This window comes from Streptomyces bullii (assembly GCF_042657145.1).
GTDB classification, from domain to species: Bacteria; Actinomycetota; Actinomycetes; order Streptomycetales; family Streptomycetaceae; genus Streptomyces; species Streptomyces bullii.
The window spans coordinates 559,242-608,056 of the sequence record NZ_JBHSNY010000006.1; the positions used below are offsets into that span (position 1 = coordinate 559,242).

Annotated in this window: 43 protein-coding genes and 1 pseudogene (1 of these 44 only partly in view); 16 read left to right on the forward strand and 28 right to left on the reverse strand. The window is 73.7% G+C overall.

Features of this window, described 5'->3' with window-relative positions:
* From ACFPZJ_RS20160 to ACFPZJ_RS20220, 13 genes are all read right to left on the reverse strand, one after another.
* Positions 1–847, reverse strand: partial view of an isopenicillin N synthase family dioxygenase gene (locus ACFPZJ_RS20160; RefSeq protein WP_381023300.1) — the 5' portion only. Its footprint begins 83 nt before the window's first position; the window shows 847 of its 930 coding nt (coding positions 1–847); its start codon is at positions 845–847; its stop codon lies beyond the left edge, outside the window.
* Between the two features lie 146 nt (positions 848–993).
* On the reverse strand, positions 994–2,226 hold the full coding sequence (locus ACFPZJ_RS20165) for an ABC transporter permease (RefSeq protein ID WP_381023303.1): 1,233 nt from the start codon (positions 2,224–2,226) through the stop codon (positions 994–996).
* Entirely contained in the window at positions 2,223–2,627 is a 405-nt protein-coding gene (locus ACFPZJ_RS20170) for a hypothetical protein (protein WP_381023306.1), read from the reverse strand. Before ACFPZJ_RS20170 ends, ACFPZJ_RS20165 begins: the two co-directional genes overlap by 4 nt.
* On the reverse strand, positions 2,624–3,289 hold the full coding sequence (locus tag ACFPZJ_RS20175) for an ABC transporter ATP-binding protein (protein ID WP_381023309.1): 666 nt from the start codon (positions 3,287–3,289) through the stop codon (positions 2,624–2,626). Before ACFPZJ_RS20175 ends, ACFPZJ_RS20170 begins: the two co-directional genes overlap by 4 nt.
* A complete protein-coding gene (locus ACFPZJ_RS20180; RefSeq protein WP_381023312.1) occupies positions 3,279–4,517 on the reverse strand; it encodes an ABC transporter permease in 1,239 nt (412 codons plus the stop codon). The genes ACFPZJ_RS20175 and ACFPZJ_RS20180 overlap by 11 nt, the downstream gene beginning before the upstream one ends.
* Positions 4,518–4,528: 11 nt before the next feature.
* Positions 4,529–5,680: a chromate efflux transporter gene (chrA, locus tag ACFPZJ_RS20185; protein WP_381023314.1), complete on the reverse strand. Its 1,152-nt coding sequence runs from the start codon at positions 5,678–5,680 to the stop codon at positions 4,529–4,531.
* On the reverse strand, positions 5,677–6,729 hold the full coding sequence (locus tag ACFPZJ_RS20190; protein ID WP_381023317.1) for an ABC transporter ATP-binding protein: 1,053 nt from the start codon (positions 6,727–6,729) through the stop codon (positions 5,677–5,679). Before ACFPZJ_RS20190 ends, chrA begins: the two co-directional genes overlap by 4 nt.
* Entirely contained in the window at positions 6,726–7,565 is an 840-nt protein-coding gene (locus ACFPZJ_RS20195) for an ABC transporter permease (protein WP_381023320.1), read from the reverse strand. Before ACFPZJ_RS20195 ends, ACFPZJ_RS20190 begins: the two co-directional genes overlap by 4 nt.
* Complete coding sequence (gene modA / locus ACFPZJ_RS20200) at positions 7,562–8,344, reverse strand: molybdate ABC transporter substrate-binding protein (protein ID WP_381023322.1); 783 nt, start codon at positions 8,342–8,344, stop codon at positions 7,562–7,564. The genes ACFPZJ_RS20195 and modA overlap by 4 nt, the downstream gene beginning before the upstream one ends.
* Positions 8,345–8,349: 5 nt before the next feature.
* A complete protein-coding gene (locus ACFPZJ_RS20205; protein WP_381023324.1) occupies positions 8,350–8,622 on the reverse strand; it encodes a MoaD/ThiS family protein in 273 nt (90 codons plus the stop codon).
* 11 nt (positions 8,623–8,633) lie between these two features.
* Positions 8,634–9,410, reverse strand: coding sequence for a HesA/MoeB/ThiF family protein (locus ACFPZJ_RS20210; RefSeq protein WP_381023327.1), 777 nt, complete (start codon positions 9,408–9,410; stop codon positions 8,634–8,636).
* 204 nt (positions 9,411–9,614) lie between these two features.
* The gene (locus ACFPZJ_RS20215; RefSeq protein ID WP_381023330.1) at positions 9,615–11,051 is read right to left on the reverse strand and encodes a sensor histidine kinase; all 1,437 of its coding nucleotides are present in this window, start codon (positions 11,049–11,051) and stop codon (positions 9,615–9,617) included.
* A 13-nt stretch (positions 11,052–11,064) separates the two neighbouring features.
* Positions 11,065–11,751: a response regulator transcription factor gene (locus tag ACFPZJ_RS20220; protein ID WP_381023333.1), complete on the reverse strand. Its 687-nt coding sequence runs from the start codon at positions 11,749–11,751 to the stop codon at positions 11,065–11,067.
* Between the two features lie 491 nt (positions 11,752–12,242).
* On the opposite strand from ACFPZJ_RS20220, the gene ACFPZJ_RS20225 reads away from it, so the two are divergent.
* From ACFPZJ_RS20225 to ACFPZJ_RS20265, 9 genes are all read left to right on the forward strand, one after another.
* Positions 12,243–13,847 (forward strand): MFS transporter, encoded by a 1,605-nt coding sequence (locus ACFPZJ_RS20225; RefSeq protein WP_381023335.1) that lies wholly within the window; start codon positions 12,243–12,245, stop codon positions 13,845–13,847.
* Positions 13,848–13,942: 95 nt separating this feature from the next.
* On the forward strand, positions 13,943–15,181 hold the full coding sequence (locus tag ACFPZJ_RS20230; RefSeq protein WP_381023337.1) for a cytochrome P450 family protein: 1,239 nt from the start codon (positions 13,943–13,945) through the stop codon (positions 15,179–15,181).
* 15 nt (positions 15,182–15,196) lie between these two features.
* Entirely contained in the window at positions 15,197–18,247 is a 3,051-nt protein-coding gene (locus tag ACFPZJ_RS20235; protein WP_381023339.1) for a non-ribosomal peptide synthetase, read from the forward strand.
* A gap of 13 nt (positions 18,248–18,260) precedes the next feature.
* Positions 18,261–19,037: a leucyl/phenylalanyl-tRNA--protein transferase gene (locus ACFPZJ_RS20240; protein ID WP_381023481.1), complete on the forward strand. Its 777-nt coding sequence runs from the start codon at positions 18,261–18,263 to the stop codon at positions 19,035–19,037.
* 37 nt (positions 19,038–19,074) lie between these two features.
* A complete protein-coding gene (locus ACFPZJ_RS20245) occupies positions 19,075–19,827 on the forward strand; it encodes an N-acetyltransferase (RefSeq protein ID WP_381023341.1) in 753 nt (250 codons plus the stop codon).
* Positions 19,828–19,885: 58 nt separating this feature from the next.
* Complete coding sequence (locus ACFPZJ_RS20250; protein WP_381023343.1) at positions 19,886–20,944, forward strand: methyltransferase; 1,059 nt, start codon at positions 19,886–19,888, stop codon at positions 20,942–20,944.
* Positions 20,941–22,755, forward strand: a complete 1,815-nt coding sequence (locus ACFPZJ_RS20255) for an acyl-CoA dehydrogenase family protein (protein ID WP_381023346.1) — start codon at positions 20,941–20,943, stop codon at positions 22,753–22,755. The genes ACFPZJ_RS20250 and ACFPZJ_RS20255 overlap by 4 nt, the downstream gene beginning before the upstream one ends.
* Positions 22,745–23,452 (forward strand): thiaminase II/PqqC family protein, encoded by a 708-nt coding sequence (locus ACFPZJ_RS20260; RefSeq protein ID WP_381023348.1) that lies wholly within the window; start codon positions 22,745–22,747, stop codon positions 23,450–23,452. Before ACFPZJ_RS20255 ends, ACFPZJ_RS20260 begins: the two co-directional genes overlap by 11 nt.
* Positions 23,449–24,018 (forward strand): pyridoxamine 5'-phosphate oxidase family protein, encoded by a 570-nt coding sequence (locus tag ACFPZJ_RS20265; RefSeq protein WP_381023350.1) that lies wholly within the window; start codon positions 23,449–23,451, stop codon positions 24,016–24,018. The genes ACFPZJ_RS20260 and ACFPZJ_RS20265 overlap by 4 nt, the downstream gene beginning before the upstream one ends.
* A 366-nt stretch (positions 24,019–24,384) precedes the next feature.
* On the opposite strand, the gene ACFPZJ_RS20270 is transcribed toward ACFPZJ_RS20265, so the two are convergent.
* Positions 24,385–25,347, reverse strand: coding sequence for a hypothetical protein (locus ACFPZJ_RS20270; RefSeq protein WP_381023352.1), 963 nt, complete (start codon positions 25,345–25,347; stop codon positions 24,385–24,387).
* Positions 25,348–25,557: 210 nt separating this feature from the next.
* Here ACFPZJ_RS20270 and ACFPZJ_RS20275 point away from each other — a divergent pair, with 210 nt between their 5' ends.
* Both ACFPZJ_RS20275 and ACFPZJ_RS20280 read left to right on the forward strand, forming a co-directional pair.
* Entirely contained in the window at positions 25,558–25,854 is a 297-nt protein-coding gene (locus ACFPZJ_RS20275) for a heavy-metal-associated domain-containing protein (protein ID WP_381023354.1), read from the forward strand.
* A 112-nt stretch (positions 25,855–25,966) separates the two neighbouring features.
* A complete protein-coding gene (locus ACFPZJ_RS20280) occupies positions 25,967–28,258 on the forward strand; it encodes a heavy metal translocating P-type ATPase (RefSeq protein ID WP_381023357.1) in 2,292 nt (763 codons plus the stop codon).
* A gap of 710 nt (positions 28,259–28,968) precedes the next feature.
* Here ACFPZJ_RS20280 and ACFPZJ_RS20285 read toward each other — a convergent pair.
* The 3 genes from ACFPZJ_RS20285 to bdeA all read right to left on the reverse strand — a co-directional run bounded on the left by ACFPZJ_RS20285 (position 28,969) and on the right by bdeA (position 34,441).
* Positions 28,969–30,222, reverse strand: coding sequence for a PucR family transcriptional regulator (locus tag ACFPZJ_RS20285; protein ID WP_381023360.1), 1,254 nt, complete (start codon positions 30,220–30,222; stop codon positions 28,969–28,971).
* A 210-nt stretch (positions 30,223–30,432) separates the two neighbouring features.
* On the reverse strand, positions 30,433–33,285 hold the full coding sequence (locus tag ACFPZJ_RS20290) for a helix-turn-helix transcriptional regulator (RefSeq protein ID WP_381023363.1): 2,853 nt from the start codon (positions 33,283–33,285) through the stop codon (positions 30,433–30,435).
* Between the two features lie 220 nt (positions 33,286–33,505).
* Positions 33,506–34,441 carry a bis(hydroxyethyl) terephthalate hydrolase gene (gene bdeA, locus ACFPZJ_RS20295; protein ID WP_381023365.1) on the reverse strand — a complete coding sequence of 312 codons (936 nt, stop codon included), beginning with the start codon at positions 34,439–34,441 and terminating at the stop codon, positions 33,506–33,508.
* Positions 34,442–34,745: 304 nt separating this feature from the next.
* Here bdeA and ACFPZJ_RS20300 point away from each other — a divergent pair, with 304 nt between their 5' ends.
* Both ACFPZJ_RS20300 and ACFPZJ_RS20305 read left to right on the forward strand, forming a co-directional pair.
* The gene (locus tag ACFPZJ_RS20300; protein ID WP_381023368.1) at positions 34,746–34,967 is read left to right on the forward strand and encodes a hypothetical protein; all 222 of its coding nucleotides are present in this window, start codon (positions 34,746–34,748) and stop codon (positions 34,965–34,967) included.
* Positions 34,968–35,108: 141 nt separating this feature from the next.
* Entirely contained in the window at positions 35,109–35,738 is a 630-nt protein-coding gene (locus tag ACFPZJ_RS20305) for a class I SAM-dependent methyltransferase (RefSeq protein ID WP_381023371.1), read from the forward strand.
* Positions 35,739–36,007: 269 nt separating this feature from the next.
* On the opposite strand, the gene ACFPZJ_RS20310 is transcribed toward ACFPZJ_RS20305, so the two are convergent.
* Positions 36,008–36,454, reverse strand: coding sequence for a Fur family transcriptional regulator (locus ACFPZJ_RS20310; protein WP_381023374.1), 447 nt, complete (start codon positions 36,452–36,454; stop codon positions 36,008–36,010).
* Positions 36,455–36,807: 353 nt separating this feature from the next.
* Between ACFPZJ_RS20310 and ACFPZJ_RS20315 the strand changes: the two genes are divergently transcribed.
* From ACFPZJ_RS20315 to ACFPZJ_RS20325, 3 genes are all read left to right on the forward strand, one after another.
* Positions 36,808–38,256 carry a family 43 glycosylhydrolase gene (locus tag ACFPZJ_RS20315; RefSeq protein ID WP_381023377.1) on the forward strand — a complete coding sequence of 483 codons (1,449 nt, stop codon included), beginning with the start codon at positions 36,808–36,810 and terminating at the stop codon, positions 38,254–38,256.
* A 139-nt stretch (positions 38,257–38,395) separates the two neighbouring features.
* Positions 38,396–39,283: a polysaccharide pyruvyl transferase family protein gene (locus tag ACFPZJ_RS20320; RefSeq protein WP_381023484.1), complete on the forward strand. Its 888-nt coding sequence runs from the start codon at positions 38,396–38,398 to the stop codon at positions 39,281–39,283.
* A gap of 59 nt (positions 39,284–39,342) precedes the next feature.
* Entirely contained in the window at positions 39,343–39,663 is a 321-nt protein-coding gene (locus ACFPZJ_RS20325) for a hypothetical protein (RefSeq protein WP_381023380.1), read from the forward strand.
* A gap of 96 nt (positions 39,664–39,759) precedes the next feature.
* Here the strand turns inward: ACFPZJ_RS20325 and ACFPZJ_RS20330 are convergent, their stop codons facing one another.
* From ACFPZJ_RS20330 to ACFPZJ_RS20375, 10 genes and pseudogenes are all read right to left on the reverse strand, one after another.
* Positions 39,760–40,656, reverse strand: a complete 897-nt coding sequence (locus tag ACFPZJ_RS20330; RefSeq protein WP_381023382.1) for a glycosyltransferase family 2 protein — start codon at positions 40,654–40,656, stop codon at positions 39,760–39,762.
* Complete coding sequence (locus tag ACFPZJ_RS20335) at positions 40,653–41,543, reverse strand: glycosyltransferase family 2 protein (RefSeq protein ID WP_381023385.1); 891 nt, start codon at positions 41,541–41,543, stop codon at positions 40,653–40,655. Before ACFPZJ_RS20335 ends, ACFPZJ_RS20330 begins: the two co-directional genes overlap by 4 nt.
* Before the next feature lie 23 nt (positions 41,544–41,566).
* On the reverse strand, positions 41,567–42,574 hold the full coding sequence (locus ACFPZJ_RS20340; RefSeq protein ID WP_381023386.1) for a glycosyltransferase family 9 protein: 1,008 nt from the start codon (positions 42,572–42,574) through the stop codon (positions 41,567–41,569).
* A gap of 293 nt (positions 42,575–42,867) precedes the next feature.
* Complete coding sequence (rfaE2, locus tag ACFPZJ_RS20345; protein ID WP_381023389.1) at positions 42,868–44,232, reverse strand: D-glycero-beta-D-manno-heptose 1-phosphate adenylyltransferase; 1,365 nt, start codon at positions 44,230–44,232, stop codon at positions 42,868–42,870.
* A gap of 1 nt (position 44,233) precedes the next feature.
* Positions 44,234–44,833: a D-sedoheptulose-7-phosphate isomerase gene (locus ACFPZJ_RS20350; RefSeq protein WP_381023392.1), complete on the reverse strand. Its 600-nt coding sequence runs from the start codon at positions 44,831–44,833 to the stop codon at positions 44,234–44,236.
* The gene (locus tag ACFPZJ_RS20355) at positions 44,833–46,050 is read right to left on the reverse strand and encodes a glycosyltransferase (RefSeq protein ID WP_381023395.1); all 1,218 of its coding nucleotides are present in this window, start codon (positions 46,048–46,050) and stop codon (positions 44,833–44,835) included. The genes ACFPZJ_RS20350 and ACFPZJ_RS20355 overlap by 1 nt, the downstream gene beginning before the upstream one ends.
* The gene (locus ACFPZJ_RS20360) at positions 46,047–46,997 is read right to left on the reverse strand and encodes a glycosyltransferase (RefSeq protein ID WP_381023398.1); all 951 of its coding nucleotides are present in this window, start codon (positions 46,995–46,997) and stop codon (positions 46,047–46,049) included. The genes ACFPZJ_RS20355 and ACFPZJ_RS20360 overlap by 4 nt, the downstream gene beginning before the upstream one ends.
* Positions 46,994–47,995 carry a glycosyltransferase family 9 protein gene (locus tag ACFPZJ_RS20365; RefSeq protein ID WP_381023401.1) on the reverse strand — a complete coding sequence of 334 codons (1,002 nt, stop codon included), beginning with the start codon at positions 47,993–47,995 and terminating at the stop codon, positions 46,994–46,996. The genes ACFPZJ_RS20360 and ACFPZJ_RS20365 overlap by 4 nt, the downstream gene beginning before the upstream one ends.
* The gene (locus ACFPZJ_RS20370) at positions 47,992–48,591 is read right to left on the reverse strand and encodes a D-glycero-alpha-D-manno-heptose-1,7-bisphosphate 7-phosphatase (RefSeq protein WP_381023403.1); all 600 of its coding nucleotides are present in this window, start codon (positions 48,589–48,591) and stop codon (positions 47,992–47,994) included. Before ACFPZJ_RS20370 ends, ACFPZJ_RS20365 begins: the two co-directional genes overlap by 4 nt.
* Positions 48,588–48,815, reverse strand: a pseudogene (locus ACFPZJ_RS20375) (transferase); the annotation flags it as partial. The pseudogene ACFPZJ_RS20375 and the gene ACFPZJ_RS20370, both read right to left, overlap by 4 nt.

Below are 48,815 nucleotides of genomic sequence, written 5' to 3' on the forward strand. Positions count from 1 at the left end.
TTCCCGCCTCCCACGGCCGCATCGGCTCGATGGAGGTGTCGTGGTTCGGCAGGTAGAAGAACGGGATCGAGATCCGCGACGAGGCGTTCTCCGCCTCCGGGTTGACCACCCGGTGCACGGTCGACGACCAGCGGCCGCCGGTCCAGAAGGCCATCAGGTCACCGATGTTCACCACGAAGCTGCCGGGAACGGCCGGGACGTCCAGCCAGTCGTCCTCGCCGCGGAGCACCTGCAGGCCGCCCAGCGCGTCCTCCACGTACAGCACGGTCAGACTGCCCCAGTCGGTGTGAGCGTCGCGACGCAGCCGGTCCTGCTCCGGCCGCGGGTAGTAGTAGTTCGCCAGCAGCAGGGACACGTGCTCGTCGAACTTCTCGTCGAAGAAGTCCTCGTCCAGCTCCAGCGCCAGCGCGAACAGCCGCATGATGTCGGCCGACAGTGCCGTCATGGCGGCGATGTACTCGTCCCACGTCGCCTTGAAATCGGCGTCAGGCCAGATGTTCGGCGCCTTCCAGGTCGCCGGGTAGTCGCCGAGTCCCGCGCGTTCCTCATCGCTCAGGTCGCCGGTCACGTGCGCCGCGAAGGCCTCGTACGGACCGCCGGGGCGACGCAGCCCGGAGACCCCGACGCCCTGGTTGGCGCTGCGCTCCTTCTCGGTCTCCGGCAGCGTGAAGAACCCCTTGGTGGTGGTGCACATGCGAGCCACGAGGTCCTGCGGCACCCCGTGCCCGACGATCGTGAAGAACCCCGAGGTCTCGCACGCTCGCCGGACCGCGTCGGCGATCGCCGCGCGGCCGGCCTCGGTGTCCCGGTCGGACAGGTCGATGATCGGCACGAATGCGTCTGCCATGACAGCTCCTTCGCTCGGGCGGCCTTCGATGCCGCGCTTGCTCCTGGGCCGTGACCGTGGTGGTCCGGCCGACTTGCGTGCCAGCGGCGGGCGTTCTCGCGCTGGGGAGTGGTCCAACACAGGTGCCTGCCGGAGTCCTGCCGTCCTCACAGGGACACGAGACTCCGGGCGGGCTTGAGCCGGGTCGCACGCCGGGCCGCCAGGATTCCCGCGCCGGTGGCGCCGACGACGGACACCAGGGCCGCGGCGCCCACGGCGGTGAGGCTGACGCTGACCGGCAGCCCGTCGCTTTCGGCGGCCGGAGCCTCGCCGTGCCCGGCCACGGAGGGCGGGGCGGGGAGGAGGTCGGGGGCGGGGATGTACGAGAGCAGCCCGGCCAGCGCCACGCCGAGGACGATGCCCACCGCCGCGCCGGCCAGGCCGAGGGCCAGCGCCTCGGCACGGAAGACGCCGACGACGTGGGAACGTCTCCAGCCCACGGCCATGAGCAGCCCGATCTCCCGGGTGCGCTCCGAGACCAGGCCGCGCAGCGCCGTCCAGCTCAGCACCAGGCCGCCGATGCCGCCGACGACCGCGGCGATCGTCGAGAAACGGGCGGAGATACGGCCCACCGCTCCCATGATCTGGACGAGGCTGTCGGGGGTGATGGCGCTCACCCGGCCGACGCGGTCCGTGATGTGGGCGGTGACGGCCTCGGTGTCGGCCGAGTTGCCCACCTGCACATGCACCTGGTTGACCCGGTCCGCGGGCAGACCGGCCAGTCGCTGCGCCTCGGCGAGCGGGAGGTAGATGTTCGAGGCCGCCGTCTGCGCCGAGTCCTTGACCTCGACCACTCCCACCACGCTGTAGCTGCGCTCGCCGACCGTGACGCGCTGGCCCACCTTGGTGTCGTAGAACGCGGCGTAGTGGCGGTCGAGGACGGCGACACCCTGCTCACCGCTGCGGAAGGAGCGGCCGGCGATCAGGTCGTGGTGCAGGATGCGGCCCGGGCCGACAGCTCGCTGCGTGGGGTCGACCCCCGCGATGGTGATGGTCGAGCGCGGTCCGAAGTCCCAGATCTGCAGCGAGCCCACCGCCGTGTCGACGCCCGGCACGGTGTCCATCTGCCGGACCTCGCCGCTGTCGAAGGTGGCCAGGCCGAACGGCTGCCGGACACCGCGCCCGGGCTGCTCGGACGGGGTGCCCTCGTCCGGCCGGGTGACGACCAGATCGGCGGCGATACCGGCCAGCGGGGCGCGGGCGGCCTCGCGGAAACCGGAGCCGAGCGAGGTGAGCGCGATCAGCAGGGCCGCGCCCAGCGCGACCGCCGCGACGACGGCGACGGCTCGGCGGCGGCGGTGGCGCAGTTGTGAGCGGACGTAGGGGTTCACAGCCGTCATCCGCTCTTCGTCCGCTGCCGCAGGGCGGCGTCGAGGTCCTCGATCTCCCAGTCGCCCTCGGCGCTCTTGACGGGTGCCTCACCGGCCGGGAAGCCCTTGAAGCTGACCTTTCCGTCGATGAGGACGGCGATCGCGACGTGCCCGGTCAGGCCGTGCTCGTCGGCGAACTCCTTGCCCTCGGAGGTGTCCGCGTCGTGCCGGGTGACGCTGACCTTCTCCTTGTAGCCGGCGAGGACCTGGTCGATGTCCTTTAGGACCGGCTGTACCGGGGGGTGGTTGAGGTAGATCACGTCGACGTCCACACCCGCGGAGGAGTCGCCGGTCTTCTCCTCGTCCGATCCGCAGCCGCCGACCGCGAGGAGCGCGCTCAGCGCCAGCGCGGACACGAGTTTCCTGTTCATGCGACTTCCACTCCGTCCTGAAGCCTGATCTGCCGGTCGGCGGCGGCAGCCACCTTCTCGTCGTGGGTCACGACGACCAGGGCGAACCCGGTCTCGTGACGCAGCCGCTGGAACATGTCGAGGATGTCCTGGCCGGTGGAGCTGTCCAGGTTGCCCGTGGGTTCGTCGGCGAGGATCAGCGTCGGTTCCCCGACCAGCGCCCGCGCGATCGCGACACGCTGCTGCTCGCCGCCGGAGAGCTGACCGGGCCGGTGGCCCGTGCGGTGGCCCAGGCCGACCTGTTCCAGGCGCTTGCGGGCTCTGGCGTGACGCTCGGCGGCGCCCATGCTCACCGGGTACAGCGGGACGGCCACGTTCTCCAGCGCCGACAGCGTGGGGATGAGATGGAACGCCTGGAAGACCAGGCCGACGTGCTCGCGGCGCCAGTCGGCCAGGGCGTCCTCCGCGGTGGGCAGCGCGCGGCCCTGGCTGCTGATCCGCCCCGCGTCGGGCGAGTCCAGTCCGGCCAGGAGGTTGAGCAGGGTGCTCTTCCCCGATCCCGACCGGCCGACGATCGCCAGGAACTCCCCGGCGTGGATGGCGAGATCGATGCCGGCCACCGCAGTGACCGCGCCGAAGGACTTGCGGATGCCCTCCGCCTTCAGGACTTCACTACTGGACACGCCATGCCTCCATGGGTTTGATGCCTGCCGCGCGCCGCGCGGCGAACACGCTGACCAGCGCTGCCGCGACCAGGCCGGCCAGTGCGGCGGTGGCGATCAGGGCCACGTCCAGCGAGGCCCGCAGCGGGACGGTGAGGGACAGTTGCCGGGCTCCGCCCGCGAGGAAGTGGGGGGTCGGGCTGAGCTCCCAGGGGACCGGCACGGTGACCTGGGTGCGGCTCAGGGCCCAGGTGACCCCCACGGCCGCCAGGACGCCGAGGACCAGGCCCAGCATCGTGATGACCGTCGTCTCCGCGGTCAGCTGGGCGGTCACCGAGCGGCGCGGCCAGCCCACCGCGCGCAGGACGGCGACGTCCCGGCGCCGCTCGGCGAGGTTGGCGCCGACCGTACGCGCCAGCCCGGCCGCCGCGACGAGCAGGGCGGCGATGCCCACCAACAAACCGAAACGGTCGATCAGCGAGAACGTCGAGCCCAGGGCGTCGTCGAAGGACTGCGGCGTGGTGATGAGGCTGTCCTCGCCGAGTCCGGCGGCGATGGCACGGGCGACCGCTTCACTGCGGGAGGGCTGGGCGGTGACGAAGACCATGTTGACGTCGGTCGGGCCGGAGATGCCGGCGGCGGCGGTGATCTTCTGCGCGTCGGACAGGGGGAGGTAGGCGTTGGCGTTGGCGATCTGGCCGGCTCGGCTCGTGTCGACGAGGCCGACCACCTCGAACGTCCGGCCCGCGATGGGGAAGGTGTCGCCCGTCTTGATCCGCTTCTGCTCGGCGTAGCTCAGGTCGAGCACGACGACGCCGGAGTCACGGGGCGTCAGGAAACGACCGTCGCGCAGACCGGCGCTCAGCCGGCCCGGTCCGATCCGCTCCGCCGGGTCCATGCCCAGCGTGACGACCAGGTCGTCGTCCTGGAAAGACCAGAAGATCAGGGCTCGGCTGGTCGCCTCGACGCCCTCGGTGGCGGCGATGGACGACGCCTCCTCGGCGGTGATCGCCGAGGCGGAGTGCGGGAAGACGGCCCCCTCGAACGCCTTCGGCCGGTCACCTTCGCGCTGGGCGACGATATCGGTGCCGATCTCGGACAGCGGCGCTCTGGCCGCTTCGCGGTATCCGCTGCCGTACGCCTGGAGACTCAGGAAGAGCGCGAGTCCGATGGCCAGGCTGATCGCACCGGTGAGGGTGCGGATCGGTCGACCCTTCAACTCTGCCCAAACCAGAGCGAATCGGGGCATTTCTTCCTCCTTCACATGAGGTGGTGGGCAAGGAGCCGGAGCAGCCCCAAGGCGGCGCCCGCGGCCACGAGGACGAGGGCGGACTGCGGCCGGCGCCACAAGGTCAGGGCCGCGGCCGCCGCGAGGCCGACGGTGAGCAGGTCGGTGATCCCCGTCCGGGCGAACTCGACGGTGACACCGGCCAGTACGCCGATCGAGCCCAGCGTGATGCCGTCGAGCGCGGCGCGCGTCCAGTCGCGGGAACGGATGACGCGCAGCAGCGGGCCGGCCGCCGCCATCAGCGCGAAGGACGGGAGCACCACGACGACGGTGACGACCAGGGCGCCCAGCGGCCCGCCCAGGGTGTAGCCGAGGAAGGTGGCCGTGTTGAGGACCGGGCCGGGGGTCACCTGCCCCACGGCGATGGCGTCGAGGAGCTCCGTCTCGGTGATCCAGCCCCGGTCGACCACCAACTCGCCGCGCAGCAGCGCGAGCAGCACCGCCCCGCCGCCGAACAGCAGCGCTCCGGCCTTGAGGAACACGCCTGCCAGCGAGACGAGATCGCTCTGCCCCGTCGGAGCCGCCAGCGGCAGCATCAGCGCTCCCGGCTTCTTCGGCAGGGCGGTGTGCCGCAGTCGCGCCGCGAGCGCGAGGACTCCGGCTGCGGCGAGCAGCAGCAGTTCGTCGACGCCGAGGACATAGGCGACGGCCACCACGACCATGAGGACGGCGCGCGCGGGCCGCCGGGGCTTCGCGGACTGGGCGAGCCGTACGACGGTCCAGGCCGTGACCGCGACGACCACCGGCTTGATGCCGTACAGCAGCCAGGCGGCCGCGGGGGTGGTCCCGTACCTGGCGTAGAGCGCGCCGAGGATCGCCGCCAGCAGGGCGCCGGGGAGGATGAACGCCACACCGCCGAGGACGAATCCCGCCCGCCCGGCCCTGCGCCGGCCGATGTGCATGGCCATCTCGACGGCGTTCGGGCCGGGCAGCACACTGACCATGCCGGTCAGATCGAGGAAGTCCCGCTTGTCGATCCACTTCAGGCCCAGGACGACCTTGCTGTGGACCAGGCCCATCGTGGCGGCGGGGCCCCCGAACGACAGGGCACCGATGCGCAGGAAGACCCAGAACACCTCGCCCCTCGCCCGGCCGCCCTGTGCGGGCCGGCTCACCTCGGTCATGCCGGGAACACCTCGATCTCGGTGGACTCGACCGAGGCCCAGACGGCGTCTCCCGGGCCGAGTGCGAGGTCGGCGAACGCCTCGGCCGTCACCTCGGCGACGAGCGAGGGCTTGCCCCCGAGCACGACCCGCAGCGCCTCCCGTTCGACGTCGAGGCTCTCGATCCGGCACGGCCACGTGTTGCACGGCCCTCCGTCGGGGCGTTCCCGGTGCAGCACCACCGACCGGGGCCTGACGCCCGCCCACACATCGCCGTCCGTGCCGTCGGGAACGACCAGGTCGAAGCCGCCCTCCACGGTCAGCCGTCCCCGCTCGGCCCAGCCTCGCAGCAGGTTGACGCCGACGAACTGTGCGACGTACTGCGACCTCGGGCGAGCCGTCACCTCGGCCGGAGTGCCGGTCTGTACCACGCGGCCCTCCTCCAGGATGATCAGCCGGTCGCCGAGGGTGAAGGCTTCGGTGGGGTCGTGCGTCACCACCAGCCGGACACCGGGGAAGGACTCCAGTGCCCGCTGCAGATCACGGCGCATCTCGGCCCGCATGCCGACGTCGAGCGCGGACAGCGGCTCGTCCAGCAGCAGCATCTCCGGTGCCACCGCGAGCGCCCTGGCCATCGCGACCCGCTGCGCCTGGCCGCCGGAGAGCTCCGCCGGTCGCGCCGCGGCACGGTCGGCCAGCCCCAGCCGCTCCAGCCATTCGGCGGCCCGCCGGCCCGCCTCACGGCGGCTCACCCCGCGGCAGCACAGCCCGAAGGCGACGTTGTCCACGGCGCTGAGGTTCGGGAAGAGGCGCAGGTTCTGGAAGACCACGCCGACGGGACGGCACTCGGGCGGTACGAAGCACCCGGCGGCCGGCTCGTCGAGCACCCGGCCGTTCAGGCTGAGCCGTCCGGAGTCCAGGCGGTGCAGGCCGGCCAGAGCACGCAGCATGGTGCTCTTGCCGGCTCCGTTGGGACCGAGGATGGCGACGGTCTCCCGGTCGGCGACCTCGAAACCGACGTCGAGGTCGAAGGTTCCGTTCACGACGCGCATCTGTGCGGTGAGAGTCACAGGCCACCTGCCCACTGCTTGCGCAGACCGATCAGGATGCTCAAGGACACCGCCAGGAGCAGCAGACTCAGCACGACCGCCGCTTCGGGGCTCTGCTCCAGGGCGACGTAGACCGCCAGCGGCAGGGTCTGGGTGGTGCCCGGCAGGTTGCCGGCGAAGGTGATGGTGGCGCCGAACTCCCCCAGGGCGCGGGCCCAGCACAGCACCGCGCCCGAGAGCAGGGAGGGCCGGATCTGCGGCAGGGTGATCCGCCAGAACACCGTCCAGGGGCTGGCGCCGAGGGTGCGGGCCGCCTCCTCCAGCTGGCAGTCCGCGGACTGCAGCGCACCGCACACCGTCAGCACCAGGAAGGGCATCGCGACGAACGTCTCGGCGAGGATCACGCCGTGGGTGGAGAAGGCCAGACGGATGCCGAACGCCTCGTCGAGGAACCGCCCGAAGACGCCCTCGCGTCCGAACGCCAGCAGCAGCGCCACACCGCCGACGACCGGCGGCAGCACCACGGGGAGCGTGGTGACGGCGCGCAGGACCGAGCGGCCCGGCAGCTGGGTGCGCGTCAGGATCCACGCCACCGGAACGCCCAGCAGCAGGCACAGCACCGTCGCGCAGAGCGAGCACAGCAGGGAGACCTGGAGCGCGTCCCGCGCCTGAGGGGACCACAGCTGGGTGACGGCGTCGGCCCACGGGACGCGCAGCAACAGGGAGGCGAGGGGGGCGGCGAACAGCAGGAGTCCCAGGCCGCCGAACAGCGTGACCACCACGGCCAGCCACCGCGAGCGGCGGGCTCGCGGTGGCGGCGGAGCCGCGGCGACCGGGGGTGGCGCCGTGACGGTCATCGCGGCTCCCGGAAACCGTGCTTCTTCAGGATCTGCCTGCCCTCCAAGGACAGCAGGAAGTCCAGGAACACCTTCGCGCCGGCGGCGTTGTCCCCGGTCTTCAGGACACTGGCCGGGTAGTGGGCGACGACGTTGTGGTCCTCGGCGATGGCCACCTCGTCCGCCTTTCCGGCCACCGCCTTGGCGTCCGTGGTGTACACGATGCCGACGTCGGCCTCCCCGAGGGTCACGCGGCTGGCGACCTGCTTCACGTCGAGTTCCTCACCCCCGCGCGGCACGGGGACGCCCGCGCTCCGCAGCGCTTGACGGGCGTAGCGGCCGGCGGGCACCTGAGGCCCGCAGAGCGAGACCGTCAGACCCTCGCGGTTCAGATCCCGCAGCCCGCTGATCTTCTGGGGATTGCCCTTCTGGACCAGGAGACTCAGGGTGTTGCCCGCGAAAAGCCGGACGGAGCCGTCGGTCAGCCCCGCGTCCACCGCCTTGTCCATGGTGGTCTCGTCGGCGGAGGCGAAGAGGTCCGCGGGAGCGCCGTTGCGCAACTGCGCCACCAGGGTGGAGGAACCGCCCATGTTGAGCCGGATCTTCAGTGAGGGGTGGGCCTTCGCGAACGCGCTCCTGGCCTCTTCCAGGGCGCCGCTGAGGGAGGACGCGGCGAAGACGGTGACCGTCTTCGTCCCGTGCCCGCTCCGCTCGGTGCCGCCGCCGGCGGCGCCGCATCCGGTCACCGCCAGGGCCAGCACCGCGGAGGTGACGGCCCTGGCGATCCACTGTGGTGCCATGCGGGTCAGCCTCCGGCCATGGCGGGGATGACGTGGACCTCGTCCCGGTCGGTCAGGCCGGTCTTCTCCCCCTCCAGCCCGCGTATGTCGTCGCCGTTGACGAAGACGTTGATGTGCGGGCGCAGCCGGCCGTCGGTGCCGCGCAGCAGGTCACGGACCGTGGGGTAGCTGGTGAGGAAGTTCTCGAACACCTCGGACACCGTGCTGCCCGGCACTTCAACGGTGGCCCGGTTCTCGGTGTGCTTGCGCATGATGGTGGGGACGAAGATCTTCGGCATGGGAGTCTCCCTCAACAGTCGTCGTTGTCGAGATGTCCGCAGACCGTGCACTCCGGTCGGCGGGCCACGTTGAGCAGCCGGGTCATGTTCGTGCGCAGGTCGAAGAACATCAGTTGCGAGTCGAGCGGCTCGGCGAATCCGGTGATCACCTTGATCACCTCCATGGCCATCACGGTGCCCACCAGGCCGGGCGCCGTGCTCAGGGCCGGAAAGACCTTGATGTTCGTCCAGTAGGGCGGCTTGGTCGGGTAGATGCAGGACAGGCACGGCGTGCGGCCCGGCCGCACGGTGGTGATGTAGCCCTCCGTGTCGTACATCGCCCCGGAGACCAGCGGGATCCCCAGTTCGACCGCGGCCCGGTTGAGGGCGTAGCGCTCCTCGAAGAGCGGCGCGCCGTCCGCGATGAGGCCCGCGTCGCCCACGATGCGCAGGACGTTGTCGTCGTTCACGTACTCGGGGTACGTGGTCACCTCGACATCGGGGTTGATCCGGTGGAGGGCGTCGGCGAACGCGTCCACGCAAGGGCGTCCGACGTCCTTGGGGTTGGCGAGCAGCATCCGGTTCAGGTACTCCGGAACGATCTCGCCGCCGTGTGCCACGGTGAGGCGGCCCACGCCGGCCATCGCCAGGTGCGTCGCGACCGTGCCGCCGACACCGCCGCCGCGCGAGATGACGACATGGGCGTCGCGGAGCCGGCGCTGGCCCTCCAGTCCGAAGCCGTCGAGCCTGAGCTGGCGTGAGTAGCGATCGAGCTGGAACTGGGTGAAGTCTGGCGCCTGGAGCGTCATCCCCATCCCCCCTGTGTCCTGGATCGGCTGGTTGTTCGATCAACGATGACCGTAGGGGCACCTGGATCAGGGGGCATGCAGCAGAACGTCAGGGGATCGGCAAGAGCCCGGCAAGGGTGGCCCGTTCGACGGGACGTCGCAGCACGTCCGGGACGCGGCGACGGCCCGGCAGGCGCGAACCGGGCGACTCCCCGGCCGCCGGGGTCAGTTCGCCGCGGCCTGCGAGCACACGGGCACCAGCACCCGGCTCTCGCCGGCCTGTGCCGTCCGGGGGCAGAGCGGCATCTCGACTCGGGCCTCGATGCCGCGCGGGGACGCCGGCAGCAGGCGCAGCGATCCGCCGTTGGCCTTGGCGAGGGTGTCGGCGATCGCCAGGCCCAGCCCCGATCCCTCGCGTTTGGCGGAGTTGCTGCCCCGCCAGAACCGGTCGAGGGCGCGCCGGCAGTCCTCCGCCGACAGGCCGGGGCCCTCGTCGATCACCTGGATCCGCGCGTACGCTCCCGCGACCACGTGCCGGATGGTGATCGACGTGCCGGTGTCCGACACATGGAGCGCGTTGTCGATGAGTACGTCGAGGATCTGCTCCAGGTGGCCGGGCACACAGGCCGACACGGTGCCCTCCGTGCCGGGGGCGAGCAGCGTGACGTCCTTGCGGGCGGCGGCCTGCTCCCAGGCGGCCACCCTGGTCGAGATGACCTCGCCGACGTTCACCGGCGCCACGGACTGGTCGCGGCCCTCGGCCCGGGCGAGCCGCAGCAGCTGGTCGAGCAGTGTGGAAAGGCGCTCGATCTCCGCGACGGCCTGCTGGAGTTGCTTCCTGGCCTCCGGCCGGACACCCGGTTCCAGGGTCTCGACCCGCAGCCGCAGCGCGGTGAGCGGGTTGCGCATCTGGTGCGAGGCGTCGGCCACGAAGGCCCGCTGTGTCTCCAGCAGCGTCACCAGGTGATCGGCCATCCGGTTGAACCCGACGGCCAGTCCGTGCATTTCGGGGGGCCCGCCGCACCGCACGCGCACGTCGTACGCCCCGTCGATGATGGCGTGCACCGTGTCGTCGAACTGCCGGATGGGACGCAGCAGCCACCGGCTCAGCGGCACGCTGGCCACGCCGACCGCCGTCAGCGCCAGGGCCGCCGCGGCGATCAGCAGCAGGGTGTGCTGGTTCACGTCCCGCTGCACCGCCGCACCGGAGGCGACGGAGCCCAGGGCGCCGATCACCTCGTCCCCCTGCTGGACGGGTTCCGCGAGGATCACGTTGCCGGGCCGTAAGGAGTGCCCCACGTGCTGGGACGGGCCGGTGCTCTCCCCGCGCAGCGCCTTGGCCAGCGAGGAGTGGAGGGCGCCCGCGGCCACGTCGACGTCGGTGCGCGAGGCCGCGGCCACCCTGCCGTCGGGATCGACGAGGACGACCGTGGTCCGATGGCTCGACTCGTAGCGCCGCAGCCGCTGCTCGAAGGCGGTCGGCGATGCCCCCCTGGCCAGCACGGCCCTGGCGTCCACGGCCAGTTCACGGGTCTCCCGCGCACGGGTCGTGGCCAGTTGGTGGTAGGCGTTCAGCGAGTAGCTGAGGGCGAGCGGGACCTCCAGCATCAGCAGGATGACCGCGGTGAGGGTCAGGTAGGTGAGGAGCAGTTTTCTCCGCACGGGGTCTTCTCCCTCAGCCGCGCGGGTCGGTCAGCCGGAACCCCACACCGCGGACGGTCTCGATCCATCGTCTGTCGCCGAGTTTGGTCCGCAGGGTTCCCACGTGGACGTCGAGGGTCCGGGTCGAACCGAACCAGTTCTCGTCCCAGACCCGGTTGATGAGCTGCTCCCTGGTGAGCACCGCCCCGCCCTCGGCCGCCAGCAGCGCCAGGAGGTCGAACTCCTTGGCCGTCAGGGACAGCGGCAGGCCCGCCAGGAAGGCCTTGCGTGATCGGACGTCGATGCTGAGGGTTCCCACCTCCAGCGCCGTGCCGTCCGGTGCCGGCGCGGCCGCGGGGGGCGCGGCCTGCCCGGTGCGCCGCGTCACCGCCTCGATACGGGCCAGGAGTTCGCGGAATCCGTACGGCTTGACGACGTAGTCGTCCGCGCCAGCCTGGAGGAGCATCACCCGGTCGATCTCCTCCGACCGTGCCGTCAGCGCGATGATGGGGACCAGCGAGGTGGCCCTGATCCGCCGGCACACCTCGTAGCCGTCCAGGACCGGAAGGCCCAGGTCGAGGAGGATGAAGTCGGCCTCCTCCGCCGCGTCCACCGCCTTGCCGCCGTCGGCCTCCCACACGACCGTGTGACCGTGCTGCCGTAACGCGTCCGACAGTGCGTCGGCGACGTGCTCGTCGTCCTCAGCCACAAGTATGCGCACGTAGTCCGCACCCCCCGATAAAGACCCACCTGCCGCCGGGAGTCTACCCGCGTACACCGCGCCGGGGCCGGAACTCTCAGGTATCTCGTCTGCTGGGACGAACGGCGTCCAGCCGGGCGGACCGCGGGTCGTCGCCCCGTCCTGTGTGGTCTCCATGCCGGAAGCTGAACGATCCGCTGCACTGCGCTTGACGGTTGGTTGCATTCGCCCGGCCTAACGTGAGTGCCGAGGTTCAGTGATCCACGCAGTGCCACGGAACCGTGAACCGGCCCGGTACCCGCAATGCCCGCAGGAGGTCCGCCCATGCGGTTCTCGAACTGGCTCATGATGGCTGTCGCGTTCCTCCTGCTGTTCATCGCCGCCTGGCTGCTCTTCGACTTCTACACCCCGTCCGCCGCCTGAAGTCCCCGCCGCCTGAGAGCTCCTGACACCCCCACATCCCCCGATGGGGGTGTCAGGGCTGCCCGGGGAACCCCGTGAAGGGAGAGCCGATGTCCTCGGCCGACACCGCGCCCGCGCCGTCCGCGGGACGCAGGGAGTGGCTCGCACTGGCCGTGCTGGTGCTGCCCGCGATGCTCCTGTTCATGATGCTCAGCATCCTGTTCCTCGCCATGCCGTCCATGGCCGCGGACCTGTCTCCCAGCAGCACCCAGGCCCTGTGGATCCTGGACATCTACGGATTCCTCATGGCCGGCTTCCTGGTGCTCATGGGCACGCTCGCGGACCGGATCGGCCACCGGAACCTGATGGTCGCCGGCGCCGCGGCGTTCGCCGTGGCCTCGGTGGCCGCCGCGGCCACCGACGACCCGGCGATGATGATCGTCTGGCGTGCCGTGCTGGGCGTGGCGGCGGCGGCCCAGATGCCCGCCACGCTCGGGCTGATCTTCACGGTGTTCCTCGACCCGAAGCAGCGGGGCGTGGCCATCGGCGCCTGGTCCGCCGGGATCTCCGCCGGTGTCGCGCTCGGTCCGCTGCTCAGCGGTCTGCTGCTGGAGACCTTCTCGTGGCGGGCGACGTTCCTGGTCGCGGTGCCGGTGATGGTGGTCGTGCTGATCGGTGCGCCGCTGCTGCTGCCCAGCCACCGCGCCCCGCGGTCGGGCCGCCTCGACCTCGTCAGCGCCGTGCTGCTGGTGGCGGCTCTGCTGCCGTTCATCTACGGCGTCAAGACCGTCGCCACGGACGGGAAGCTCGCCGTGTCCCTGGCGGGCATCGCCGTCGGCGTCGTCCTCGGGGCCCTGTTCGTGGCCCGGCAGCTTCGGCTGACGGCCCCCCTGCTGGACGTGCGGCTGTTCAGGAACCGTACCGTCGCGGGTGCCCTGGGCGTGTTCGTGCTCTCCGCCACCGGGCTGGGCGGTGTCTATCTGCTCTTCACCCAGCACCTGCAACTCGTCGCCGGGCTGACTCCGCTCCAGGCCGGTTTCGCCATCCTGCCCGCCGCGCTGGTGCTGATCGTGGTGGCCACCCTCTCGCCGATCCTGGCCCGCCGGGTGCGGCCCGGCTACGTCATCGCGACGGGCCTGGCCGTGCAGGTCGTCGGCTACCTGATGCTCGCCTTCGTCTCGAGCGGCACCGGCGTGGCGCTGCTCGTCGTGAGCTTCGTGGTGGCCTATCCGGCGGTCGCGCCGTCGATGGCGCTGACCACGGACCTGGTGGTCGGTTCGGTGCCGCCCGAGAAGGCCGGGGCGGCCGGCGGGCTCAGCTCCACGGTGAACGACCTGGGTCTCTCGCTCGGTGTGGCGCTCATCGGCAGCATCGGCGCCGCGCGTTACCGCGATGAGATCGACGGCACGCTGCCCGGCGGTCTCACCGCCGAGGCAGAGTCCACGGCGCGGGACAGCATCGACGGGGCGGTCGCCGCCGCGGGCGGCCTTCCGTCCGAGGCGGCCGCATCCCTGCTGCGCGCCGCCCGGGACGCCTTCGCCGGGGGCCTCAACGCGGGGGCGGCCACCGCTGCCGCGATCGCGGCCGTCGGCGCCGTGCTCGCCGCCTTCTCCCTGCGGCACGTGCCGCCCACCGGGGCGGCCGCCGAGGCCTGGGGCACCGGCGTGTCCGAGGACGGGGCGCCCGCGCCGGCCAAGGACGGCTCGCAGGCCTGAACGCACCGCGGGCCGGGGCCGCGGTGCGGCACCGGCCCGGTCCAGCCATCAAGTCAGGTCAGATTCGGTCAGTTCGGTACCCACAGGAGTATGACGTGATCGCTTTCAGCACCACGCCCACCGTGGCCCTCGACAGTGCCGGCGGCCGGTGTATGTACGACCAAGTGGACCGACTGCGCGCCCTGGGTCCGGCCGTCCCCGTGCAGCTGCCCGAGGGGGTCGCCGCCTGGTCAGTGAGCCGCGGCGACATCGTCAGACGGCTGCTGACGCACCCCGGCGTCTCCCGGGACCTCAAGGGCACCGTCCCCGGTTACGAGCCGGGCTCGGTCGCCTGGCTGTCGCCGTGGGTGGACGTGGACTCCATGGCCACCGCCGACGGCAAGGAGCACGCCCGGCTCCGCAAGCTGATCACTCCCGCCTTCAGCCCTCGCCGGGTGACCGCCCTGGAGCCGCAGGTCGAGGCCCTCGTCGCCCGTCTGCTCGACGATCTGGAGGCCCTGCCGGCCGACGAACCGGTCGATCTGCACGCCGTCTTCTCCTACCGGGTGCCGACCGAGATGATCTGCGACCTCTTCGGCGTCCCGCAGGACCAACGGCCCGAGCTGCTACGGCTGTTCCGTGCCGTCGGCGAGACCGACGTGGCGAGCGAGGAGGAGTCCGTCGACATCACCAACGGCCTGGTCGCCTCGATGCACGCGCTGATCGACGCCAAGCACCGCGAGCCGGGCGACGACCTCACCAGCTTCCTCATCGCCGCCCGCGCCGAGGGCAGCGCTCCCCTCACCGAGCACGAGCTGATCTCCACGCTGCTGCTGATGATCGGCGGCGGCAGCGGCACCACGATCAACCTCCTCGACCACACGGTGCGCGAACTGCTCGCCCACCCGGACCAGTTGCGCGTCCTGCGGGAGTCCCCCGAGCGCTGGGACGACTCCATCGACGAGTCGCTGCGCCTGCACTGCCCCGTGATGCACCTGCCGATGCGGTGGGCCACCGAGGACATCGACCTCGGCGAGGGCGTGGTGATACGCGCCGGCGACGCCATCCTGATCTGCTACGGGGCACACGGCCGCGACCCCGGCGTCCACGACGACGCGGACACCTTCGACATCGACCGCGCGGACAAGGACCATGTCGCCTTCGGGCTCGGCCCGCACTTCTGCCCCGGTTCACGCCTGGCGCTGCTGGAGGCCCGGGTGGCGCTGCCGGCGCTGTTCGAGCGCTTTCCCCGGCTGGAACTGGCCGTCGAACCCGACGAGATCCAACCCGAGCACACCTTCATCGGGAACGGTGTCGCGTCCCTGCCCGTCCTCCTGCGCCACCGGTCCCGGTAAAGGAGGCAGGGGGGAATGCGCGCGACACCACTGGTCCACGAACGCTTCGCCGCCCGTGCGGCGGCACACCCCGACGCGACCGCCGTGGTCCACGGCGACCGGCAGATCGCGTACGGGGACCTCGACCGGCGAGCCGACCGGCTGGCCCACGTCCTGCGGCAGCGGGGGGCAGGACGCGGCCGTGTCGTCATGGTGCGGCTGGAGCGCTCGATCGACCTCATCGTCTCGCTCCTCGCCACACTGAAGGCGGGAGCCGCGTACCTGCCGGTGGAGCCGGACGTGCCCCGCCACCGCGTGGCGCGGTACGTCGAGGAAGCCGGCTGCGTGGCGGTCCTCACCGACCGCGACGGCACCGGGTTCTTCGACGGCCTGCCGGTCACCGCCGTCGACGTCGAAGCCGCCGTCGCAGCGGAACGGGCGGACGACGCCCCTGCCGCTCCGGTGCGGACCGCGGTCGACGGGACGGACGGCGCCTACGTCATCTACACCTCCGGCTCGACCGGCGCCCCCAAGGGCGTACGCGTCGACCACGCCTCCCTCGCCTACCTGTGCGACGAGGTCAACGCCCGGTACGAGGTGGGCCCGGCCGACCGGGTCCTGCAGTTCGCGGCCGTCTCGTTCGACACCTCCGTCGAGCAGATCCTCGTCGCCCTGCTGAACGGCGCGGCGCTCGTCCTCCCCGACCACCTGTGGGCGCCGAGCGACCTCGCCGACCGGCTGGCGGCCCACGGGGTCACCGTGATGGACCTGACCCCTTCGTACTGGCGCGCGTTCCTGTCCGAGCTCGGTCGTGCGCCGGTGGACGTCGGGGTACGCCTGACGATCGTGGGCGGCAGCGCGGTGCACGCCGAGGACTGCCGCACGGCGCTGCGTCTGATGCCCCGCTCACGCCTGGTCAACGCCTACGGGCTGACGGAGACCACCATCACGTCCTGCACGATGGAGGTCTCCGCCGAGGCGCTGCCCGAGCAGGGCCCTGCACCGGTCGGCCGTCCCCTGCCGGGCACCGTGGTCCATGTGCTCGACGACGCTCTGCGGCCCGTGCCTCCCGGCCGGCAGGGCGAGATCTACGTATCCGGCCCCGGTGTCGCACACGGTTACCTCGGGGACGCCGCGGCCCGGGACCGGTTCCTGCCCGACCCTCACGCGGAGCAGCCCGGCACCCGGATGTACCGCACGAGCGACGTCGGCCGCTGGACCCCCGCCGGTGATCTGGAGGTCACCGGGCGCGCCGACCGGCAGCTCAAGATCCGCGGGTTCCGCGTCGAGCCGGCCGAGATCGAGGCGGCCCTGTCCGCCCACGAGCTGGTCGTGGACGCGGCTGTGGTGCCGTGGGACCGGGGCGGAGAGGCGAAGATCGCCGCGTACTACACCACGGCCCCCGCGCAGGACGGTGCCGCTCCCTCCGTCGGTGACCTGCGGACGTTCCTCGCGGGCCGGCTGCCCGGCTACATGGTCCCCTCGGCGTTCGTCCACCTGCCCGGCATGCCGATGACCAGCAACGGCAAGGTCGACCTGAAGGCACTGCCCGCGCCCGACCCGTCCGCACCGCACACCGCGCCCACGTCCGCACCCGACGGGCCACCGGACCGGGGCGCCGGATTGGTCGAACGGGTGGTCGCCGAGATCTGGCGCCAGGTCCTGACCGTGGAACGCGTCGAGCCGCACGACAACTTCTTCGGCCTGGGCGGTGACTCGCTGAAGGCCGCCCAACTGCTCGCCAAGCTCCGTGAGTCCCTCGGCATCCTGATCACCCAGATCAGGCCGCTGATCCGGCTGCTGCTCGACGACGCGACGCTGCGCAGCTTCGCCGCCGCCGTGGAGTCGGCACGGGCGGGCATGCTCGCCGACGACGCCAAGGCCGTGGACTTCACGGCCGAGGCGGAGCTGGGCATACAGATCCCGCGAACCCCGGCCGAACCCGCCTCGTGGGAGAAGCCGGCGCACGTCTTCCTCACCGGGGCCACCGGGTTCCTCGGGATCTACCTGCTCCGGGAGCTCCTGACCTCCACCGGGGCGACCGTGCACTGCCTGGTGCGGGCCGGCGACCACGACCGCGCGATGGCACGTCTCCAGGCGAACGCCGTGCACTACTTCCACGACGACCTGGAGCGCTACCGCGCCGAGGGTCGGATCCGCGCCGTCCCCGGGGATCTCGCCGAGCCCCGTCTCGGCCTGACGGAGGACGAGTTCGACCGGCTGGCCCGGATCGTCGACGTCGTCCACCACCCCGGTGGGCTCGTCAACTTCATCTATCCGTACGCGCACATGCGGGCCGCCAACGTCGAGGGAACCCGCGAGATCATCCGTATGGCCGCGCGGTACCGCAACGCCCCCGTCCACTACACCTCCACCATGGCGGTGATCTCGGGCTTCGGGACCGCCGGGGTCCGGCAGGTCGGCGAGTCCACTCCGCCCGCCCATGCCGACCACCTCTCGGTCGGCTATGTCGAGAGCAAGTGGGTCGCGGAGGTCCTGCTGGCGAACGCCGCCCGCGAGGGGCTACCGGTGGCCGTCTACCGGGCCGCCGACATCTCCGGCGACCGGCAGACCGGCGCCTGGAACATCTCGACGGAGATGTGCGCGATGAAGAAGTTCATCGTGGACACCGAGATGTCGCCCGTGGCCGAACTGCCGCTCGACTACACACCGGTGGACTGTTTCGCCGCGGCCGTCGTCCACATCGCCGGGTCACGGCTTCCGCAGGGGGAGGTCTACCACCTCACCAACCCGGGCAAGGTCAACGTCTCCGTGCTCGCCGACCGGCTGCGCGCCCACGGCCACAAGGTCCGTGAGGTCCCGTGGGACGCCTGGGTGGAACGGATCGCCGAGATCGCGGTCGAGCGGCCCGACCACCCCATGACACCGTTCGCCCCCCTGTTCATCGACCGCTGCTCCACCGGCGAGATGAGCGTGGCGGAGATGTACCTGGAGACGACGTTCCCCGTCTTCTCCCGGGACAACGTGGAGCGGGCCCTGGAAGGCAGCGGTATCGACATCCCCCCGGTGAGCACCGAACTGCTGGACCGCTACATCCGCTACCTGACCAGCGTCGACTTCCTGTGAGGCCCCCGTGCTGATGCCAAGTCCGGTCCGGCCTCGGTCCGCATGGGGCCTCCTCGCCCTGGCCTCCGCGCCCGCCGACGGCCCGGTCGCGTTCGGTGACGACCTCAGTCCGTGCAGCCTGCTCGAGGCATACCGGCGAGGGCTGTACCCCTTCCCCACGGCCACGGTCGAGCACCGGCTGCTCAACGAGCTGAGTCACGAGCCCGAGGTGGCCGCCGGACGGATCGCGTTGCAGACCGGCAGCCGGGACCCGTACGGCGTCGCCTGGTGCTCCCCGGATCCCCGCCCGGTCATCTACGTCGCCCGGGCGCGTCTCCAGCGGAGCCTGCGGCGGCAGCTGCGCGCGGCCGACTGGACGACCACGGTCGACGTCTGCTTCCCGCGGGTGGTCGCCCAGTGCCGTGAGGGGCGCGCGGAGCACTGGCTGACCGACGACCTGCTGGCGAGTCTGACGATCCTGCACGAGTGCGGCTACGCCCACAGCGTGGAGGTGTGGGACGGAGACGAGCTCATCGGCGGAGTGTTCGGGATGCGGGTCGGTGCCGTCTTCAGCGCTGACTCCCAGTTCACCCTGCGCAGCGGTGCGGGCAAGGCCGCGGTGGCCGAGCTGACGCGCCGTTTCGCCGAGGCCGGCGGCGTCGCGGTCGACGTCCAGCGCGACAGCGACCACGTCAGGCTGCTCGGTGCCCGGCCGATCCCCCGCGCCCAGTACCTGGATCTGCTCCGCGGCCCCCACCGGCCGTCACCGCTGCGCACCGGACGCAGGCCGGTCCGGCTGCTGACGGACTGACCGACCAGGACCCCACGACCACAGACCGGAGACCGCCATGCTTCGAAGCATCACCGGTACGGAACTGCACGTCGCGCATCTGGAGGAACGGCCCGACCTGGAGTCGGCCATGCTGACGATGGAGTCGTCCTGGCCGGCCTACATCCGCCCCGATCCGGTCCTGGTGCACTGGATCTTCGAGCGGCACGCCCGGCACCAGCTCGTGGTGCTGGACGAGTCCGAGGCGGTGGTGGCCCGCGCGGCCAGCGCGCCACTGCACTGGGACGGCGACCCGGACGGCCTGCCGGGCACCGGCTGGGACGAAGCGCTGCGCCAGTGCATGACCGACACCTACGACGGCCGGCCGCTCAACGCGCTGTGCGCGCTGGAGATCGCCGTGGTCCCCGGCCACCAGCTGCGCAACCTCTCCGGGCGCACGCTGGAGGCGCTGAAGGACCATGCGCGAAGCCAGGGCTTCGACGACCTCCTCGCCCCGGTCCGCCCCAGCCTCAAGCACACCGCGCCGCGGCTGAGCATGGCCGCCTATGCCGCGCGGACCCGCCCGGACGGGCTGCCGGAGGACCCGTGGCTGCGTGTCCACGTGCGCAGCGGCGGCCACGTCGTGAAGGTCTGCCCGGCGTCGATGACCATCTCCGGGAGCCTCGCGCAGTGGCGCGAGTGGACCGGGCTGCCCTTCGACACCAGCGGCCCCGTCGAGGTGCCCGGCGCTCTGACGCCGGTGGTGGCCGACGCGGAGCAGGGCCACGCCGTGTACGTCGAGCCCAACGTGTGGGTCCGGCACCGACTTTGAGACCGCACCTGTTCCCCCGCCTGTTCCGTACCGCCCGACTGACCGGAAGGACGAGACCATGAGCATCAGTGGACCGGACAAGGACACCGCCGAGCGCATCCGGCTGCGGGCCGCCCTGATCGAGCGGATCGGCGGCTACATGACCGCGCACGCGCTCGGCGTGGTGGCCGATCTCGGCATAGCCGACCTGATCAAGGACGGGGTGCGCGGCAGCGACGAACTGGCCGCCGAGAGCGGGACGCACGAGCCGTCGCTGCGCCGGGTGCTGCGCCTGCTCGCGGCGGTCGGGGTCACCACGGAGCCGGAGCCGGCCCGCTTCGGACTGACCGAGGTGGGGGCGCTGCTGCGGTCCGACTCCCCCGATTCGCTGCGTGCCTTCACCCGGGTCTTCTGCAGCCCGATGTGGCTGACCGCGTGGCAGGGCCTCGGCCAGGCCGTCGCCACCGGCGAACTGGCCTTCAGCTCGGCCAAGGGCTCCGACTTCTACAGCAGCCTGGCCGCCGACGGCGAGTTCAGTGCCCTGTTCCACGAGGCGATGGGCGAGGAGTCCCGGATAGCGGCCGCGCGCGTGGCCGCCGCCTACGACTTCTCGCAGGCCACCAAGGTGGTGGACCTCGGCGGCGGCGACGGGACCCTGCTCGCGGCCGTCCTCACCGCCCACCCCCACCTCAGCGGCATCGTCTTCGACAGCCCGAACGGCGTGGCGGACGCGCCGGCGGTGCTGAGCAAGGCGGGGGTCGCCGACCGCTGCGAGGTACGGCCGGGTGACTTCTTCCAGGACATCCCGGGCGACGGCGATCTCTACATCATCAAGAGCGTCTTCCAGGACTGGAACGACGAGGACGCGGTGGCCCTGCTGCGCTCCTGCCGGGCCCAGATGCCCGACTCCGCCACCCTGCTGGTCGTGGGTACGGTCCTGCCGGAGGCGGCCCGTGCCGACCAGTCGATCGCGTACTTCACCGACGTGAACATGATGGTGATGGCCGGCGGCCGGGAGCGGACCGAGCCCGAGTTCCGGACGATGCTGACGCAGACCGGCTTCACGGTGGAGTCCGTGCGGTTCGGCGCGGCCGGACCACTGTCCATGATCCAGGCCACGCCCGCCGCCGCCCGATGACAGCGCCGGGCTTCGGTGCGGAACTCTTCCTCGGGCGGCTCCGCACCGGTCTCCTCACCCCGCCGCCCGGCGATCCGAGGCGCCTCGCCGAGGCGGACGAGCACTTCCTCGCCGGGCTGCGTAAGTTCTGCGAGGACGAGGTCGACAGCCACCTGATCGAGCGTGAGGACCGCATCCCCGACGACGTGGTCCAGGGGCTCAAGGAGCTCGGTGCGTTCGCCGTCCGGATTCCCCGGGAGTACGGCGGGCTCGGGCTGTCGGGGCGGTGCTACCTCCGCGCGCTGATGATCGTCAACAGTGTCCACTCGTCACTCGGCGAGTTGCTCGCCGCCCATCAGGCCATCGGACTTCCGCAGCCCGTCCTGCTGTTCGGCACGGAAGAACAGAAACGCGCGTTCCTGCCGCGGTGCGTACGGGAGATCTCCGCGTTCGCGCTCACCGAGCCCGACATCGGCAACGACCCGTTCCGGATGCACACCACCGCCGTTCCCGACAGGTCGGCGGGGACGTACACGCTGAGCGGCGTGAAGCTGTGGACCACCAACGGCACCATCGCCGACCTGCTGGTGGTCATGGCGATGGTGCCTCCGGTGGAGGGCCGCGCCGGGGGCATGACGGTGTTCGTGGTCGAGGCCGACAGCGCCGGGGTGACGGTGGAACACCGCAGCTCCTTCCTGGGGCTGCGCGGTCTGGAGAACGGCGTGATCCGGCTGCACGACGTGGTGGTCCCGGCGGCGAACCGCGTCGGCGCTGAAGGTGAGGGCCTGAACGTCGCCCTCGCCGCGCAGGAGACCGGGCGGCTGTCGCTGCCGGCCGTCTGCGCCGCCGCCGCGAAATGGAGCGCGAAGATCGCCCGCGAGTGGGCCGGTGTCCGCGTGCAGTGGGGGCGGCCGATCGGCGAGCACGACGCGGTCGCCGGAAAACTGGCGTACATCGCGGCCACCGCCTTCGCGCTGGAGGCGATGGTCGAGATCTCGGGGGGCCGCGCGGACCTCGGCGCCGACACCGCCCTCGAAGCCGAACTGGCCAAGCTCTTCGCCTCCGAACACGCCTGGCGGGTCGCCGACGAGCTGACGCAGCTGCGCGGTGGCCGCGGCTACGAGACCGCGGAGTCGGCCGCGGCGCGCGGCGAGCGCGGCGTCCCGGTCGAGCGGATGCTGCGCGACCTGCGCATCGGACGCATCTTCGACGGGTCGACGGAGGCCCTGCGCGGCTTCATCGCCGAGGCCGTACTCGCGCACCACCGCGACGAGGCCGGCACGACGCCCGGCGCCGCCGCCGACGCCCCGGCCGGCAACCCCGCCGACGGGGACGTGCTCGGCGGGCATCTGCGGTTCGCCGAGCAGGCGGCCGGGCGGGTCGCCGGGGCCTTCGCCGCGTTCGCCCGGCGGCCCGACGGTGAACTGGGCAGCCGTCAGCGCCGGTTGGGACGGCTCGTCGACATCGGCGCCGAGTTGTACGCGATGAGCGCCGCCTGCGCCTACGCGACGGCTCTCGCCGGCGCCGACGACACACCGCGCCGGCTGGCCGACGCGTTCTGCCGGCAGGCCCGGCTCCGAGTCACGGAGCTGTTCGCCCGGCTGACCGCCCACACCGACGACCACGACCGGGCCCTGGCCCGCACGGTCCTCGACGGCGGCTGCGCCTGGCTGGAGGAGGGCGTCATCGACCCCTCGATCGACGGGCCGTGGATCGCCGAACCGAAACCCGGTCCGGCGACCGGACCCGATCGGCGCAGACGCCTCACCACAAGCGGCGTCGGCGCATCACCCGACCCGACCGAGCGCAAGGGAGCGCACCATGGACGATGAGACGGGCACCCTCGTCGCAGCGGCACGGCAGCGGATGTCCGAGCAGTGGGCGCCGAACCGCTTCCTCGACCTGCTGGAGGCGGGCGAGGTGCCGCAGCGGCATCTGCGCGTCCTGGCAGGGGAGTTGTACCGCCTGGTGAGCAGCGACCGCCGCAGCTTCGCCCTGCTGGCCTCGCGCTTCCCCGCGGCCCCCGCCGGTGACCTGTTCCTGGCGATGGCCCAGGGCGAAGCGGAGGCGCTGCGCCTGCTGCTCGATTTCGCGTCCGCCCTCGGCATGGACGAAGGGGACCTGGCGGCGTACGAGCCGCGGCCGCTCGCGCAGGCGTATCCGGCCTTCCTGACGCAGACCGCGGTCCACGGCAGCCGCAGTGACATCGCCCTCGCGCTGCTCGCCAACGCGGCCGAGTCCGGAGCCCAGTACACACGGGTGGCCGACGCGCTCTGCCGGGGGTACGGGTTGGACGACCGGGCCGTCGGGCACTTCCGTTTCTTCGCCGACACCCCGCAGGAACTGCTGGACCGTGCGGCGCAGGTTCTGCGCTCCGGCCTGGCCGCGGGGGACGACCCCACGGAGGCCGTCCGGACGGCACGGATGGTGCACGCCTACGAACTCGCCTTCTGGCGCGCCCTCGCCGAGGACATCGTGCGCGGGCGGGGAAGCGCCGGCCACCCGCTGGCAGTGAAGGCGGGGCGATGACGGCCGACGGCACACCGCTCGGCAGGACCCGTCGCCTTCTGGAGAGGGCGCGCTATCTGAACCTGGCCACGGTGTCACCGGAGGGACGGCCCTGGGTGGCGACGCTGGAGTACGCCTGGCTGGCGGACCCGCTGCGGTTCGTGTTCGGCTCGGCGGGGCTGTCCCGGCACGGGCTGAACATCGCACGCGGTCCGGAGGTCAGCGGCGCGCTGTTCCTCGCGCCGAACACTCCCGGTCTGGACGTCGACGCGGTCGACGGGGCCCAGTTCACCGGCACCTGCGGCGAGATCTCGCCGGAGGAGCTGGACGAGTACCACTCGGTCTTCTACCGGGCGGTTTTCCCCGATCCCGAGGAACGCGCCCGGTACCTGCTGGAGCCGGCGCGGCTGCGCTCTCCGGCACCGCACCGCCTCTACCTCGTCGTGGTCGAGGACTGGTGGCTGATCGACACCCGGACCTGGGAACACGACAGGATCGACCGCCGGATGGAGGTACCGCCGGCCGTGCTGGACCAGCTCGTCTCCGCTGACACACGGCGGGCACCGGCACGGGCAAAGGTGCGGTAGGTGAGCGGGGAGCGGCGGGAACCGGCGCCGGGTGACGCGTGCTCGTGCCCTGACGAGCGGGTGTCCGGGCCGGGGCCGACGTCGCCTTCCCCGGCCGGCTCCAGGTACGCCCCGGCCTCGGTGTCCGGCCCCGCCGACCGGCCGGTGGCGGCGCCGCTGACCGGATCGTCCGCTGACGCCCGCGGCTCTGGCGCTCGTCGAGGGCTGGGTGGACGCGGTGGTGCACGCGGCCGCCGAGCCCCGTCCGGCAGCGGACTGCCGCACGCTTGCGCGAAACTGCCGTCGGTCGTGCTCCTTGGGGCGCAGGGACGCCCGGCGCGGGCAGAGCCGGTGCGTGTCCGGTTGCCCGCGGCCGGTTGCGGGGTGTCACCCGTGCCCGTGGTCCCCGGAGCCGCTGTCCTCCTTGTGCTCGTCCTCGGCCGGGGCGTCCCCGCCGAGGCCCGCCCGGACGGTGAAGCTCGCGGTGCGGACCTTGCCGTCGTGCTGGAAGTCCAGGAAGAGGCGGTAGGCCTGGGCGCTGGGCGCGGTGGCGGTGAAGGAGACGGTGGGCCCGGGCTTCGTCCCGGCGTCACCGGCTTCGCCGTTGGGGTGGACGTGCAGGTAGGCCAGGTCTCCCGCGCGCAGCGCCACCAGGTGCCCGTACGCGCCGAGGTAGGGCTGCAGGTCGGTCACCGGCTTGCCGTCCTTGCGGACCTCGAAGGTCAGGTCCTTCGCGGATCCGGCGGCGAGGTCCCCGCGGAGCGTGACCGTGTAGCCGTCGACCTCGCTGGTGCTCTCCTGCCGGGGCAGCTCCCGCGGCTCGTACCGCCCGGCGACCGCCAGGTCCGCGCCCAGGGTGAGGCTCTCGCCGCCCTCGGCCGCCGGGGCGAAGTCCGCGAAGAGGCGGTAGTCGCCGGCCGTCGGCAGGTTCACGGGCATGCGCCATGTGCCGTCGGCGGAGCGCGTCGGGTGCAGGTGGCGGTACACCGTCAGGTCGCGGGAGGCGAGGATCAGGTGCATCTCCTTCTCCTGCTCCACCTCGAAGTCGGTGACCGGCCGTCCCCGCGCGTCGAGGATGGCGAACCGTATCTCGGTGGTGCGCCCGCGCTCGATGCGCGGCGTCTTCAGGTCGATCGAGTAGCCGTGGGCGGAGACCTGCAGCCCCTCGGGCACCTCGGCGGCGGCGCTGTCCGCGCTCCCCGCCTCCTCGGGCGCCACCTCGCGACCGGAGGAGGCGGCCGGTTGCCTGTCGGCGTCGTCCGGCCCCGCCAGACTGCCCACGCCGTAGGCGGCGCCGAACACGACGGTCAGTGCCGCGGCGAAGCCGGTGATCTTCGGCCAGGTCTTCATAAGAGCCTCCCTGGTAGGGCCGACGGAAGGGACGTCATGCCGCCGAACGTATACCCCGGAGGGGTATATTGCAAGCGGGTTGTGCATACCGGCCGGGGGTATATAGTAGCTACCCCCAGGGGGTATGCGATCCTGCGGTCCGCTCCATGCATGTCCGCACCCGTGTCGCGCCACTGGGCTCACACCCGTCAGCATCCGAGGAAGAAGGCCATGACCGACCAGAAGAACTCCGGGTCCTGCTGCTCCAGCGACGGTTCCTGCCACTCCGGCGGCACGGCGGCCTCCGCGGCCGGCGCCGTCACCACCGTCTACAAGGTGTCCGGCATGACCTGCGGCCACTGCGAGAACGCCGTCTCACAGGAGCTCTCCGCGCTGGACGGCGTGACCGCGGTCAAGGCGGTCGCCGAGACCGGCGAGGTCACCGTCACCTCCGCCGCCCCGCTGGACGAGGGGGCCGTCCGCGCCGCCGTCGACGAGGCGGGCTACGAGCTCGTCGGCACGGCGTGAGCCATCCCGGGCCGCGAGGGCGGCCCGGGTCACGCGACGTCCTACCCGCCGGGACGTACGGCTCCGCCGCCGCGGACGCCGTACGTCCCGGCCCTTTCCCAGGAGAATGCCCATGACCAGTACGGCTCCAGTGACGAAGCCTCCCGGCACCCCACCCGTACCCGCGTCCGCCTCCCAGGTCGAACTCTCCATCGGCGGCATGACCTGCGCCTCGTGCGCGGCCCGCGTCGAGAAGACGCTCAACCGCATGGACGGCGTGACGGCGACCGTCAACTACGCCACCGAGAAGGCGAAGGTCACGTATCACGAGGGTGTCGAGGTCGCCGACCTCATCGCCCGGGTGGAGAAGGCCGGTTACACGGCCCAGGAGCCGGCGCCTCCCGCTCCCCCGTCCGGTGAGGGGAGTGACGGCGCGGCGGCACCGACCGCGGCGGACGGGGAGTTGCTCTCCCTGCGGCAGCGTCTGTTCGTGTCGCTCGCGCTCTCGGTGCCGGTCGTCCTGATGGCGATGGTCCCGGTCCTGCAGTTCGACCACTGGCAGTGGCTGTCGCTGACCCTGGCCGCCCCGGTCGTCGTCTGGGGCGCCTACCCCTTCCACAAGGCGGCCTTCACCAACGCCCGGCACGGTGCCGCGACCATGGACACGCTGGTGTCCCTCGGTACGCTCGCCGCGTTCGGCTGGTCGCTGTGGGCGCTGTTCTTCGGGCACGCCGGGCTGCCGGGCATGCGGCACGGCTTCGACTTCACCGTCTCGCGTGCCGACGGCTCCTCCGCCGTCTACCTGGAGGCCGCGGCCGGGGTGACCACGTTCATCCTCGCCGGGCGTTACCTGGAGGCGAGGTCCAAGCGCAAGGCGGGTGCGGCGCTCAGGGCGCTGCTGGAACTGGGTGCCAAGGACGTCGTCGTGCTGCGCGACGGCAAGGAAGTGCGCCTACCCGTCGCGCAGTTGGCCGTCGGCGACCGGTTCGTCGTACGCCCCGGCGAGAAGGTCGCCACCGACGGCACCGTCGTCGAGGGCTCCTCGGCGGTGGACGCCTCCATGCTGACCGGCGAGTCGGTGCCCGTGGACGTGACCGTCGGCGACACGGTGACCGGCGCCACCGTCAACGCCGGTGGGCGTCTCGTCGTCGAAGCCACCCGGGTCGGCGCCGACACCCAGCTCGCCCGCATGGCACGGCTCGTCGAGGACGCGCAGAACGGCAAGGCCGAGGTGCAGCGGCTCGCCGACCGGATCTCCGGCATCTTCGTCCCGGCCGTGCTCCTGATCGCCGCAGCGACCCTCGGCGCGTGGCTCGGCGCGTCGGGCGACACGGCCGCCTCCTTCACCGCCGCCGTTGCCGTCCTGATCATCGCCTGCCCCTGCGCCCTCGGGCTGGCCACCCCGACCGCGCTCATGGTGGGCACGGGCCGCGGCGCCCAGCTCGGCATCCTCATCAAGGGTCCCGAGGTGCTGGAGTCCACCCGCCGCGTCGACACCGTCGTCCTGGACAAGACCGGCACGGTGACCACGGGGCGCATGCGGCTGCAGGACGTATTCACCGCGCCGGGCGTGGCGGAGGGCGAACTCCTGCGTCTGGCGGGCGCGTTGGAGCACGCCTCCGAGCACCCGATCGCCCGGGCCGTCGCGGCCGGGGCCGAGGAGCGGGCGGGCAGCCTGCCCGTGCCGGAGAACTTCCAGAACGTCGCCGGCCTCGGCGTCCAGGGCGTCGTCGACGGGCACGCCGTTCTCGTCGGCCGCGAGAAGCTGCTCGACGCATGGGCCGTCGAGCTGCCCGAGGAGCTGTCCCGGGCCAAGGCGCAGGCAGAGGCCGAGGGGCGCACGGCGGTCGCCGTGGCCTGGGACGGCGCGGCCCGCGGCGTCCTCACCGTCGCCGACGCCGTCAAGGACACCAGCGCCGAGGCCGTGGCCGAGCTGCGCGGACTGGGCCTGAAGCCCGTGCTGCTCACGGGCGACAACGAGCTCGTCGCCCGGTCCGTGGCGAAGGCCGTCGGCATCGACGAGGTCGTCGCCGAGGTACTGCCCGAGGACAAGGTCGACGTCGTCAAGCGGCTGCAAGCCGAGGGCCGTACGGTCGCCATGGTCGGCGACGGCGTCAACGACGCGGCCGCCCTCGCCACCGCCGACCTGGGCCTTGCCATGGGCACCGGCACCGACGCGGCGATCGAGGCGGGCGACCTCACCCTGGTGCGCGGTGATCTGCGGGTGGCGGCGGACGCGATCCGCCTGTCCCGCAGGACCCTCGCCACCATCAAGGGCAATCTCTTCTGGGCCTTCGGCTACAATGTCGCGGCGCTGCCGCTGGCCGCCGCGGGCCTGCTCAACCCGATGATCGCGGGTGCGGCGATGGCGTTCTCGTCGGTGTTCGTCGTGACGAACAGTCTGCGGCTGCGGGCCTTCAAGTAGACGCACCAACCGGTCTCCTGGTCGCCGGTGCCCCGCCCTCCGGAGGGCGGGGCACCGGCGCCGCCTTGCCGGGACGTTCCGCAGCGTGGGCGGAGCGGTCACCTTCGCCCGGCCGAAGCGCGCCCCGGACCCGACGCCGCCCGCCGTCCTCGCCGCCTGGAAGGGCCGGCTCCCGGGGTGGTGCCTCGCGGACCGCGGCCGCGGTGCGGGTCTGGGGGAGGCGGCCTTCCTCAGGGGCGAGTTCCCTCTGCCCGCCGCAGCCGCTCGCCGTGGAGCCGGCGGTCGGCGCGCCGGCCGGTGCCGGGGGCGTGCCGGGGCCGGCCGCCGCGTCCGGGTCCAGGACCGGCACGGCAGGTGGCGGGTGTCGGGCATCAGGTCTCCCACGCGATGCGGAGCGAGCGGGCCGAGCGGAGCCAGGTCTCGCAGCCGAGCAGGTGCTCCAGCGCGATGTCCCGGGTCAGGTCCGCCTGCGGGGCCAGCAGCCGGGAGCGCAGCGCCTCCCGGTCGATCAGGCCCAGCCGGGCGAGCTCGGAGTCGGTGGCACGACCAGGTGCCGGGCCTCGTCGAGCGCCCGCGCGGCGTGCCGGGCGTACCGGGCGTCGTCGTTGCCTGCTTCGGCCTCCTCCCAGCGGAAGGTGAGCAGGGCGGGGTCGTGCCGGGAGGTGCGATCCGTACCCGCAGGGCGTTCGTACGCGTGCGCGTGCGGTGTTTCAGCGGGGCAGCAGGCGGCGGGCGGTCAGGGCCAGGGCGACCTCGGCCAGGTCGGACGGGCGGGACAGGGAGCGGCCCGTCACCTGCTCGTAGCGGCGCAGGCGGTTGAGGACGGTGTTGCGGTGGCAGTACAGGCGCCGGGCGGCCCGCTGGGCGGAGCCGTCGCAGGCCAGCCAGGTGGCCAGGGTGTCCAGCAGCACCTCGGCGTCGGCGGGGCCGAGGTGGGACAGTGGGCCGAGCAGCCGCTCGGCCAGGGCGGCGCCGAGTTCGGGGCAGGAGAGGACCAGCGCCTCGGGGAGGTGGTCCGTCAGGCGGACGGTGCCGCCCGTGGCGGGGCACAGGCGCAGCGCGGTGTCGGCGAGTCCGCGGGCCTCCGCGACGGCGGCCAGCCCCTCGACGGCGCTGCTGACGCCGACGCGTGCCCCGGGCGCCGTGCCGGTCGGCACGGGGAGGTCACCGCCGTCGACGAGGACGATGCCGTGGTCGGTCTCCGCGCCGGTGTGCCAGTAGGCGCGCGTGGTGGGCGCGAACGCGGCCCGGACAGCGTCGGCCGACGGTCCGCCCGCGACCGCGACGACCACGTACCGGCCGCCTTCCGGCAGGTCCAGCGTCCGCGCGGCCTCGGGCAGGTCGGCGGTGCGGGCGGTGCCGTCCAGCAGGGCGGCGGCCAGCAGCCTCACCCGGTTCTCGCGCCGCCGGGCGAGCTGCCGCTCGGTCTGCCGGTAGGCGTCCGCGACCAGGGTGCAGTGCTCGTCGACGAAGTCCCACACGTCGGACGCCACGTGCACCAGGAGCCGTACGTCCTCGGGGGCCGTCCGGGACGTCTCGTCGACCAGGCCCTGCCACACCAGCGAGCCGCCCAGCCGGAAGGCGTGCAGCAGCGCGTCGAGCGGCAGGCCCTGTTCGGCGCGGGCCGCGCCGACCCGCCAGGAGCACCCGCGCGCCGCGTCCCGGGCGGCGCGCGGGTCGAGCAGGGAGGACACGCCGTGCCGCAGCGAGCGGTGCACCTCCTGCCAGGTGCCGGCGGGGTCGCCGGCCAGGGCGGCGCGGTAGGCGGGTTCCTGCTCCCGCAGGGCGGCGACGAGCCGGTCGGTGAGCCGGGGCAGGTCCGCCAGCAGGGTCCGGGCGGCGCGGTGCAGCGCGCGGAGAGCATCGGCGTCGACCGGCGTCCGCACCCGGTGCGTGCGCGGGCGCGGCGTGGGTGTCGTCGCTCCGGGGTGGAGCACGGTTCGTGGCCGTACGGCGTTCTGCATCGCGGTTCTCCCCCAGGGTCGGCTTCCCGGCGGCGCCCGCCCGGCGGTCCCGCGCCGGTTCCCGGCCGACCACGTGGTTCCGGGCCGACCGCGTGGTCGGCCGACCGCGCGATTCCCCGGCCGACGTCGCCCGGGCCGTTGGCGCGGCTGCGGGCCGGCTGCCACCTGATTCGTCCTCCCCCGAAGAATCGCATACCGCCCGGTCGGTCCCTAGAGCTGTGCACGGGTCTCCTCACCGGACGCGGGTCGCGGGGGCGCCGCACCGGTGCGCTCCGCCTGCTCGACCAGGCGGGCCAGTTCGACGCGGGAGCGGACGCCGAGCGCGGCGAAGACGTTGCGCAGGTGGTAGTCGACCGTGCGGGTGCTGACCGACAGGCTGAGGGCGATCTCGCGGTTGGTGGCGCCCTCGGCGACGTACCGGGCGATGCGCAGCTGCTGCGGGGTCAGCCGGGACAGCTCCGCCGCCGTGGCCGGGGACGGCTGCCCGGTGGCGCTCCCGCTGGGCGCGGCTCCGTTGGCGCGCAGTTCCGCGCCCGCCTGCTGGGCCCACCGGTGTGCTCCGCAGCGCTCGAAGCCCAGCAGCGCGGCCCCGAGGTGGATGCGCGCCTCGCGCAGCCGGCGCCTGCGCCGCAGCCACTTGCCGTAGAGCAGTTCGGTGCGGGCCCTTTCGAAGTCGCCGGCCGTGTCCTCGTGCCGGTCCAGCGCCCGCCGGTACAGCGCGTCGGCCGTCTCCGGCGGGGCCAGCAGCGCGTGGCAGCGCAGGAGTTGGGCGGACGCTTGAGGGTCGGCGTCGCAGGCCGCCCAGAGGGCGAAGTCCTCGACGACGGTGCGGGCGTGGTCGGGCTGCCCGGTGAGCGCGGCGGCCTCCACGTAGCAGGGCACGGCGAGCATCCACACCGCGAAGTGCCCGCGCCGGGGGCCGGGGCGCACCAGCGGGCCGAGCCGGTCGGCGGCGTCGCGGGGGCGGCCGCCGCCGAGGTCGGCGCGGGCCGCGGCCCACTGCGCGAGGGTGGCGGCCTGGGCCAGGCCGTGCCGCCGGGCCGAGTCCAGCGCGGCTGACACGTGCCGGGCGACGAGGTCGGTGTCCGCCTCGATCGACGCGGCCAGGGCCAGGGCCGCGTGGTGGTGGGCGGCGGTGTTCCGCTGACCGGTCCGGTGGGCGCCGCGCAGCCCGGCCTCGGCGTGCGTACGGGCCAACGCGTGCCGCCCGGCCCGCAGTTCGGCGTAGGCCAGGTATTCCAGGGCCCGGGGTTCGAGGACGGCCGACCCCAGGGCCCGGGCCGCCGCCAGTGCCCGTGCCGACGCCCGGCGGGCGGCGGTCACGTCTCCCAGCAGCAGGGCGGCGGCCGCGCAGCGCAGGAGCCGCTCGGGGTCATCGGCGTCGCGGCACCGGTCCAGCACGCGCCGCAACGGCACGACCGCCAGGTCGAAACGCCCCCGCAGGACGGCGCGCATGCCCTCACGGTGGTCGTGCAGCAGGGCGTGCCGACCGCTGGGCAGCCGTGGCGTGTCCGCGGTGCGGGCGGTGGGGGCTTCGGGGTCGAGCGCCCGCAGGCACGCAGTCATGTCGCCGGCGGCCCACGCGGCGTCCGCCGCGGCCAGGGCGGCCGTCTCGGCCCGCTCGGGTTCGGCGCCGGTGAGCAGGCGGGCGGCGAGCAGGAGGGACGCGTGGGCGTCGTCCACGGGCCCGTCCGCCAGGAGCACCGTCCCGCGCAGCAGGTGGGCCCGGCCCCGCGCCACCGCGGGCGCCGGATGGCGGCGAGCCGTGTCGAGCAGGCACAGGGCCTCGGGCAGCTGCCCGGCGAGCAGGGCCTGTTCGGCGGCGGCCAGACAGCGGTCCGCCCGCTCCGTGCCGTCGGGCGTCAGCTCGGTGGCGCGGGCGAGGGCCGTGTGGCGCAGGGTGTGCGGGAGGGCGTCGGTGGCGGCGGCCGCCAGCTCGGCCGCGAGGGCGGGGTCGGGTGCCGTGGCCGCCCAGGAGCGGTGCAGCAGCGCCAGGACACCGTGTCCGCCGGACAGCGCGCGGGCCAGGGCCCGGTGCACGGCACGGCGCCGCTCGGGCCGCGCCACGGCGTACACCGTCCGGCCGAGCAGCGCGCTGCGGAAGCGCACCCGGCCGTCGGCCTGAACCAGCGCGTCGGGCAACGCCTCCGGGCCCGGCGCGGACCCGGTCCCCGGTCCGGGTTCGCCCGCGTCGCCCCGCGCCCCCTCGGCCGCCCGGAACACCGACTCCACGTCGGCGTCCGGCTCGTGGGAGACCCGTACGGCGGCCGCGACCGTCAGCAGCAGGTCCTCGTGCTCGGGCATCAGCCCGGCCAGGCCCTCCCCGGCCACGGCGGTCAGCACCTCGGCGTCGGCCAACGGCCGTGGCAGGGGCCGCCGTCCCCCGAGTTCGGCGGGCGACAGCCGGTGGGCCAGCGCCAGCAGCAGGGCGGGGTTGCCCTCCGCCTCCGCGACGAGCTGGTCACGGACAGCCGGATCGACGGCTCCGCCCGTCGCGTCGTCCAGCAGGGCGGCCGCCTCCGCCGGTGTCAGAGGACCGAGGCGCAAAAGGGGCAGTCCGGCGAACTCCCGGTCAGGGGGCCGGTGTCCGGGGACCGAGAGGAGGAGGCCGAGCCCGGCCCGGCCCACCGTGCGCAGGTGGGCGGCCGCGTGCCCCAGCGCCGCGCGTGAGGCGGCGTCCCACAGGTGCGCGTCGTCCACGCACACCAGAACGGGGCCCCGGTCGGCCACCGTCCGCAGGGCGCCGAGCAGGACCTCACCCACCGCCCCGTGCACGGCGGCGGCCACCTGGGCGGGGCACCCCGCGGCACTCAGCAGCGCGCGCAGTCCGTGGTACGGCTTGCGCGCCCGCGCCGCGCCGGCCCGCACGCGCACCACCGGTCCGGCCGTGAAGGAACGGGCGGCGCACTCCAGGAACGCGGTGCGGCCGCAGCCGGGTTCACCGGTCACGACACCGGCGCCCGAGTCGGTGCGCAGCCGGTCCAGCAGCTCGGTCAGCGCCTGCCGCCGCGAGTCCGCGAGGTGCGCGAGCGGCGCGGGTGTGAGGGTCGTCCGTCCGGTCATTCCCGCGAGGTTACTATCAGTAACACGGAGTGGTAACCCGGAGCGGAAGGCGGGGGTCCCCACCGCCCGGGCGGCTCATCGGCCGTGTCACCTGCCCATTCACCGGGCGAGGCCGGGAGGGCACCGTGTGCCGCCGCCCAACTCCCGGGGTCCGCCACGGTGCACGCGCACAACGCGGTGGCGGCCGCGCGGGCCGCCACCGGGTCACGCCCCGCGGGCGTCAGGAGGTGTGCGGGCAGTTGCCCCGGTACTCCTCGATCGTCAGGCTCGGCCGGGGCAGCGGGCACAGGAACTGCTCGTAGCGGGTGTCGTTGTCGATGAACCGCTTCAGCCACGCGATGCTGTACTTCGCGATCGTCGTGTTGGACGTGTTGGGCGCGAAGTGGGTGGCGTTGTTCAGCTCCAGGTAGGCCCGGTCGAGCGAGGACGGCAGGCTGGAGTAGAACGGCTCGGCGTGCGAGGCGACCGGGGCGATCGAGTCGCCGTCGGCCCCGACGATCAGCGTCGGGGTGCTGATCTCGGGCCAGGTCTTGTCGAGGTTCCACGGCGTCAGCGGCACCGCGGCCTGCAGCGAGGGGCGGGACTTGGCGGCCTCCAGGCTGCCGCCGCCGCCCATCGAGTGCCCCATGACCCCGAGCCGGCTGCTGTCGATCCGGCCGCGCACGGAGCTGCGCTCGGTGAGGTAGTCCAGCGCGGCGAGCAACTGGCGCCCCCGGGAGTCGGGTTGGTCGACGGTGGTGAGGGTGTCGATGGTGAAGACCACGAATCCCTGTGAGGCGAGGCGCGGGCCGAGCCAGGCGATGGAGGACTGCGTGCCGGTGTAGCCGGGGGAGACGGCGACCGCGCCGAAGGTGCCGTCGGCGGTGCTGGTCGGGTAGTAGATGGCGCCTCCGCCGAAGCCGGTGACGGCGAGCGAGGAGACGGTGGTCTCGGAGACGGCGTACGGGCCGCGCGCCGCCTCGATGCCGGCGGTGGTGGGGGCCGGACCGCGCTCGTAGGGGTTCTCCGCCGCGTGGGCGCCGGGGCCGCCGAGGGTGGTCAGTCCGACGACGGCGGCGATGGCGGCGGCCGCGCCGGCGAGCCTGCCGGCCCCGCGGCGCGCGGCACGGGTGGCCGGGCGCGGGCGTGCGGTGCTGCTGTGGGGGTGCTGCTGCACGACGAGTCGTCCTCTCAGGTGTGGCGGCGCCCCGGCCCGGCCCGGAGCACGGACGTATGACGTGACACGGGGAGCGTCCGTGCGCCGGCCGGCGAGTGCCGCCGATGAGCTGGGAGCGCCACTGTCGTCGGGAAACGGCCCCGCGCGGACCGGCGAAGTCACCGGTCTCGTCACCGCGTCGCAGCCGGCCGAGGAGCTTTGCACCCGACCGCCCGAATCGTCACGGGTTCTTCACAGATGTCGAACGCATCAGCGGGCGCGGTCGGAGCACTCGTAGTGACATCTCCTGGTCGAGGGGTCCGTCATGGTCTGGATCGCCGTACTGCTGCTGCCGTTCCTCAGCGTCCTGTTGCTGATCGTGGACCGCATCGAGGACCGTCTGTTCGAGGCCGCGCCCGAGAAGGGCCGGCACGCCGCTCCCAAGCGGCACCTGCGCCTGATCCGGGGCGAGGGCCCTCCCGGCGGGGAGACCGACCGGGAGGGGAGCGCCGCCGAGCCCGGCGAGGACCGGCCCCGAGCGGCCTGAGCCCCCTCCCGCCCCCGCCCCGCCCGCGGGCCCTCCCCCGCACCTCGTCCCCAACTCACCTTGAGGTCAAGGAACTTCGCGGGAACGACAACCGTTCCGACCAGGCGGGCCACGGTGGCACCACGGAGGGGGACGAGGCACATGACCGCACGGCGGAGCACCATCGGAGATGTCTTCAGCGCGGGCGCGCAGGAGTTCCACCGCTGGTCCCCCGCGCTGTGGGACCCGGTCGGCGCGGCCACGGCGGACACGGCCGGGCTCACACCCGGCGAGTCGGTTCTGGACGCCTGCTGCGGGGCGGGCGCGTCGGCCCTGCCGGCGGCGCGGACCGTCGGCCCGCGGGGCCGCGTCGACGCGGTGGATCTGGCCGGTGCCCTGCTGGAGATCGGCGAGCGCCGGGCCGGGGAGGAAGGGCTGGACAACCTCCGGTTCCACCGGCACGAGGTGAGCTCCTGGCCCGGCTCCGGGTACGACGTCGTCCAGTGCGCGCTCGGCGTGTTCTTCTTCCCGGACATGGACCGGGACACCACCGCGCTGACCCGGATGCTGCGTCCGGGCGGGCGGCTCGTGGTGACGGTCTGGGAGAAGGGCTCGCTCGGCGGCTGGGGAGCGGCGTTCAGGGCGGCGGTCGAGACGGAGCGGGCCTGGCCGGACTCCCCGCAGTCGCACCAGCTGGCCCGCATCGACACCCCCGACACCCTCGCGAGCTGGCTGGAACACCTGGGCGGCACCGAACCGCGCGTCGTCCAGCGCCGGTTCGACACCCCCTGACGCCCGACACGGCCTGGAACCTCGCCGTCGGCAGCGGGACTCGGGGCCTGCTGACCGGCCTCTCCCCCGCGGCGGTCGACCGCGTCCGCGCGCAGTTCACCACCAGGCTCACGGCGGCCGAGGTGACCGACCTGGACGTCCGCATCCTCACGGGCAGCGCGCGCTTCCCCGCCTGACCCGGAAGCCGTTGCCCGACCGTTCTCCGAGGTCGATGCCGGGGCGGGCGGGGGGCTCGGCCCGCAGCCCACCTCCACAGCCCCCCACGGGCGTCACACCCCCGGCTCGACCGTCCCCCCGCAGGCGTCACACCCCGACGCGGCCGCACCGTCGCGGCCCCCACGGCCGCACCGCCCGCACACCCCGCTGAGTTCCAGGGTGTGCTCCAGTTCCGTGAAGCCGGTGGTCTCCGCGAGTCGGGCCGCCCACTCCTCGACCGCCTCCGAGTCCACCGGCCGGCTCCGGCCGCAGCAGCGGCAGATGAGGTAGTGGCGGTGTTCCCCGGTCGGGCGCCGGAGGTACAACCGCTCGCCGCCCTCGTCCCGCACGACGTCGACGAGCCCGGCACGGTCGAGCTCCCTCAGGGTGCGGTACACGGTGGTGAGTCCCACCGTGCTGCCGGAGTCGGCCAGCAGCGCGTGCAGTTCCTGGGCGGAGACGAACTCCCCGCAGCGCCCCAGGGTGTCGAGCACGGCCCGCCGCTGACGCGTACTGCGCATCAGTCCCGGCCCGGAAGTCCGGCCGCCCGTAACCCCCTCCCCCGCTTCCTCCATCGCTGAACTCCTCGCTCGCACCGGCACACCGTCGGCCACCATGCTAAATGAACATGGTTTTCACCCGCTGTACGAACAGGCGACTGCCGGACAGCATCACGGGGCAGGCCCGCCCAAACCGTTGACGGAGGTGCGACCCCCACTTATCTTCTGACCGAATTCTTCTGACCGAAGTACCGAACTGTGTTCGAAATCACGGACATTACCCCGGCGGCCGCCGGTCACCGTCACCAGCGCCCTCCCCCCTCACCGTCACCGTCACCGCGACCGCCGTGACCCCCCCCCCGCCCAGGAGAACCTTGAGACGCATCGCCCTACGGCTCCTCGTGGCCGTCCTCGTCGCCCTCGCGGCCACCCTCGCCGGCCCCGGCACCACCGCCCACGCCGCCGTGCCGGACTCCCCCGCCGTCACCTACACCAACCCCATCGCGCAGCAGCGCGCCGACCCGCACATCCACAAACACACCGACGGCTACTACTACTTCACGGCGACCGTGCCCGCGTACGACCGCATCGTGCTGCGCCGCGCCACGACCCTCCAGGGCCTGTCCACGGCCCCCGAGACGACGATCTGGACCAAGCACACCAGCGGTGTCATGGGCGCGCACATCTGGGCGCCGGAGATCCACTTCATCGACGGCAAGTGGTACGTGTACTTCGCGGCCGGCGCCACGAACGACATCTGGGCGATCCGCATGTACGTCCTGGAGGGCACGGGCGCCAACCCGCTCACCGCCACCTGGACGGAGAAGGGGCAGATCAAGACCCAGTGGGAGAGCTTCTCCCTGGACGCCACGACCTTCGTGGTGAACGGCGTGCGCTACCTGGCCTGGGCACAGCGCGACCCGTCCGTGAACAACAACACGGACATCTACCTCGCGAAGATGGCCAACCCCTGGACGATCACCGGCACTCCGGTGATGCTGTCGCGGCCCACGTACTCCTGGGAGACCGTCGGCTACAAGGTCAACGAGGGGCCGGCGGTCATCCAGCGCGGCGGCAAGGTCTTCATGACCTACTCGGCCAGCGCCACCGACAGCAACTACTGCCTGGGCATGCTGACCGCTTCCGCGAGCGCCGACCTGCTCAACCAGGCGTCGTGGAGCAAGAGTTCCACCCCCGTCTTCGCCAGCAGCGCCGCCACCGGCCAGTACGGACCGGGCCACAACTCCTTCACCGTCTCCGAGGACGGAAAGAGCGACATCCTCGTCTACCACGACCGCGACTACAAGGACATCAGCGGCGACCCGCTCAACGACCCCAACCGCCGCACCCGCGTGCAGAAGCTGTACTGGAACGCCGACGGCACCCCGAACTTCGGCATCCCGGTGGCCGACGGCGTCACCCCGCAGCGGTTGTCGTCGTACAACTTCCCGGACCGGTTCGTCCGGCACTACGACTACCGCGCCCGGATCGACGCGAACGTCACCAAGCTCGCCGACTCCCAGTTCCGGGTCGTCCCCGGCCTGACCGGCAGCGGCACCGTCTCCCTGGAGTCGGCCAACTTCCCCGGCTACTACCTGCGGCACAAGAACTTCGAGGTGTGGCTGGAGAAGAACGACGGCACGGCGGCCTTCCGGGCCGACGCCACCTTCCACCGGCGCGCCGGCCTGGCAGACTCGGCGGGCGTGTCGTACGAGTCCTCCAACTACCCGGGGCGGTACATCCGTCACTACGAGTACCTGCTGTACGTGCAGACCCCCGGCACGGCCACGGACCGGGCGGACGCCACCTTCTACGCACAGTGACACCGAACTCCGGCACAACGGGTCATATGCGCTGATTGCGTCCGCCGGGATGGGGCACTCCGGCACTGTGCAGACACATGGGCAGCCACATGGGCAGACACAGCGGACACAACGGCGCGTACGACCGCAGCGGGTGCTGCTGACCGGATGGTTCAGCTTCCGGGACGGGGAAGCGACCGCCGGGGACGTCCTGGCGCTGCGCCGGGTGGAGGACGTCCTGCGAGGGACGGGCATCCCGTACGACGTCGCCTGGAGCCCGGGGTTCCTGCCGGAGGCCCTGCACCTGGACCGCGTGCGGCCCGGTGACTACTCGCACCTGGTGTTCGTGTGCGGTCCGCTGCACGGCCCGCAGGTCGAGGAGCTGCACCGGCGGTTCGCGCACTGTGTGCGGATCGCCGTCGGCACCTCGGTGATCGACCCGGACAGCCCGGCCGTGACCGGCTTCCACCGGGTGCTGCCGCGGGACGCGCCGGACAGCGAGCCGGTGGAGGACCTGGCGGCCCGCGCCCCGGCGGTACCCGCCCGGCCCGTGGTCGGGGTGATCCTCACGTACGGGCAGCAGGAGTACGGCGAGCAGCGGCGGCACGGGCAGGTCGCCGAGGAGGTGACGCGCTGGCTGGCCGGCAAGGACTGCGCCCGCCTGGAACTGGAGACCCGGCTGGACACGCACGACTGGCACCTGAGCGCGACGCCGGCGCAGCTGCAGTCGGTGCTGGCCCGGCTGGATCTGGTCGTCACCGACCGGCTGCACGGGCTGGTGCTCGCGCTGCGGGTCGGCACGCCGGTGCTGGCCGTCGACCCGGTCGAGGGCGGCGCGAAGGTGACCGCGCAGGCCCGGGCGTGCGGCTGGCCCGCGCTGGTGGCCGCCGAGCGGCTGGACGTGGCCCAGCTGGACCGCTGGTGGGACTGGTGCCTGACCGGCGGCCGGGTGACCGCCCGGCAGATCCGCGACGCCTTCCAGGAGGGCACGGCGCCGGACAGCGCGGACCGGCTGGTCGAGGCGCTGGCGCAGCGGACGGCCGGTTAGCACCCGGACCGCCCGGGGCACCCGGTGATCCGTGTCGGGCCGCCCCGGAAGGAGAGACAGTGTCCATCGGCCGACTCCCCGATGACGAGCAGCGCATCCTCGACGAGATGGAGCGGGCCCTGCGCCGCGACCGCCGCCTGGACCGGCAGCTGCGCACGCTCCGGCCGAGCCGACGGCCCGACCCGACGCGCGTCCTGATCCGCATCGCCGCCTACTCCCCCCGGCCACGGACCGTGGCAGCCCTGCTCGCGGTGTCGATCGGCCTCATGGTGGCCGGGATCGTCACCTCGGAGCCGGGGGTGATCTGGGCGTTCGCCGGTGTGTGGCCGCCGACGCTGTACGCGGCGTTCCGGCTGCTGTGCCGGTGGACGGAACGCTGAGCGTTCGCCCTCCCGCGGGCCCCGGCGGACCCGGCCCGCAGGAGGTGACGGCGGAAGGAGCGGCGCGTCCGGGGCCCGCGCCCGGACGTCCGCGGTTCAGCCGGTGTAGCGGCGCGCCTTGGACGCGCGCTGGGCGGGCTCCAGCAGCCGCAGGCGGGACTCGACCTCCGGCGGTACCACGCGGCGTTCGCGCAGCACCCACGGCAGGGCGGCGGCCGCCTCGGCGAAGGCACGCAGGGACGCCTGGTCGCGGGGGACCGTGCGGGCCAGCTCCAGGGTGCGGCGCAGCGCGGGGCCGGTGGGGCGGCGCAGCCAGGTGAACCACAGGGTGTTGCGGATGCCGTGCTGCCGTCGCAGCGTGGCGTCCCGCGCCGCTGACGGGCAGTGATGCACCGTCAGCTGATCGGCGTACGTCAGCCACCAGCCGTTCGCCGCGAGGTCCGCGGCGAGCAGCTCCTCCTCGCCGCCCAGCCACAGCCGCGGATGGAAGCCGCCGGCGGTGCGGAAGGCGTCGGTGCGCAGCACGGTCGCCGCAGCCAGGAAGGAGCCGAGCGCCGGGCCGGGCAGCCAGGCCGGCTGGGGGATGGGCGAGTCGCGCAGTTCCTTGACGATCGGGTCCTCGGTGCCGTCCGGTTCGACGACGATGCGCGCCGTGACCGAGGCGAGCGCGGGGTGCCGGTCCAGCAGGTCGGCGGCCCCGGCCAGGGAGCCGGGCGCCCACCAGGAGTCGTCGTCGCAGAAGGCGACGTACGGCGTGCGGACCGCGCGCACCGCCAGGTTGCGGCCGACGGCGCCGAGGTTGCGGCCGGGCCGCAGCAGCCGTACCTCCGGATGGTGCCGGGCGACGGCGGCGGAGGTGCCGTCCGTGGAGCCGTTGTCGGTGACGATCACCGGGGGTTTCTCGGGCAGTTCGGCCAGCCGGTCGAGGGTGCGCAGGATTTCGTCCCGCCGGTTGTGGGTGATGACGACCACGGTCGTGCGGGTGTCGGTCATGCGGTCGCTCCCTCCAGCAGGCGGGCGGCCCGTTCGACGTGCGGGGGCAGGGCCCTGCGTTCGCGCAGGGCGGCGGGCAGGCGGGTGAGCGTCTCGCGCAGGGCGCGCCGGGCCTGGCCGTCGTGCCGGGCCTCGGCCGCGAGGTCGCGGGTGCGGGCGAGCGCGTACGGCAGGGGGCGGCGCAGCCAGGCGGTGAGGAGTTCGTTGCGGCGCTGGACGGCGGGGCGGTCGGTGCGAAGCCCGGGCGCCGGGTGGTGGTGGGCGACCACGTCGGGGCAGTGTGTGACGCCCCAGCCGCGCGCGGCGAGGTCGTAGGCGAGCAGGGTCTCCTCGCCGCCGAAGAACAGCAGCCGGTGGAAGCCGCCCGCGTCGAGGAAGGCGCTGCGGCGGACGACGGAGGCGCACGCCAGGAAGCCGAGGACCTGGGTGCCGGGCAGGTCGGTGGCCGGGCCGAGGGGCGAGGCGACGAGCACGTCGTTGAGCGGGTCGGGTTCGGCGGCCGGGCCGACCAGGGTGCGGGCGGCGATCAGGCCGAGCCGGGGATGGGTGTCGAACAGGCGGCCCGCGGTGCTCAGCGCGCCGGGCGCCCACCAGGAGTCGTCGTCGCTGAACGCCACGCACGGGGTGCGCAGGGCGCGGGCGCCGTGGTTGCGGGCGAGGGCGCCGCGGTTGAACGGCAGCGCCAGGACGCGGACCCGGGGGAAGTCGCGGGCGACCATGGCGCGGGTGTCGTCGGTGGAGGCGTTGTCCGCGACGAGGATCTCCGGCCGCTCGGGCAGGGCGAGGAGATGGCGCAGGGTGACGGCCAGACGGTCGGAGCGGTTGCGGGTGGCGATGACGATGCCGACGGGAGTGCGGTCCGTGTGGTCCGTGCGCGGGGTGGTCATGTGCGGTCCCCCTTCACGGGCGCTCAGGTGTCCGGGAGGTCGTCGAGGGCGTTCAGTACGTCGTCGGTGGTGATGCGCAGCAGCGCCGGGTCCGGGCGGCGGCCGTGCGGGTCGCCCTCCGGGCCGTACCACAGGGCGCGGTGGCGGGGGTGCGCGGGCGGCCCCCAGCGGCTCGGGGCGACCGGGCCGAAGAGGGTGACGGAGCAGGTGGCGTGGGCGACCGCGAGGTGGGCGATGCCGGTGTCGCCGCTGACCACGGCGCGGGCCTCGGCGACGAGCGCGGAGAGCCGGTCGAAGGGCAGGCCGCCGCCGAACACGTCGGTGTCGGGCAGCCCGGCCCGCTTGGCGAGCCGGGCCACCAGATCGGCCTCGTCCGCTCCCCCGGTGACCACGACCCGCCGGCCGCGCTCGCGCAGGGCCGAGGCGACGGCCGCGTACCGCTCGACGGGCCAGCAGCGGGCGGGCGCGCCCGCGCCGGGGTGCAGGACGACGGCGTCGGGCGCCGGGGACGCCGTGGCCGGGCGGGGCAGGCGCAGGTCGTCCGGGTCGGCGTCGATGCCGTACGCCCGGAGCAGCCGGCACCAGCGGTCGCGCTCGTGCTCCTCGGCGTACCAGGGCGGGCCGTCGACCTGCGGGGTCTCGGGGTGCGCGAAGGCGAGGAGCTTCAGCGGGCGCAGGGCCATGAGGAGGCGGTGGCTGGGGGGCCCGTTGCCGTGCAGGTCGACCGCGATGGCCGGGGGCGGGCCGGTCCAGTCGAGGGTCCTGGGGACGGCCCGTCCGGGTGCGGAGGCGGGCAGCAGCCGGTCCACGGCCCCCGTCGCCGCCGCGACCGGCTCCAGCTCCGCGGGGGCGGCCAGCACCAGTTCGTGCTCCGGGAAGGCCCGGCGCAGGGCGCGCAGGGCGGGGACGCCGGCGAGCAGATCGCCGAGTCCCAGGGCACGCAGGACCAGGACGCGGGGCGCGCCCTGACGGCCCGTACCCGAGTCACCGTCCGAGTCGGCCGTCGGCGTCGCCTCGCCTCGCTCACCCATGTCAGCAGGGTGCCCCGCATCCGGCCCGGCCGCCGCCCCGGACGGGCCCATCGGGTGCCGCCCCTCCGCAGCGGCGACCCCGGGGCGCGGCCCGGCAGTCGCCCTCGGCCCACGGCCGAGACAGGGCCCGGCCCCGCTCACGGTCCGAACCACCGGGAGGCCCGTGAGCCACCCGGCCGCCGCGGCGGACCGGACCCCGGGGGAAGGCCGCTGCACGGCCCGGGGCCCGGGCGCGGGACACCACAGCTCCCCCGCCTCCGCCCCGGGCCGCCCTTCGGACCTGGCGGGGTTCCTCATCGCATCCCCTCCGCGGCCCGCTCCATCAGTGCCGTCGACGAGCGGCCGTCGAGGTACGGCAGCAGGACCGCCTGGCCGTTCCACTCCTGCAGCAGGGCGGCCTCGGGCAGGTCGGCGGCCGCGTAGTCGCCGCCCTTGACCCAGACGTCGGGGCGCAGGTCGGCCAGTAGGCGCTCGGGGGTGTCCTCGTCGAAGACGGCCACGGCGTCGACGCTGGCCAGCGCGCGCAGGACGCGGACGCGGTCGGCGAGCGGGTTGACCGGGCGGCCCGGGCCCTTGCGGCGCCGTACCGAGGCGTCGGAGTTGACGCAGACCACCAGGCAGTCGCCGAGTCGCCGGGCCGCCTGGAGGAGGCCGACGTGTCCGGCGTGCAGGAGGTCGAAGCAGCCGCCCGCCGCGACCACGGTGCCGCCGGCGGCGCGGACCCGCGCGGCCACGTCGAACGGGTCGTCCCCGTCCGGCAGCGGCTCCGGGGCGGCGTCCGCGCGGGGCACGGCGCCCGCGCCGCCCGCGCCGACGAAACCGGTCGCGGCGGCGACGGCGCCCTCGACGGCCTCGCCCACCAGCGCGCCGTCGGCGAGCAGCCCGGCCGCCGTCGCCGCGAACCGGTCCCCGGCCCCGCAGCTGTCGCCGGGGTGGGTGGCGGGGGCGGGCACGAGCAGCGGGTGTTCGCCGTACGACAGCAGGGCGCCGCGTGACCCGAGGGTCACCGCGACCGCGGCGGCCCGCCACTGCCGTACGAGCGCTGCGGCGCTGTGGGCGGCGGTGTACAGGTCGCGCCTCCGGGCGCCGTCCTGCGGGGCGAAGGCCAGGGCCTCCTTCTGCGCCGGGGTGACCAGGCGGGTGCCGGGGACCGGCGGGCCGCCCCGCGGGTGCGGGTCCCACACCAGGGGCGGGCGTTCGGCCAGGACGTCGCGCAGGGCGTCCACGGTGCCGCGTCCGTAGTCGGAGACCAGCACGGCCGGCGCGGCGCGGAGGGCCTCGCGGGCGGCCTCGGTGGCCTCGCGGGCCCGCCCGGCGCCCCGGTCCAAACGCACCACGGGCCGGTCCTGCGCCAGTACACGGGTCTTCTCGGACAGCGCTCCGGTCAGCGGCAGCGGGACCAGCCGCAGCCAGGGTTCCAGCAGCCGCCGCAGCTCCCGGCTGGCCGGGTCGTCGCCGACCCCGGCGACCAGGGTGACGTCGCGGCCGTCGCGCGCGGCGAGGTACGCGGCGAGCGCGGCGCCACCGGGCCGGGTCCGTTCCCCTAGGTCGTCGACGACCGGCACGGGCGCGTCGGGCGCGAGCCGCTCGGCGCGGCCGGTCAGGTCGCGGTCCAGCAGGGCGTCGCCGACCACGACCAGGGGTGCCTTGCCCCTCATGTCACCTCCTGCCGTCGATGCGCCCGGCCCCGCTCTCCAGCGCGGCGTCGAACGCCGCGCAGACCATGTGGACCGCGACGAGGTGCAGTTCCTGCACGGTGGCCGCCGTCGGGGCCTCCACGCACAGCGACTCGTCGCTGCCCGCCATCAGCGGGTTGGGGGCGGGCCCGGTCAGCGCCCACACGCGCACACCGGCCGCGCGGGCCGCGTCGGCGGCGGACAGCAGGTTGGCGCTGGCGCCGGACGTGGACAGCAGCATCAGCACGTCGCCGCGGCGGCCGTGGGCGCGGACCTGGCGGGCGAACACCTCGTCCACGCCGTAGTCGTTGGCGATGGCGGTGGTCGAGGAGGTGTCGGCGTGCAGGGCGATCGCGGAGAACGGCGGCCGGTCGTCGCGGTAGCGGCCGACGATCTCGGCGGTCAGGTGCTGGGCCTGGGCGGCGCTGCCGCCGTTGCCCGCGGCCAGCAGCCGGCCCCCGCCGCCGAGCACGGCAGCCAGATGCCGGCCCCAGCGTTCGGTGATGTGCGCCGAGGCGCGGAACGCGGCGAGCGCGTCCTGGAGTTCGTCGCAGTGCCCGGTGACGGGCGGGTGGACGGTCATCAGGCCACCTCCTTCGGCCGTTCGTGACCGGCGAGTACCTGGCGGTAGACCTGCTGCGCGCCGTCGGCGACGCGCCGCCAGGTGTAGTGGGCGAGGACGCGTTCACGGCCCGCGGTGCCGTAGTCGTGGCGCAGCCGGTCGTCGTCGAGCAGTTCGCGGACGGCGGCGACGACGGCCTCGGGGTCCTGCGGCGGGAGGAGCCGGCCCGTGATGCCGTCGGCGACGCTGTCGCGGTGGCCGCCGACGTCGGTGGCGACGACCGGCACACCGCACGCCATCGCCTCCAGCGGCACGATGCCGAACGGTTCGTACACGGGGGTGCACAGCACGAGGTCGGAGCTGCTCATCAGCGCGGGCATGTCGTTCGGGTCGACCGCGCCGAGCAGCCGGACCCGGTCGGTGACGCCGGTGCGCCGGACGAGCCGCCACAGCCGCTGGGCCTCCGGGTCGTGCTCGATCTCGCCGGCGGGCGGGCCGCCGGCGATGAGCAGTTCGGCGTCGGGGATTCCGGCGAGCGCCCGGACGGCCTGGTCGTAGCCCTTGCGGGGGACCAGCCGGCCGCAGGCCAGCAGCCGGTGCCGCTGCCTGCGGGGCGGCACGGACGGGCCCTGCGCCCCGGGGTGGAAGTGCTCGGCGTCCACCCCGCACGGCACCACCGACACCTGGCGCGCGGGCACGCCCATCTCGGCCAGCTCGTGCACCTCGTCGCTGCAGGTGGCCAGGACGCGTTCGCAGGTGCGGCCGATCTGCCGCTCGATGCCGATGCGTTCGAACGGGCTGGTGTCCCGTCGGCCCTGGTGGCGCCGCTTGACGGTGCCCAGGGCGTGGAACGTCTGCACGACGGGGACGCCGTGCGGGGCCGCGCCGATCTGGGAGGCCATGCCGGACATCCAGAAGTGGGCGTGCACGACGTCGGGCCGCCGGCGGCTCCAGGCCCGTGCCAGGTAGGCGCCGAAGCCGGGCATGTAGGGGAACAGCCCGTCCTTGGGCACGGGTTCGGACGGTCCGGCCGGGACGTGCTCGACGACGGCACCGCCGGGCAGCGGCACGCGGTCGGGCAGATCGGCGGAGTCGCGGCGGGTGTAGACCGTGACGTCGTGCCCGCGTTTGGCCAACTCCTCGGTGAGGCGGGCCACGTACACGTTCTGTCCGCCGGCGTCGACGCCGCCGAGCGCGGCGAGCGGGCTCGCGTGCTCGGACACCATGGCGATCCTCATCGGGCCACCTCCTTCAGCAGCCGCTCCCAGTCGTCCAGGAAGCGGGACAGCCCGTAGCGGGCGAGCGCTGCCGCACGCGCCCCTTCGCCGATCGTGCGGGCGTGCAGCGGGTCGGCGACGAAGTCCCGTACGGCATCGGCCAGTACGTCGATCCGGTTGGAGACCACTCCGGCGCCGGGCGGCACGGCCTCGGTGACCTCGGTGGTGGCGAGCGCGACGACGGGCATGCCGAGGTGCATCGCCTCCAGCAGGGACAGGCCGAGCGAGGTCCAGCGGACCGGGTGGACGTAGACGCGCCGACGCGCCATCGCGGCGTGCAGCTCGCGCTGCGCGAGGTCCTGCGTACGGCAGCGGTCGGGTGGCAGGCCGAGGTGGGCTGCGAGGCCGTCGGTGCGCATGCCGAAGACGTCGAGGGGCGCGGCGTCGGCGAAGGCCGGCAGCAGGTCGGTGCCGGTGGTACGGCCGCGCCGCACCGGCTCGTTGACGACGACGGCCGCGTGCGGCAGTTCGCCGGTCCACACCGGTCCGGGGTCGACGATGCCGTGCTCGATGACGGTCGTCGGCGTCGGACCGGCGTCCCACATCAGGCGGTTGAAGTGCGTGACGTGCACGAGGGTGGCGCCGGGGATGTCCCGGGCCGGGTGGCGGGTGTCGGGCACGTCACCGAGCGGGGCGTTGTGCTCCAGGTACACCAGCGGCGGACGGCGGCCCAGCCACTGGTCGACGAGGGCGAGTTCGTGCGGTCGTTGCAGCACGACGACGTCGATGTCCTCGTCGCGCAGCCGCTCCGGCGGCACCTCGACGACCGAGTCGGGCCAGTCGAACGTACGGGCCCGGCCGAGCCCGTCGGGGCCGCGGTCCGGGGTGACGGGGACGAGGTAGGTGTGCGGGCCCTGCACGAAGGCCGTGGTCCACGACCCGTGCACGTGCCAGAGCAGGATCCTCACGGCTCACCCCCGATGAGCTTCTCGACAGCGGCGACGACGTCGTGCGCGGTGACGGTGTCCAGGCACGGATGGCCGGGGACGGGACAGGTGCGGGCCCGGCTGCCCGCGCAGGGCGCGGTCTGGTCGCCGAGCAGCACGTACGGGACGCCGTACGGCCGCCAGCGCTCGGCCGGGACGACCGGCGCGAACAGCGACACCACGGGGGTGCCGACGGCGGCGGCCAGGTGCGCGGGGCCGGTGTTGCCGGTGACGACGGCGGCGGCGCCCGCGAGGACTCCCGCAAGCTCCGGGGCGCCGGCGCGGCCGCCGAGGTCGAGGCCGTGTTCCCCGGCGACGTACGAGGTCAGCACGCGCTCGCCTGCGCCGCCCGTGACGGCCACCCGGTGCCCGGCGGCGGCGAGTTCGCGCACGGCCGCCGCGCAGCGCTCGGGGCTCCAGGCGCGGGCCGGCACGCTGGCGCCGGGGTGCAGGACGACGTACGGGCCGCCACCGGTCAGCGCGCCGGTGTCGGGCGGCGGCAGGATCCGCAGCCGGGCGTCGTCGTCGGGCGGGAACCCGGCCGCTTCGGCGAGGTGGAGCGCTGCCTCCGCCTCGTGGGCGTGGGGGGCGCGGTGGTGCCGGACGTCCAGCAGCGAACCGGGGTAGTCCTCGCTGTCGGCGGCGATGAACCGCACGCCGGCCAGCCGCAGCAGCAGGGCGGTGGGCAGCGGAGACTGGTGGAAGGAGGTCAGGACGAGCGCGGTGTCGATCTCCAGGGCGCCGAGGGTGTCGACGAGGTGCTCGATCTCCTTGCGGTCGGCCGGTGGCGGCTGGAATCCGGCCCACGGGGCGTCCCAGACCAGGACCTCGTCGACGCCGGGCAGCAGGCGGGCGGCGGGGGCGCCGCGCGGCCCGCACAGCAGGGTGACGGTGTCGGCCCGGGCGGCGACGGCGCGGATCGCGGGTCCGGCGAGCAGGACGTCGCCGAAGTTGTCGAGGCGGGTGACGAGTGCCTTCACGCGCGCCTCCCCCGTACGGGGCCGGTGGTGTACGCCTGTCGGATGGGCGTCTCGTCGGCCAGGACGTGGCCCCGCGGCGGCCCGTTCAGCACGGCGCGGACGGCGGTCAGCAGGTCCGGAGCGACGTGGTCGGCGTGCGCGGTCTCCTCGGGGCGGGTCGCGTCGTTGGGGACGAGGATGCCATGCGCGCCGGCCCGGCGGGCGGCCTCGACGTCGGCACCGATGTCGCCGATCACGACGACGTCGGCGGGGTCGGTGCAGATCCGTCCGGCCGCCCACAGGATCATGCCGGGCCGCGGCTTGCGGCAGTGGCAGCCGTCGTCCGGGCCGTGCGGGCAGACGGCGAACACGTCGAAGGGGCCGAGGAGTTCGTCGACGCGGCGGTTGACGCGGCGCACGTCGGCGTCGGTGAGCAGGCCACGCGCCACACCGGACTGGTTGGTGACGACACCCGTGCGGACGCCGCGCTCGCGCAGCATGCCGAGCGCCTCGCGGGCGCCTTCGACGGGGCGTACGAGGTCGGGGTCGGCGTTGTAGGGGACGTCGTGCACGAGGGTGCCGTCACGGTCGAAGAACACGGCCTTGACCTCGCTCATCGGACCACCTCCTGCCAGGCGGGGGCATGGCGGTGGCGCCAGGCCCCGGCCAGCCGGTGCCATGTCGCGGCGGGCGGGATGAGCACGCTGGTCGCGAGCATGGTGGTCACCTCGTAGCGGGTGCGCGGGCCCGGCGCGATCCGGGTCCAGGCGAACTCGCCGGTCCCGGCGGCCCAGGCGAGCGCGCAGGCCGCCGCCGCCCGGCGGCGCCCGGCGGCGGTGAG

Excerpts from the sequence above, each read along its gene's own strand:
- ACFPZJ_RS20165 (WP_381023303.1), bottom strand. The coding sequence starts at position 2,226 with ATGACGGCTGTGAACCCCTACGTCCGCTCACAACTGCGCCACCGCCGC.
- ACFPZJ_RS20170 (WP_381023306.1), bottom strand. The coding sequence starts at position 2,627 with ATGAACAGGAAACTCGTGTCCGCGCTGGCGCTGAGCGCGCTCCTCGCG.
- ACFPZJ_RS20180 (WP_381023312.1), bottom strand. The coding sequence starts at position 4,517 with ATGCCCCGATTCGCTCTGGTTTGGGCAGAGTTGAAGGGTCGACCGATC.
- chrA (WP_381023314.1), bottom strand. The coding sequence starts at position 5,680 with ATGACCGAGGTGAGCCGGCCCGCACAGGGCGGCCGGGCGAGGGGCGAG.
- ACFPZJ_RS20195 (WP_381023320.1), bottom strand. The coding sequence starts at position 7,565 with ATGACCGTCACGGCGCCACCCCCGGTCGCCGCGGCTCCGCCGCCACCG.
- modA (WP_381023322.1), bottom strand. The coding sequence starts at position 8,344 with ATGGCACCACAGTGGATCGCCAGGGCCGTCACCTCCGCGGTGCTGGCC.
- ACFPZJ_RS20205 (WP_381023324.1), bottom strand. The coding sequence starts at position 8,622 with ATGCCGAAGATCTTCGTCCCCACCATCATGCGCAAGCACACCGAGAAC.
- ACFPZJ_RS20210 (WP_381023327.1), bottom strand. The coding sequence starts at position 9,410 with ATGACGCTCCAGGCGCCAGACTTCACCCAGTTCCAGCTCGATCGCTAC.
- ACFPZJ_RS20225 (WP_381023335.1), top strand. The coding sequence starts at position 12,243 with ATGTCCTCGGCCGACACCGCGCCCGCGCCGTCCGCGGGACGCAGGGAG.
- ACFPZJ_RS20235 (WP_381023339.1), top strand. The coding sequence starts at position 15,197 with ATGCGCGCGACACCACTGGTCCACGAACGCTTCGCCGCCCGTGCGGCG.
- ACFPZJ_RS20240 (WP_381023481.1), top strand. The coding sequence starts at position 18,261 with ATGCCAAGTCCGGTCCGGCCTCGGTCCGCATGGGGCCTCCTCGCCCTG.
- ACFPZJ_RS20245 (WP_381023341.1), top strand. The coding sequence starts at position 19,075 with ATGCTTCGAAGCATCACCGGTACGGAACTGCACGTCGCGCATCTGGAG.
- ACFPZJ_RS20250 (WP_381023343.1), top strand. The coding sequence starts at position 19,886 with ATGAGCATCAGTGGACCGGACAAGGACACCGCCGAGCGCATCCGGCTG.
- ACFPZJ_RS20255 (WP_381023346.1), top strand. The coding sequence starts at position 20,941 with ATGACAGCGCCGGGCTTCGGTGCGGAACTCTTCCTCGGGCGGCTCCGC.
- ACFPZJ_RS20260 (WP_381023348.1), top strand. The coding sequence starts at position 22,745 with ATGGACGATGAGACGGGCACCCTCGTCGCAGCGGCACGGCAGCGGATG.
- ACFPZJ_RS20265 (WP_381023350.1), top strand. The coding sequence starts at position 23,449 with ATGACGGCCGACGGCACACCGCTCGGCAGGACCCGTCGCCTTCTGGAG.
- ACFPZJ_RS20270 (WP_381023352.1), bottom strand. The coding sequence starts at position 25,347 with ATGAAGACCTGGCCGAAGATCACCGGCTTCGCCGCGGCACTGACCGTC.
- ACFPZJ_RS20275 (WP_381023354.1), top strand. The coding sequence starts at position 25,558 with ATGACCGACCAGAAGAACTCCGGGTCCTGCTGCTCCAGCGACGGTTCC.
- ACFPZJ_RS20280 (WP_381023357.1), top strand. The coding sequence starts at position 25,967 with ATGACCAGTACGGCTCCAGTGACGAAGCCTCCCGGCACCCCACCCGTA.
- ACFPZJ_RS20285 (WP_381023360.1), bottom strand. The coding sequence starts at position 30,222 with ATGCAGAACGCCGTACGGCCACGAACCGTGCTCCACCCCGGAGCGACG.
- ACFPZJ_RS20290 (WP_381023363.1), bottom strand. The coding sequence starts at position 33,285 with ATGACCGGACGGACGACCCTCACACCCGCGCCGCTCGCGCACCTCGCG.
- ACFPZJ_RS20300 (WP_381023368.1), top strand. The coding sequence starts at position 34,746 with ATGGTCTGGATCGCCGTACTGCTGCTGCCGTTCCTCAGCGTCCTGTTG.
- ACFPZJ_RS20305 (WP_381023371.1), top strand. The coding sequence starts at position 35,109 with ATGACCGCACGGCGGAGCACCATCGGAGATGTCTTCAGCGCGGGCGCG.
- ACFPZJ_RS20310 (WP_381023374.1), bottom strand. The coding sequence starts at position 36,454 with ATGCGCAGTACGCGTCAGCGGCGGGCCGTGCTCGACACCCTGGGGCGC.
- ACFPZJ_RS20330 (WP_381023382.1), bottom strand. The coding sequence starts at position 40,656 with ATGACCGACACCCGCACGACCGTGGTCGTCATCACCCACAACCGGCGG.
- ACFPZJ_RS20335 (WP_381023385.1), bottom strand. The coding sequence starts at position 41,543 with ATGACCACCCCGCGCACGGACCACACGGACCGCACTCCCGTCGGCATC.
- ACFPZJ_RS20340 (WP_381023386.1), bottom strand. The coding sequence starts at position 42,574 with ATGGGTGAGCGAGGCGAGGCGACGCCGACGGCCGACTCGGACGGTGAC.
- rfaE2 (WP_381023389.1), bottom strand. The coding sequence starts at position 44,232 with ATGAGGGGCAAGGCACCCCTGGTCGTGGTCGGCGACGCCCTGCTGGAC.
- ACFPZJ_RS20350 (WP_381023392.1), bottom strand. The coding sequence starts at position 44,833 with ATGACCGTCCACCCGCCCGTCACCGGGCACTGCGACGAACTCCAGGAC.
- ACFPZJ_RS20355 (WP_381023395.1), bottom strand. The coding sequence starts at position 46,050 with ATGAGGATCGCCATGGTGTCCGAGCACGCGAGCCCGCTCGCCGCGCTC.
- ACFPZJ_RS20370 (WP_381023403.1), bottom strand. The coding sequence starts at position 48,591 with ATGAGCGAGGTCAAGGCCGTGTTCTTCGACCGTGACGGCACCCTCGTG.